General features: G+C 34.9%; 74 protein-coding genes and 2 tRNA genes (2 of these 76 only partly in view). 18 read left to right on the top strand and 58 right to left on the bottom strand.

Going from position 1 to position 54289, the window contains the following annotated elements:
- Positions 1 to 247, bottom strand: the start of a protein-coding gene (dacB, locus tag VB776_RS16480; RefSeq protein WP_323697937.1) for a D-alanyl-D-alanine carboxypeptidase/D-alanyl-D-alanine endopeptidase. 1235 nt of this gene lie to the left of the window's left edge; only the first 247 of its 1482 coding nucleotides appear in the window; it begins with the start codon at positions 245 to 247; its stop codon lies off the left edge, out of view.
- A 471-nt stretch (positions 248 to 718) separates the two neighbouring features.
- Here dacB and VB776_RS16475 point away from each other — a divergent pair, with 471 nt between their 5' ends.
- Positions 719 to 1117, top strand: coding sequence for a DUF805 domain-containing protein (locus VB776_RS16475; protein ID WP_323697936.1), 399 nt, complete (start codon positions 719 to 721; stop codon positions 1115 to 1117).
- Between the two features lie 89 nt (positions 1118 to 1206).
- Here VB776_RS16475 and sufB read toward each other — a convergent pair whose 3' ends face one another.
- From sufB to VB776_RS16460, 3 genes are all read right to left on the bottom strand, one after another.
- Positions 1207 to 2655: a Fe-S cluster assembly protein SufB gene (gene sufB, locus VB776_RS16470; RefSeq protein ID WP_323697935.1), complete on the bottom strand. Its 1449-nt coding sequence runs from the start codon at positions 2653 to 2655 to the stop codon at positions 1207 to 1209.
- Between the two features lie 104 nt (positions 2656 to 2759).
- On the bottom strand, positions 2760 to 3233 hold the full coding sequence (locus VB776_RS16465; protein WP_323260828.1) for an Lrp/AsnC ligand binding domain-containing protein: 474 nt from the start codon (positions 3231 to 3233) through the stop codon (positions 2760 to 2762).
- A 628-nt stretch (positions 3234 to 3861) separates the two neighbouring features.
- Positions 3862 to 5745 (bottom strand): CocE/NonD family hydrolase, encoded by a 1884-nt coding sequence (locus VB776_RS16460; RefSeq protein ID WP_323697934.1) that lies wholly within the window; start codon positions 5743 to 5745, stop codon positions 3862 to 3864.
- Between the two features lie 181 nt (positions 5746 to 5926).
- On the opposite strand from VB776_RS16460, the gene hisG reads away from it, so the two are divergent.
- The 6 genes from hisG (at position 5927) to VB776_RS16430 (ending at position 11088) form a co-directional block, all read left to right on the top strand.
- Positions 5927 to 6787, top strand: coding sequence for an ATP phosphoribosyltransferase (gene hisG, locus VB776_RS16455; RefSeq protein WP_323697933.1), 861 nt, complete (start codon positions 5927 to 5929; stop codon positions 6785 to 6787).
- Between the two features lie 5 nt (positions 6788 to 6792).
- A complete protein-coding gene (hisD, locus tag VB776_RS16450; RefSeq protein ID WP_323697932.1) occupies positions 6793 to 8049 on the top strand; it encodes a histidinol dehydrogenase in 1257 nt (418 codons plus the stop codon).
- A 12-nt stretch (positions 8050 to 8061) separates the two neighbouring features.
- Positions 8062 to 9117: a histidinol-phosphate transaminase gene (gene hisC / locus VB776_RS16445; RefSeq protein WP_323697931.1), complete on the top strand. Its 1056-nt coding sequence runs from the start codon at positions 8062 to 8064 to the stop codon at positions 9115 to 9117.
- A gap of 11 nt (positions 9118 to 9128) precedes the next feature.
- On the top strand, positions 9129 to 9635 hold the full coding sequence (locus VB776_RS16440; protein WP_323697929.1) for a hypothetical protein: 507 nt from the start codon (positions 9129 to 9131) through the stop codon (positions 9633 to 9635).
- 59 nt (positions 9636 to 9694) lie between these two features.
- A tRNA-Ala gene (locus VB776_RS16435) sits at positions 9695 to 9768 on the top strand.
- Positions 9769 to 9882: 114 nt separating this feature from the next.
- Positions 9883 to 11088: a site-specific integrase gene (locus VB776_RS16430; RefSeq protein ID WP_323697927.1), complete on the top strand. Its 1206-nt coding sequence runs from the start codon at positions 9883 to 9885 to the stop codon at positions 11086 to 11088.
- A 270-nt stretch (positions 11089 to 11358) separates the two neighbouring features.
- Here the strand turns inward: VB776_RS16430 and VB776_RS16425 are convergent, their stop codons facing one another.
- From VB776_RS16425 to VB776_RS16315, 23 genes are all read right to left on the bottom strand, one after another.
- Entirely contained in the window at positions 11359 to 11625 is a 267-nt protein-coding gene (locus VB776_RS16425; protein ID WP_323697925.1) for a hypothetical protein, read from the bottom strand.
- Between the two features lie 13 nt (positions 11626 to 11638).
- Entirely contained in the window at positions 11639 to 12022 is a 384-nt protein-coding gene (locus VB776_RS16420) for a hypothetical protein (protein ID WP_323697923.1), read from the bottom strand.
- Entirely contained in the window at positions 12010 to 13191 is a 1182-nt protein-coding gene (locus VB776_RS16415) for a sialate O-acetylesterase (RefSeq protein WP_323697921.1), read from the bottom strand. The genes VB776_RS16420 and VB776_RS16415 overlap by 13 nt, the downstream gene beginning before the upstream one ends.
- Positions 13192 to 13224: 33 nt before the next feature.
- Positions 13225 to 13671, bottom strand: a complete 447-nt coding sequence (locus tag VB776_RS16410; protein ID WP_323697919.1) for a hypothetical protein — start codon at positions 13669 to 13671, stop codon at positions 13225 to 13227.
- Positions 13668 to 14336, bottom strand: a complete 669-nt coding sequence (locus tag VB776_RS16405; protein WP_323697917.1) for a lysozyme family protein — start codon at positions 14334 to 14336, stop codon at positions 13668 to 13670. Before VB776_RS16405 ends, VB776_RS16410 begins: the two co-directional genes overlap by 4 nt.
- Before the next feature lie 130 nt (positions 14337 to 14466).
- Positions 14467 to 14667, bottom strand: a complete 201-nt coding sequence (locus VB776_RS16400; protein WP_323697915.1) for a hypothetical protein — start codon at positions 14665 to 14667, stop codon at positions 14467 to 14469.
- A 120-nt stretch (positions 14668 to 14787) separates the two neighbouring features.
- Positions 14788 to 15027 carry a hypothetical protein gene (locus VB776_RS16395; RefSeq protein WP_323697913.1) on the bottom strand — a complete coding sequence of 80 codons (240 nt, stop codon included), beginning with the start codon at positions 15025 to 15027 and terminating at the stop codon, positions 14788 to 14790.
- Positions 15028 to 15591, bottom strand: a complete 564-nt coding sequence (locus VB776_RS16390; protein ID WP_323697911.1) for a hypothetical protein — start codon at positions 15589 to 15591, stop codon at positions 15028 to 15030.
- The gene (locus VB776_RS16385) at positions 15588 to 16832 is read right to left on the bottom strand and encodes an SGNH/GDSL hydrolase family protein (protein ID WP_323697910.1); all 1245 of its coding nucleotides are present in this window, start codon (positions 16830 to 16832) and stop codon (positions 15588 to 15590) included. Before VB776_RS16385 ends, VB776_RS16390 begins: the two co-directional genes overlap by 4 nt.
- Complete coding sequence (locus tag VB776_RS16380) at positions 16829 to 17218, bottom strand: hypothetical protein (RefSeq protein WP_323697909.1); 390 nt, start codon at positions 17216 to 17218, stop codon at positions 16829 to 16831. The genes VB776_RS16385 and VB776_RS16380 overlap by 4 nt, the downstream gene beginning before the upstream one ends.
- Positions 17218 to 18444: a hypothetical protein gene (locus tag VB776_RS16375; RefSeq protein WP_323697907.1), complete on the bottom strand. Its 1227-nt coding sequence runs from the start codon at positions 18442 to 18444 to the stop codon at positions 17218 to 17220. Before VB776_RS16375 ends, VB776_RS16380 begins: the two co-directional genes overlap by 1 nt.
- A gap of 85 nt (positions 18445 to 18529) precedes the next feature.
- Positions 18530 to 19057, bottom strand: a complete 528-nt coding sequence (locus tag VB776_RS16370) for a lysozyme family protein (RefSeq protein WP_323697905.1) — start codon at positions 19055 to 19057, stop codon at positions 18530 to 18532.
- A 1-nt stretch (position 19058) separates the two neighbouring features.
- Positions 19059 to 19214: a hypothetical protein gene (locus tag VB776_RS16365; protein WP_323697904.1), complete on the bottom strand. Its 156-nt coding sequence runs from the start codon at positions 19212 to 19214 to the stop codon at positions 19059 to 19061.
- A gap of 28 nt (positions 19215 to 19242) precedes the next feature.
- Complete coding sequence (locus VB776_RS16360; RefSeq protein WP_323697902.1) at positions 19243 to 19725, bottom strand: hypothetical protein; 483 nt, start codon at positions 19723 to 19725, stop codon at positions 19243 to 19245.
- A gap of 15 nt (positions 19726 to 19740) precedes the next feature.
- Positions 19741 to 20427, bottom strand: coding sequence for a hypothetical protein (locus tag VB776_RS16355; protein ID WP_323697900.1), 687 nt, complete (start codon positions 20425 to 20427; stop codon positions 19741 to 19743).
- Positions 20424 to 20822, bottom strand: coding sequence for a hypothetical protein (locus VB776_RS16350; RefSeq protein WP_323697899.1), 399 nt, complete (start codon positions 20820 to 20822; stop codon positions 20424 to 20426). The genes VB776_RS16355 and VB776_RS16350 overlap by 4 nt, the downstream gene beginning before the upstream one ends.
- A gap of 37 nt (positions 20823 to 20859) precedes the next feature.
- On the bottom strand, positions 20860 to 21360 hold the full coding sequence (locus tag VB776_RS16345; RefSeq protein ID WP_323697897.1) for a hypothetical protein: 501 nt from the start codon (positions 21358 to 21360) through the stop codon (positions 20860 to 20862).
- 17 nt (positions 21361 to 21377) lie between these two features.
- Entirely contained in the window at positions 21378 to 21692 is a 315-nt protein-coding gene (locus VB776_RS16340) for a hypothetical protein (RefSeq protein WP_323697895.1), read from the bottom strand.
- A 4-nt stretch (positions 21693 to 21696) separates the two neighbouring features.
- Positions 21697 to 21846, bottom strand: a complete 150-nt coding sequence (locus tag VB776_RS16335; protein WP_323697894.1) for a hypothetical protein — start codon at positions 21844 to 21846, stop codon at positions 21697 to 21699.
- On the bottom strand, positions 21836 to 22198 hold the full coding sequence (locus VB776_RS16330; RefSeq protein WP_323697892.1) for a hypothetical protein: 363 nt from the start codon (positions 22196 to 22198) through the stop codon (positions 21836 to 21838). The genes VB776_RS16335 and VB776_RS16330 overlap by 11 nt, the downstream gene beginning before the upstream one ends.
- Positions 22199 to 22684 (bottom strand): hypothetical protein, encoded by a 486-nt coding sequence (locus VB776_RS16325; RefSeq protein ID WP_323697890.1) that lies wholly within the window; start codon positions 22682 to 22684, stop codon positions 22199 to 22201.
- Positions 22684 to 23541 carry a hypothetical protein gene (locus tag VB776_RS16320; RefSeq protein ID WP_323697889.1) on the bottom strand — a complete coding sequence of 286 codons (858 nt, stop codon included), beginning with the start codon at positions 23539 to 23541 and terminating at the stop codon, positions 22684 to 22686. Before VB776_RS16320 ends, VB776_RS16325 begins: the two co-directional genes overlap by 1 nt.
- 2 nt (positions 23542 to 23543) lie before the next feature.
- Positions 23544 to 23672: a hypothetical protein gene (locus VB776_RS16315; protein WP_323697887.1), complete on the bottom strand. Its 129-nt coding sequence runs from the start codon at positions 23670 to 23672 to the stop codon at positions 23544 to 23546.
- A gap of 624 nt (positions 23673 to 24296) precedes the next feature.
- Between VB776_RS16315 and VB776_RS16310 the strand changes: the two genes are divergently transcribed.
- The 3 genes from VB776_RS16310 to VB776_RS16300 all read left to right on the top strand — a co-directional run bounded on the left by VB776_RS16310 (position 24297) and on the right by VB776_RS16300 (position 25332).
- On the top strand, positions 24297 to 24518 hold the full coding sequence (locus tag VB776_RS16310; protein ID WP_323697885.1) for a hypothetical protein: 222 nt from the start codon (positions 24297 to 24299) through the stop codon (positions 24516 to 24518).
- 94 nt (positions 24519 to 24612) lie between these two features.
- Entirely contained in the window at positions 24613 to 24840 is a 228-nt protein-coding gene (locus tag VB776_RS16305) for a hypothetical protein (RefSeq protein ID WP_323697883.1), read from the top strand.
- Positions 24841 to 24912: 72 nt separating this feature from the next.
- The gene (locus tag VB776_RS16300) at positions 24913 to 25332 is read left to right on the top strand and encodes a hypothetical protein (protein WP_323697881.1); all 420 of its coding nucleotides are present in this window, start codon (positions 24913 to 24915) and stop codon (positions 25330 to 25332) included.
- A 59-nt stretch (positions 25333 to 25391) separates the two neighbouring features.
- On the opposite strand, the gene VB776_RS16295 is transcribed toward VB776_RS16300, so the two are convergent.
- The 25 genes from VB776_RS16295 to VB776_RS16175 form a co-directional block, all read right to left on the bottom strand.
- Positions 25392 to 26165 (bottom strand): hypothetical protein, encoded by a 774-nt coding sequence (locus VB776_RS16295; RefSeq protein WP_323697879.1) that lies wholly within the window; start codon positions 26163 to 26165, stop codon positions 25392 to 25394.
- Positions 26125 to 26364, bottom strand: coding sequence for a hypothetical protein (locus VB776_RS16290; protein WP_323697877.1), 240 nt, complete (start codon positions 26362 to 26364; stop codon positions 26125 to 26127). Before VB776_RS16290 ends, VB776_RS16295 begins: the two co-directional genes overlap by 41 nt.
- A gap of 206 nt (positions 26365 to 26570) precedes the next feature.
- Complete coding sequence (locus tag VB776_RS16285) at positions 26571 to 26819, bottom strand: hypothetical protein (RefSeq protein WP_323697876.1); 249 nt, start codon at positions 26817 to 26819, stop codon at positions 26571 to 26573.
- Positions 26759 to 27343, bottom strand: a complete 585-nt coding sequence (locus tag VB776_RS16280; RefSeq protein ID WP_323697874.1) for a hypothetical protein — start codon at positions 27341 to 27343, stop codon at positions 26759 to 26761. Before VB776_RS16280 ends, VB776_RS16285 begins: the two co-directional genes overlap by 61 nt.
- A gap of 1 nt (position 27344) precedes the next feature.
- Complete coding sequence (locus VB776_RS16275) at positions 27345 to 27911, bottom strand: hypothetical protein (RefSeq protein ID WP_323697872.1); 567 nt, start codon at positions 27909 to 27911, stop codon at positions 27345 to 27347.
- Entirely contained in the window at positions 27898 to 28353 is a 456-nt protein-coding gene (locus VB776_RS16270; protein ID WP_323697871.1) for a hypothetical protein, read from the bottom strand. The genes VB776_RS16275 and VB776_RS16270 overlap by 14 nt, the downstream gene beginning before the upstream one ends.
- Entirely contained in the window at positions 28346 to 28573 is a 228-nt protein-coding gene (locus VB776_RS16265; protein WP_323697869.1) for a hypothetical protein, read from the bottom strand. The genes VB776_RS16270 and VB776_RS16265 overlap by 8 nt, the downstream gene beginning before the upstream one ends.
- A 12-nt stretch (positions 28574 to 28585) precedes the next feature.
- On the bottom strand, positions 28586 to 28870 hold the full coding sequence (locus tag VB776_RS16260; RefSeq protein ID WP_323697867.1) for a hypothetical protein: 285 nt from the start codon (positions 28868 to 28870) through the stop codon (positions 28586 to 28588).
- 104 nt (positions 28871 to 28974) lie between these two features.
- Positions 28975 to 29118 (bottom strand): hypothetical protein, encoded by a 144-nt coding sequence (locus VB776_RS16255; RefSeq protein WP_323697865.1) that lies wholly within the window; start codon positions 29116 to 29118, stop codon positions 28975 to 28977.
- Positions 29115 to 29381 carry a hypothetical protein gene (locus VB776_RS16250; RefSeq protein ID WP_323697863.1) on the bottom strand — a complete coding sequence of 89 codons (267 nt, stop codon included), beginning with the start codon at positions 29379 to 29381 and terminating at the stop codon, positions 29115 to 29117. Before VB776_RS16250 ends, VB776_RS16255 begins: the two co-directional genes overlap by 4 nt.
- On the bottom strand, positions 29381 to 29563 hold the full coding sequence (locus VB776_RS16245) for a hypothetical protein (protein WP_323697861.1): 183 nt from the start codon (positions 29561 to 29563) through the stop codon (positions 29381 to 29383). The genes VB776_RS16250 and VB776_RS16245 overlap by 1 nt, the downstream gene beginning before the upstream one ends.
- A 2-nt stretch (positions 29564 to 29565) precedes the next feature.
- Entirely contained in the window at positions 29566 to 30471 is a 906-nt protein-coding gene (locus VB776_RS16240) for an LPD1 domain-containing protein (protein WP_323697859.1), read from the bottom strand.
- Positions 30450 to 30590, bottom strand: a complete 141-nt coding sequence (locus VB776_RS16235; RefSeq protein WP_323697857.1) for a hypothetical protein — start codon at positions 30588 to 30590, stop codon at positions 30450 to 30452. The genes VB776_RS16240 and VB776_RS16235 overlap by 22 nt, the downstream gene beginning before the upstream one ends.
- Positions 30571 to 31362, bottom strand: a complete 792-nt coding sequence (locus VB776_RS16230; RefSeq protein ID WP_323697856.1) for a DNA cytosine methyltransferase — start codon at positions 31360 to 31362, stop codon at positions 30571 to 30573. Before VB776_RS16230 ends, VB776_RS16235 begins: the two co-directional genes overlap by 20 nt.
- A complete protein-coding gene (locus tag VB776_RS16225; RefSeq protein WP_323697855.1) occupies positions 31340 to 31666 on the bottom strand; it encodes a hypothetical protein in 327 nt (108 codons plus the stop codon). Before VB776_RS16225 ends, VB776_RS16230 begins: the two co-directional genes overlap by 23 nt.
- An 11-nt stretch (positions 31667 to 31677) precedes the next feature.
- Positions 31678 to 31941: a hypothetical protein gene (locus tag VB776_RS16220; protein WP_323697854.1), complete on the bottom strand. Its 264-nt coding sequence runs from the start codon at positions 31939 to 31941 to the stop codon at positions 31678 to 31680.
- 2 nt (positions 31942 to 31943) lie between these two features.
- A complete protein-coding gene (locus tag VB776_RS16215) occupies positions 31944 to 32393 on the bottom strand; it encodes a hypothetical protein (RefSeq protein ID WP_323697853.1) in 450 nt (149 codons plus the stop codon).
- Positions 32387 to 32590 carry a hypothetical protein gene (locus VB776_RS16210; protein ID WP_323697852.1) on the bottom strand — a complete coding sequence of 68 codons (204 nt, stop codon included), beginning with the start codon at positions 32588 to 32590 and terminating at the stop codon, positions 32387 to 32389. Before VB776_RS16210 ends, VB776_RS16215 begins: the two co-directional genes overlap by 7 nt.
- Positions 32591 to 32676: 86 nt before the next feature.
- Positions 32677 to 32895, bottom strand: a complete 219-nt coding sequence (locus VB776_RS16205) for a hypothetical protein (protein ID WP_323697850.1) — start codon at positions 32893 to 32895, stop codon at positions 32677 to 32679.
- Between the two features lie 4 nt (positions 32896 to 32899).
- Entirely contained in the window at positions 32900 to 33079 is a 180-nt protein-coding gene (locus tag VB776_RS16200; RefSeq protein WP_323697848.1) for a hypothetical protein, read from the bottom strand.
- A 307-nt stretch (positions 33080 to 33386) separates the two neighbouring features.
- Positions 33387 to 35744, bottom strand: a complete 2358-nt coding sequence (locus tag VB776_RS16195) for a VapE domain-containing protein (protein WP_323697847.1) — start codon at positions 35742 to 35744, stop codon at positions 33387 to 33389.
- Between the two features lie 159 nt (positions 35745 to 35903).
- On the bottom strand, positions 35904 to 36701 hold the full coding sequence (locus VB776_RS16190) for a hypothetical protein (RefSeq protein ID WP_323697846.1): 798 nt from the start codon (positions 36699 to 36701) through the stop codon (positions 35904 to 35906).
- Positions 36701 to 36883, bottom strand: a complete 183-nt coding sequence (locus tag VB776_RS16185) for a hypothetical protein (protein WP_323697844.1) — start codon at positions 36881 to 36883, stop codon at positions 36701 to 36703. Before VB776_RS16185 ends, VB776_RS16190 begins: the two co-directional genes overlap by 1 nt.
- A 57-nt stretch (positions 36884 to 36940) precedes the next feature.
- Positions 36941 to 37159: a hypothetical protein gene (locus VB776_RS16180; protein ID WP_323697842.1), complete on the bottom strand. Its 219-nt coding sequence runs from the start codon at positions 37157 to 37159 to the stop codon at positions 36941 to 36943.
- Positions 37137 to 37409, bottom strand: a complete 273-nt coding sequence (locus tag VB776_RS16175; protein WP_323697840.1) for a hypothetical protein — start codon at positions 37407 to 37409, stop codon at positions 37137 to 37139. Before VB776_RS16175 ends, VB776_RS16180 begins: the two co-directional genes overlap by 23 nt.
- Before the next feature lie 144 nt (positions 37410 to 37553).
- Between VB776_RS16175 and VB776_RS16170 the strand changes: the two genes are divergently transcribed.
- The 4 genes from VB776_RS16170 (at position 37554) to VB776_RS16155 (ending at position 41860) form a co-directional block, all read left to right on the top strand.
- Positions 37554 to 37919: a hypothetical protein gene (locus VB776_RS16170; protein ID WP_323697838.1), complete on the top strand. Its 366-nt coding sequence runs from the start codon at positions 37554 to 37556 to the stop codon at positions 37917 to 37919.
- Between the two features lie 291 nt (positions 37920 to 38210).
- Positions 38211 to 39257: a sensor histidine kinase gene (locus tag VB776_RS16165; protein ID WP_323697836.1), complete on the top strand. Its 1047-nt coding sequence runs from the start codon at positions 38211 to 38213 to the stop codon at positions 39255 to 39257.
- 74 nt (positions 39258 to 39331) lie between these two features.
- The gene (locus VB776_RS16160) at positions 39332 to 41218 is read left to right on the top strand and encodes a CocE/NonD family hydrolase (RefSeq protein ID WP_323697835.1); all 1887 of its coding nucleotides are present in this window, start codon (positions 39332 to 39334) and stop codon (positions 41216 to 41218) included.
- Between the two features lie 108 nt (positions 41219 to 41326).
- A complete protein-coding gene (locus VB776_RS16155) occupies positions 41327 to 41860 on the top strand; it encodes a hypothetical protein (protein ID WP_323697833.1) in 534 nt (177 codons plus the stop codon).
- 179 nt (positions 41861 to 42039) lie between these two features.
- Here the strand turns inward: VB776_RS16155 and VB776_RS16150 are convergent, their stop codons facing one another.
- Complete coding sequence (locus VB776_RS16150) at positions 42040 to 43218, bottom strand: TlpA disulfide reductase family protein (protein ID WP_323697831.1); 1179 nt, start codon at positions 43216 to 43218, stop codon at positions 42040 to 42042.
- Between the two features lie 357 nt (positions 43219 to 43575).
- Here VB776_RS16150 and VB776_RS16145 point away from each other — a divergent pair, with 357 nt between their 5' ends.
- Complete coding sequence (locus tag VB776_RS16145) at positions 43576 to 44223, top strand: alpha/beta hydrolase (RefSeq protein WP_323697829.1); 648 nt, start codon at positions 43576 to 43578, stop codon at positions 44221 to 44223.
- A 24-nt stretch (positions 44224 to 44247) separates the two neighbouring features.
- Positions 44248 to 44676 carry a hypothetical protein gene (locus VB776_RS16140; protein WP_323697827.1) on the top strand — a complete coding sequence of 143 codons (429 nt, stop codon included), beginning with the start codon at positions 44248 to 44250 and terminating at the stop codon, positions 44674 to 44676.
- A gap of 207 nt (positions 44677 to 44883) precedes the next feature.
- Here VB776_RS16140 and VB776_RS16135 read toward each other — a convergent pair whose 3' ends face one another.
- The 3 genes from VB776_RS16135 to VB776_RS16125 form a co-directional block, all read right to left on the bottom strand.
- The gene (locus VB776_RS16135; RefSeq protein ID WP_323697826.1) at positions 44884 to 45825 is read right to left on the bottom strand and encodes a hypothetical protein; all 942 of its coding nucleotides are present in this window, start codon (positions 45823 to 45825) and stop codon (positions 44884 to 44886) included.
- Between the two features lie 31 nt (positions 45826 to 45856).
- Positions 45857 to 46627 carry a hypothetical protein gene (locus VB776_RS16130; protein WP_323697824.1) on the bottom strand — a complete coding sequence of 257 codons (771 nt, stop codon included), beginning with the start codon at positions 46625 to 46627 and terminating at the stop codon, positions 45857 to 45859.
- Between the two features lie 260 nt (positions 46628 to 46887).
- Positions 46888 to 47346, bottom strand: a complete 459-nt coding sequence (locus VB776_RS16125; RefSeq protein WP_323697822.1) for an Lrp/AsnC family transcriptional regulator — start codon at positions 47344 to 47346, stop codon at positions 46888 to 46890.
- A 356-nt stretch (positions 47347 to 47702) separates the two neighbouring features.
- Here VB776_RS16125 and metH point away from each other — a divergent pair, with 356 nt between their 5' ends.
- Positions 47703 to 51524, top strand: a complete 3822-nt coding sequence (gene metH, locus VB776_RS16120; protein WP_323697820.1) for a methionine synthase — start codon at positions 47703 to 47705, stop codon at positions 51522 to 51524.
- Between the two features lie 140 nt (positions 51525 to 51664).
- Here metH and VB776_RS16115 read toward each other — a convergent pair.
- Together VB776_RS16115 and VB776_RS16110 are read right to left on the bottom strand one after the other, a co-directional pair.
- Positions 51665 to 51748, bottom strand: a tRNA-Leu gene (locus VB776_RS16115).
- A 148-nt stretch (positions 51749 to 51896) separates the two neighbouring features.
- Positions 51897 to 53138 (bottom strand): ABC transporter permease, encoded by a 1242-nt coding sequence (locus tag VB776_RS16110; RefSeq protein WP_323697818.1) that lies wholly within the window; start codon positions 53136 to 53138, stop codon positions 51897 to 51899.
- A 158-nt stretch (positions 53139 to 53296) separates the two neighbouring features.
- On the opposite strand from VB776_RS16110, the gene VB776_RS16105 reads away from it, so the two are divergent.
- Positions 53297 to 54289, top strand: partial view of an asparagine synthetase B gene (locus tag VB776_RS16105; RefSeq protein WP_323697816.1) — the 5' portion only. Its footprint extends 273 nt past the window's final position; the window shows 993 of its 1266 coding nt (coding positions 1–993); the start codon lies at positions 53297 to 53299; its stop codon lies off the right edge, out of view.

The following is a 54289-nucleotide window of genomic DNA, read 5'->3' as shown; positions in this document are numbered from 1 at the left end:
TTGCAGAAGAAATCAATTTTAACGTTGAAGCAGGAGCTAGGCTTTTTTGTGCATTATAACTGACCAAAACTTTATTCGTTGTTACCGATTTAATACTTACTCCCACCATCCCATTAGCCATAAAAGTAGTATTGGCTAAGCCTTCAACATATTTTTGAAATTGTACTTGTTTAGCTTTATTGTCAAGAGAATCGGGTGTTTTTGATAAAGTAAGGACATGGAAAATACTTAACAAGAATAGTTTCATATAAATAAGAAGGATTATTGATGAATGTTGATACTTAACAAAGATAGCCAAAATGAGTACATAAGCTAATAATTACTACCCTGATTGTAGTGTTTTAAAGATAGAACTTCCCCTTGCTATCTTACCATATAATAAGTTTCAAACAAATATTTTGCCATTCTAAAATCATTTTGTTATGTTTGAAATAACAAAATATCATATTCATTTTTTACACTTAACAACTACTCTTCAATGACTTTATTAGACATCTCTGAAACAAAAGCCTATTCCTGTAAATTTTTGATTCTTACTTTTAATGTTTTTTTCTCGAAGACTCCCCGATTTTTCAAAGAATTATAATTGTTAATTAAACTTTAATACTATATTACCATTACCTCATTTGCTTTTTTAACTATGGAGACCAGAAACCAGTATAAAATGGGGCGTAATCGAAAAGCCTAACGAGTAGAGAAAAAAATAAAACTCATACAAATGAATTACTTTTTACAAGTTTTACAAAACTATGCTACATTTAGCGGAAGAGCCAGACGAAGTGAATACTGGTATTTTCAACTTTATAATTTTATTATTTCAGTTATAGTGGCCTTGTTTGCTTTGGCTGTCGGTTTCTCAGGTGGAGGAGTTATTTTTATCGTAATCTATCTAATTTACCTAATCTACCAGCTAGCAATACTTATACCTACTTTAGCTGTTTTAGTCAGACGATTACATGATGTTGGAAAAAGTGGTTGGTTCTTCTTTGTTTCTTTTATACCCTTTGTAGGAGTAATTTGGTTAATCGTACTTTTGGTTACAGAAGGAGAGCCTTTTGAGAATAAATATGGATTGAATCCCAAAGCGGTAGATGTAGATCCAGAACTTGAATACTAATCAGTTTTGTAAACTTTACTATTGGAAAATAAAAAATGCTTTTGGTTCAACCAAAAGCATTTTTTATGTAATCTCGAAATTTGTGTTCTTTAACCAACCGAGCCTTCTAGCGATACAGCAAGCAATTTTTGAGCTTCTACTGCAAATTCCATTGGTAATTGATTTAATACTTCTTTGGCATAACCGTTTACGATTAAGGCTACAGCTGCTTCAGTAGAAATACCACGTTGGTTACAATAGAACAATTGATCTTCACCAATTTTAGAAGTTGTCGCTTCGTGTTCTACAGTAGCCGTTTTATTTTTTACTTCAATGTATGGAAAAGTATGCGCTCCACAACGGTCGCCCATTAATAAAGAATCACATTGCGAGAAGTTACGAGCATTATCAGCACGTTTCATTACTTCTACTAGTCCACGGTATGAATTATGAGATTTACCAGCTGAAATACCTTTAGAAACAATTCTTGATTTAGTATTTTTACCGATATGAATCATTTTAGTACCAGTATCGGCTTGTTGCATATTATTAGTAACAGCTACTGAATAGAATTCACCGATAGAATTATCTCCTTTTAAAATTACTGAAGGATATTTCCACGTAATCGCCGAACCTGTTTCTACTTGTGTCCACGATATTTTAGAATTTGCACCCTCGCAAATACCACGTTTTGTAACGAAGTTATAAATTCCACCTTTTCCTTCTTTATCGCCCGGATACCAGTTTTGTACAGTTGAATATTTCACTTCTGCATTTTCATGAGCAACAATTTCAACTACTGCGGCGTGTAATTGATTTTCATCACGCTGAGGAGCTGTACAACCTTCTAAATAACTAACATAAGAACCCTCATCGGCAACAATTAAAGTACGTTCGAACTGTCCAGTTCCAGCGGCATTGATGCGGAAGTATGTTGAAAGTTCCATTGGGCAACGAACACCTTTTGGAATATAACAGAAAGAACCATCAGTAAATACAGCAGCATTTAATGCAGAAAAGAAATTATCTTTTACTGGTACAACTGAACCTAAATATTTTTTGATTAATTCAGGATGATCTTGAATTGCTTCCGACATCGAACAGAAGATGATTCCTCTTTTCGCTAAATCTGCCTTAAAAGTAGTTGCTACCGAAACAGAGTCGATAACGGCATCAACGGCAACATTTGATAAACGTTTTTGCTCATTTAATGAAATACCTAATTTCTCAAAAGTAGCACGTAATTCTGGATCAATATCATCTAATGATTCCAAAACCTTTGCTTGTTTTGGAGCAGAATAATATTTAACTGATTGATAGTCAACTGGCTTGTAATGAACGTTAGACCATTTTGGTTCTTCCATTGTTAACCAAGTACGGTAAGCACTTAGTCTTAAATCAAGCATCCATTCTGGTTCGTTTTTCTTTGTTGAAATCAATCTGATTACGTCTTCACTCAAACCTGCAGGCACTTCGTCAGTTTCGAAGTGACTTTGAAAACCATATTTGTACTCCGAGGAGGTAACTTCCTCTAATATATCAATTTCTTCTTTTGCCATTGCTTTAGGTAGTAATTATCCTACAAAAATAAGCCAAAAAAACGAAGAATAGTTCGCCTGTTTAGATTTTTTCTAAAAAGGCTACCCAGAAAGGGCTAAAAATATTACCCTTTATAGCCAAAAGGCACAGAACGATTGATACTTTCTTCTAAAGAAATAAATGTTTCCGTTCTTTGAATGCCCTGTACTTTTTGAATTTTATCGTGAAGTACTTCTCTTAAATGAACAGTATCACGACAAACAATTTTAGCAAAAATTGAATAAATACCTGTCGTATAATTGATACTTACAACTTCTGGAATCTTGATAAGTTGTTCAGCAACTTCGGCATAGAGTGAACTTTTATCTAAATAGATACCCAAAAAAGCTGCAATATCCCAACCTAATTTAGTGTGGTCTATTACCAATTGTGAACCTTTAACAATGCCAGCCTGCTCCATTTTACCCATTCTTACATGAACGGTTCCGCCCGAAACATTGATTTTTTTACCAATTTCTGTGTAAGGCATGGTGGCATCTTGCATCAAAAGTCCTAAAATTTTCAAATCAGTTTCGTCGATTTCGACATTCTTTTCCATAATATAAGTATTTAAACTCAAATAAAATTTAAAATTTTACAAAAAACAATACTTTTGAAAAGAAATTATTAGCAAATTTTAAATAAATCTGCTTCACAATTGAATATAATGTAAATTTTAAGTTTTTTTTATGTAAAATTTGCAAAATAATAAAAGGTGCACTAACTTTGCATTGTCAAGTTAAAAGAAACGAAGACAACCACACTGTAGGGTGATGAAATTTGGCAGACGTACCCTCCTGTCTCGGGGGTGGTGAACATGAAATAAAGTAAGTGTAATGCCCATCGCAAGATGGACTGGGGTTGACCACCAGACTTTGTACTTTACCTAATCACACCGTGGAGGTTCGAATCCTTCTCCTACAGCCAATTATTTGATATATTTTGAGGATAAATTTTTGTCAAAGCACAATTTTATTATTACCTTTATTCTCAAATTATCAGATTGACTACAAGATATCAAGTAGTTTTATTTGGTTTTTAGTTTGTTGATGAAGTGTAATTCAAAAAAGCAGTCTTTGTAAGTCTGCTTTTTTTGTTTCTAGCCCTTATCAATAAAAAGTCGTAGTATTTCAGGAATACTACGGCTTTTTACTTTAAGTGTTTATACTTATGTCAATTTTTAAAAATTACTCTAAAATTCCCACTTTTAAATAACTTGCTGCTGATTTTTGATGGAAAACTTTCTGAGTAGCTTTTTGATAATCCTTTTCTTCAGCTTTAAAAATATCCATAAATTTTTGCGGATTTCTATCAGCAAATGGAAAGCAAGAACTTTGAATTTGCACCATAATTTTATGACCTTTTTTAAAGGTGTGCAAAACATCTTGTAATTCTACATTGACACTTGTTACTTGATTAGGCACAAACGGTTTGGGCTTTGAAATATCTTCACGATATTTTCCTCTAAAAATTTCGGAACGTACTAATTGCTGATAATTTCCATAAACTACTTCAGGTCTTTTAGGATGTTCTGGAGCATCAGCTGGATAAACATCGATTACTTTCACAATCCAATCGGCATCGGTTCCAGAAGTAGCCACTTTCAACATCGCTTTTATTTCTCCAGAAAGTGTGATGTCTTTCTCTAAAACATCCGTTGAAAATGACAGAACATCAGGGCGAGCATAAGCAAAACGCTGGTCTTCTACCATATAATCCGCCGAAAACCCATCATTGATTTTAGAAGAAAAAGGAACAGGTCGATTTGGGTCTGAAACATAATCAGAGAATGATTTTTCGTTTGTTGGTGCAGTAAACGATAATTTGCCATTTGAATGAAAATATAAATTTTTCTCTTGAGTGCCTTTTGCTGGATAAGTATCAAACGAACGCCATTTATTTGTTCCTGTTTCAAAAAGTGTTGCTTCGGGTAAATCAAGCGGTTTAGAATCATCAATCAAGTAATGATGAAAAAATTTAGCCTCAATATTTTCTTGATAATATGGTGATACTTTTGAACCAAAATCTACATCAGCAAGCATTTGTCCAGAAGAACCAGCCCAACCTCCATGAACCCAAGGACCAACTACAAAAATATTTTTGATGTTTGGATTCTGTTTTTCAATGGCTTTATAAGTATTGAACGTTCCGTATAAATCTTGTTCGTCGTACCAGCCTCCAACTACCATTACTGCATGTTTAATACCTTTTAAGTGTGGCAGAATATTTCTTTTCTTCCAATGTTCATCATAACTTGGATGATCAAAATTGTCATGATAATAAACGTTTCTACCTTTATAAAAACCGTCTTCTGAATTTTTGGTTGTTTTTACTTCATTCAAGTAAAAATCATAACCATCAGGATTGTTATTTTGAAAATATGCAGGTGGACGAGTAATTGTTGGTTTTGTTTGCTCCTGAAAGAAATTATAAAAACCAAAATTGGCTGCAATCATAAATGCTCCATTATGAAAAGCATCATCTCTCCAAAGGTCAGCCATCGGTGCTTGTGGTGAAGAAGCCTTCAAAGCTGGATGTTCTGAAACAGCTCCAGCAGAGGTAAAAAAGCCGGGATACGAAATTCCCCATTGACCAACTTTACCATTATTGTTACTAATGTTTTTTGTCAGCCAATCAATGGTGTCATAAGTATCTGTAGATTCGTCAATATCCGTTTTGGCTTTCTTTATATCAAGATGAGGCGTCATTTCTACAAATTTTCCTTCTGAAGCCCATCTTCCTCTTACATCTTGGTAAACTACGATGTAATTACTTCTCAACATAAAAGGATTTGGACCAATTCGCTTTTTATACTTATCCGTTCCGTACGGCGAGCAAGTATATGGCGTTCTTTGCATCAAAATAGGATACTTTTTACTTTGGTCTTTTGGAGCGTAAACTTGCGTAAAAAGCTTGATTCCGTCACGCATTTGAACCATAAATTCCATTTTCTGATAATTTTCACGGATGTAAGCGCTGTCTTGAGCGACTGAAAATGGATAAGGAGATTCAGTTTTTTGGGCATAACTACAAACAGGTATTAGAAGTAGCCACAAGAAAAGTTTTTTCATATTTGAATTTGTTGATTAAGAAATATCAATGATTTCTTGACAATTTACACAAAAGCCGTCAAAACCTAAATTGGATTGCGTAATTTTGCAGTCCGCTAGCTTTTACCTAAATAGACAAAAACAATCGTAATTAATCATTTTTAGGAAATGTTAGTATTGTGGACTAATAAATAACTGACAAGTGACTCAAAATTTAAGAATTGCCGTTCAGAAATCTGGACGCTTAAGTGAAGATTCCCTCAATCTTTTTAAGGAATGCGGAATCAAGTTTGATAATGGAGCAGGAAAGTTAAAAGCAACTTCTTCAAACTTCCCAGCAGAATTTTTGTTTCTTAGAGACGATGATATCCCAGGCTATGTAGAAGATGGCGTTGCGGATATTGGTATTGTCGGACAAAATGTTCATGTGGAAAGTAACAAAAACGTTTCAGAAGTGAAATTGTTAGGCTTCTCAAAATGCCGTTTATCAATTGCTATTCCTAGAAGCGAGGTTTACAATGGCATTGAAGATTTAGAAGGAAAAGACATTGCTACTTCATATCCAATTATTTTAGGAAATTATCTAAAAGATAATGGCGTTACTTCTCATATTCATGAAATTTCTGGTTCAGTAGAAATTGCACCAAGTATTGGTTTGGCTCATGCTGTTTGCGATATTGTTTCTTCTGGCGGTACTTTATTGAGCAATGGTCTGAAAGAAGTAGAAGTAATTTTCCGTTCGGAAGCGATTATGATTGGTTGCCCGACTATGTCTGCTGAAAAACAAGATATTCTTAATCAGATTTTGTTTAGAATTGATGCTGTTCAAAGAGCAAAAAATAACAAGTATGTTGTGTTGAATACCAAAAATGAAAATATACAAGCCATCAGTAAATTATTGCCAGGTATGCAATCACCATCTGTGATTCCTTTGGCACAAGAAGGCTGGTCGGCGATGAGTTCAGTAATTAACGAAAATGACTTTTGGCAAAATATCGAAAAACTACGTGAAGCAGGTGCTGAAGGTATTTTAGTAATGCCGATTGAAAAAATGATTTATTAGTTTCCATGAAAATTATAAAATATCCCAAACAATCCGATTATAAAGCCTTATTAACACGCCCTACACAGGATATTGCTGTGATTGAACAACGTGTAGCACCCATCTTGTACAGAGTAAAAACAGAAGGCGATATCGCCCTTCGTGATTTTGCTTTGAGCTTCGATAAAGTACATTTAGAATCAATAGAGATGCCTTCTACAGAAATTGAAAAGGCAGCATCATTGCTTTCTGAAGATTTGAAGCAAGCGATTCATCAAGCTTACAGGAACATTCATAAATTTCATGAGGCTCAAAAGAGTACTCCTGAAAAAATTGAAACGATGTCGGGTGTTACTTGCTGGCGCAAGACTGTCGGAATTGATAAAGTTGGGGTATATATTCCGGGTGGCACAGCACCATTATTTTCAACGGTACTGATGTTAGGAATTCCTGCACAAATTGCAGGTTGTAGAGAAATTGTTTTGTGTACACCATCAAACCATCCAGCAATTCTGTATGCAGCTTCGCTTTGTGGAATCACCAAAATTTACAGAATTGGCGGAGCTCAAGCTATCGCAGCGATGGCTTATGGTACAGAAACGGTGCCACAAGTATATAAAATTTTTGGCCCTGGCAATCAGTACGTTACTGCTGCCAAAATGTTGGTAAATAAAGAAGGAATAGCGATTGATATGCCTGCGGGTCCTTCGGAAGTAGCCGTTTATGCAGATGATTCTGCTAATCCAGCTTTTGTGGCGGCAGATTTATTATCACAAGCAGAACATGGTGTTGATTCACAAGTATTATTGGTTTCAACTTCTGAAAAAATAATTGAAGCAGTAAACGAAGAGCTTACAAAACAATTAGCCGTTTTGCCAAGAGCAGATTTTGCTTCAAAAGCACTTGAAAATAGTCAGGCAATTTTGGTAGAAAATCAGGAAATAGCTTTAGCACTTTTGAATGATTATGCAGCTGAACACTTGATTTTATCAATTGAAAATGCGGAAGAAGTATCAGAAAAAATTTATCAAGCAGGTTCAATTTTCTTGGGTAATTATACGCCTGAATCTGCTGGAGATTATGCTTCTGGTACAAACCATACTTTGCCCACAAATGGTTATGCAAGGGCTTATTCTGGCGTAAGCTTAGATAGCTTTGTGAAGAAAATAACAGTTCAGCATATTACCAAAGAAGGCATTCAAAACCTCGGAAAAACAATTATTGAAATGGCAGAAGCGGAGTCTTTAGATGCTCATGCTAATGCAGTGAAAATTAGAATGTAAATTATTAAAATTATGACTTTCAACTTACAAAGTATCGTTCGTAAACATATCCTTAGTCTTGCTCCTTACTCTTCTGCTCGTGATGAATATACTGGTAAAGAAGGTGTTTTTTTAGATGCTAACGAAAACCCAATTGGTTCGGCTACGCCAGAAAATTGGAACAGATACCCAGACCCATATCAAGCTGCAATCAAAGAGAAAATTGCACCCATAAAAGGTTGTCGCCCAACGCAAATTTTCTTAGGAAATGGTTCTGATGAACCAATTGATTTGATTATCAGATTGACTTGTGAGCCTAAAGAAGATAATATTATTATCCTTCCGCCAACTTACGGAATGTATGAAGTAAGTGCTTCGGTGAATAATGTTCAAGTTCAAAAAATTGATTTGACTGAAGATTATCAATTGGATGTTGATGCCATTATTGAAGCCATCAACCCAAAAACAAAATTGATTTTTATCTGTTCACCGAACAATCCAACAGGAAATATTATCAATCGTGAAGCAATTTTAACCATTATCGACAATTTTGAGCATGGTTTGGTAATTATTGATGAAGCTTACAATGATTTTTCTGATGAACCATCTTTCATTCCTGAATTAGATAATTTTCCAAACGTAATGGTACTTCAAACGTTCTCAAAAGCTTGGGGTTTAGCCGCTTTAAGATTAGGAATGGCGTTTGCAAATGAGGAATTAATCAAACTTTTGAATAAGATTAAATATCCATACAACATTAACGGATTGACACAAAAACTGTTAATTGAAAACATTTCGAATACTGATTTCGTAGTAAATTCCGTTAATACGCTAAATAATAACCGTAAGCTATTAGCAGAAGAGTTATCTGAATTATCTATCGTCGAAAATATTTTTCCATCGGATGCCAATTTCTTATTAGTGAAATTTCAAGATGCTAAAGCAGTTTTCGATTACTTAATTGAGCAAAAAACTATCGTGCGTGACCGCTCAAAAGTAAAACTTTGTGATAATTCGTTAAGAATTTCGATTGGTACGACAGAAGAAAACACTCATTTGATGAATCTACTGAAAGCTTACAAATCATAATCTTATTTCTTATGAAAAAAATTGCTTTTATATGTTCTCTAGTATTGTTAAGTTTTTCAGGTTTTTCACAATACAAAACTTGGGCTGTTGGTGCAAAACTTGGTGACCCTTCTGGCTTAACAATTCGCCATTATCTCAATAATGACAAAAACGCATTAGAACTTAATGTAGGCGTTTACGGAGCATTATGGGGATTAAGAAGCCCTTATAGAGATGGCAATTTTGATGGAGCAGGGATTTCTTTTAGTGGAATTTATCTTTGGCATCAGCAATTGGGCAATTCTCCTCTAAGATGTTATTATGGTTTTGGTGGGCAGATTACTTCTCGTTCATATATTTTAGATAGTAAACAAACACCCAACACTGGAATTGGTGGCATTGGACAAGCTGGACTAGAGTATGGAGTACCAGATTCACCTTTATCAGTTTTTGGGGAATTAGGACTTTACATTGAACTCGTACCTGCTTTTTTTTACACACATCCTCAAGGTGGTTTGGGAGTAAGATATAATTTTTAAGAAATTAGTACCTCAATTTTGCATACTAATTCATATTGGATACTTTTGTGAGTATTCTTGGGGGCTTAGCTCAGTTGGCTAGAGCGCTACGCTGGCAGCGTAGAGGTCATGGGTTCGAATCCCATAGTCTCCACCCTGTTACAATTACTTTTTAATAAAACGCCCTGTACGCAACGTATTGGGCGTTTTTGATTTCTGAAAAATGTCTGTAAATCTTTAAAATGTATGTTACATACAATTTGACAAAATGGCAAAAGTGACTTTTACTCCTGAGTTGAACCCACGAGCGGACAAAAACGGCTTATTCACTATTTATATCAGGATTTACGCCAACGGAAAATATAAGCGTGTGTGTTTGGGTGTTTCGGTGAAAAAAGAGGACTGGAACGCTGATAAACGGGAAGTAAGAAAGAGTAATAAGGATGCTGAAATGATTAATACCTTGATTAGAAAAAAGGTATCAGAGGGATTTTCTCAGGATATTATTTCTAAGGTTTCAAACAATAAGCAATCAATTGTTACGATTCAAAAAAATCTGAAGAATGAAGTAACGGGTGGTAATTTTTTTGAGTTTGCGGAAAAGATTGTGAAAGAGATGCAAAATTCTGGTTCTCAACGTGTTTATTATTCTGTGTTGGCAAAATTGAAAGAATACCAAAACGACCTTGATTTTTTGGATATTAGCCGTTCTTTTTTGATTAATTATGAAAGATGGCTTTTTGAAGAAAAAGGAAATAATAAGAATACAATTCATAAGAACCTTACTACGATTAGAACGATTTACTATGAAGCTGCACGAAGAGAGGTTTTTGAACCATCAAAAAATCCTTGGTTGGCTATGAAAATTAATAAAGTAAAGTCTAATCGTTCTCAGCTAACCATCGAAGAAATTAAGGTACTGGAGGGATTGGAACTTGAGAAAGATTCTCAGCTTTTTCACGCTCGTAATATTTTCTTGCTTCAATTTTATGCTTATGGGACTAGGATTGCGGATATGTTGTTGATGAAATGGGTACATTTGAAAGATAATCGACTTGAATTTTTGGCTAACAAAACAGGCAAAAAGCACGCTGTTAAGCTGCCAATTGAAGCAATTTTGATACTTGAATACTATAAGGAAAGAAGAAAAAGTATTACAGATTATATTTTTCCATACCTGAAATTGAAACAATGGGATAGCCATCTTTTATTTAGAAAAGATATTGAATCAAAAACCTCTCAGGTTAATAATAATCTCAAAAAATTGGCTGTTTTGGCTAACATTAATAAGCGTATTTCTACGCACGTGGCTAGGCATTCATTTGCAGAAATAGCACGCCAAAAAACGAAGAATGATATTTGGGCAATTTCAAAAGCGTTAGGACATTCAAATATTTCAATCACAGAAAATTATTTCGGGCAGAACTCTGAACGTGAAAATGATTCTTTAAGTGACATTGTTTTTAAATCTTGAAAAATGGTTGTCATGCTGTCATGTTGTCAAAAAACCGCTTAAAATGTGTATTTAAGCGGTTTTTTTGTGACAAATGTTTTTATGAAAGTTGTCACAAACAAAAAAAGCCCGTAATGATTACGGGATTTTTTGTTTGGTGTGAATAGTTGCCGTTGTGTGTACCTGGTACATTCACATATTTTTTTTACGCCGGACATTCACATATTTAATCAAAAATTAATGTTTTATTGCTCAGCACGTTCACATATTTACTGACAAATTAGCGGGTTTTTAGTCCAGGCGTTTCACATATTGGTATGTTGTGAAAGTTGCTAGGGCTGAACTTGTGATGAGGAATATCCATTTTAGCCGTTTTTGTCTTCTAAGTATGAAGTCTTGATTTTGGTTTGTCTTTAGTATAAAATCAAACTTTTGGTTTGTCCTTTGAAGTTCATCTTCGTTTGCTTTTACAATTATTTCAAAGATTTGTACTCGTGTTTTGAGTAACAAGTTTTCTTGTGATAGAGAATCTTTCTCAGCAATATCTTTTAACCACATTTTGTAGGTTAAATTATTGAGTGTTGGTAAAGGCTTCGGGGCGTTTTGAGCGTAACAATTCGATTTGTTCGTTAATTGGCATATTGTCAATATTGCGAAAAGTAGCGTCAATGTTTTTTTGAAGCTGGTTAAGTTGGATAGTGTTTTTTTGAAGGGAATCATATAAAATTTTCTTTTGGGTTTGAATGTTTGAAATTTCTAAATCTTTTTGTTTGAGTACTTGATTGATAATGGTTAATTCTCCTTTTCGCTGTTGTTCATCTTTTATTCTCTGATACTCGAGGAATGCAATACTTGATAAAGATGATATTAAAAAGAGTAAAAGCCACATGGGTACAGATACTTTTTTTGTTGAAAAATCCTTCAAAAAAGTTAGTTTACTAATTATGAAATCCATTTTTTGTAATTTTTTATGGTGAAAAATATCGCTGAAGCAACGGATAAAAATATGATAGCTGTTTTTAAGTACTCGAGCATCGTATTTTTTTGCGTTGGTGGATCCAAAACATTGACTGTAAAAGGAGGGTTTTTTATTAGGAACTCTTTTGTTCCGATTATTTCGGCTAATTGTCTGGCTGTTTCTGTTTCGCCAAAAGGGTTTAAATGAAGTTTGTCTTCAATTCTTAATGAATCAGGGAATTTGTAAATCTCTGCGCCTTGGGTGGTGTATGGTATGGTTTTGAGTGCTAATAATGCACCATCAACCAATCCTTGCCATGCGGGTAAATTGGTGGCTGAAAGTGATAGTACAAAAGGGAGGTTTGCAATGCCTGAATCTGTACGGAATTTTGAGATTATTTTTTGATAATAATTTGCGATTAAGTCTTTGTCTGGATGTGCGTTGTCGTTGTCTCCGTGGATGCAAATTACTGCACGAATACCTGTTTTTGGAACAATGGTATTCAAGATGTTCTTTGCCTTGGAATATGGCATTCCTTTTGAATACTGGATGAAAGGATGTTCAAAAGGGATGCTGTACATTGCTTTGTACCAATGTTCAAGGTTTGAGCCGCCAAAACCTGCATTTAGAAAACAGATTGGTACATCAAACTTTTTGATAAGTTCGTTTCCTAATTTGCCCCAAATACCTTGTTTGATGGTAGAAAGTACCTGATATTCATGTTCAAAAGTTTTCACATTTTGAAGCGAAAAATCTTTCATCGAAATGAATCCTGAATTTTCATACGGTGCTTTTTCCCACATCGGGTGAAAAAGAGAATCAGGCATTATGATACGTTCGTCATCGCTTGCAATTGTTCCGTAATCTTCCGTAAAAGAATGACCAATTATCATAAAAACCTCACCTACTGCACAAAAAACGCCTTTTTTCTCGCTGTTTGCTTCCGTTTCTAAATAGTAATAACCTGCTTGGAGGGTAATTTTTTGGGCGAAAGTTCCTTCTACTATTTGCGTTTCTAGTTGCAAAAATGTGCCGCCTTTGGTTGGATTGGCGGTAATTTTAAGCGTTCCTGTATTGTCTGTTTTGCCTGTTACTTCGATAGTAGCAAGGTTATTATTATTACGCTGGAAGGGCTGTTTGTTGGTGGGCGTTAAGATTTGTATCATGATTTTTAGTATCGAGTATTCACATTGTTCAAATTAAAATGGTGGCTCTTCTGTAATAGAACCGAAAATATCAATTACTTCTTGACTGTAAGAGGTTGGTGCGTATTTGGCGTATTTCTCTGCGTTGTCTATTGGTTTATGCTTACGGATAAGCATTTTTTCGAGTTCAATAGTTTGTTTTTCAGTTGCTAATATTACTCTGATTGTGTAGCCTTTAAAATTGTTTCTTCGGGCTTCTTGGTAAGTAATTCTGTTGTACCTGCGGGCGTGTTGGTTTTTGGTTTCTCGTGATTCTTCACGGAAATCATTCCATACTTGAAAATGTCTGTATAAGGTTTTATAAACGTTGGTTTTTGACATACCCACGTAAATTATTTGACCTTGAAAACGAATAACGTACACCCCTGACCGTTGTGTACGTTCTGAAAATGATGTATTTCCTTTTGAATCATAAGGACTAACGTATTTTGATTTTCTCATGCGATTGTGTGGGCTATTCCGTTTCTACCTCCTACCGCTTTTATATAAGCGATATTTTCTGTTTTGGAAGCGGATGACCAATTTTGTTTTTGAATCCAAGCAATTACTTCTGTGGCTGTTGTTCCGCTTGGGTTTGAATAGTAGCGTAAATAGCCTGTTATTACTTTTTCAAGCCTTAATACTCCGTTTTCGGTGTACTTATCAACCAACTGAGACAAGTACAAGCAAGCAAGATAAAGGTTTAGTTCAGGGTCTTTTAATTGATTTGTTGTAAACAAAATCGGTGTGCCTAATTGCTTTCTTTTTAAGATTGCGTTTAGTTTTGTTGCTCCTAATTTTTCCGTTAGAAATACTCTTTCTTCGGCTGTGATTCTGTTTTTCTGATTCTCTCGAATAAGTGCATCACTGGCGGTGTCTGGCGTTATTTGCATGATTCCCGTTGCTCCTGTGGATTTTACGAAATTGGCGTTTCCATCTGCATTCTCACGGTACATGATTGAGTAAATCAACCAAGTGTAGTCAGATAAGCCCGTTAGTTTGGCACATTTCAAAACGATTGTGTTGAAACGTGTTTTAAGGGAATTTACTCTTTCTAGGATTTTATCTGATTCGGTTTTGGTATAAACCGTTTCGTTGATGATAGGAAGTTTTGTTATTGTTGCCATCGGTTCTACTCTTTTATTACTATTCCTTTACGGTTTAACTTTTGCTGTTGTGGTTTGTAAAAGTTAAAGAAATAGTAGGATATTGTTGAAAATAATAATGAAAGTGCTGCTATTGAAATGAGTACCTTTTTCATTTTTTGAGTGATTTTATAGCGGTTAAAACCGTTTGAGGGTCTGGCGAAAATGTACCTGATATGATGGTAGTGATACCGTATATCATTAGTTCGTCATTTGATTTTACGAACCCTAAAATCAGAAGAGCTAAACCAATTATCCAAGCTAAAACCGTAGTTTTCCAATTTTTTTTGAGGAATGTTAATAGTTTTTTCATGCTTTTCGTTTGTCGTACCAATTACGAATATTGGTATAATTTGAAAAAATACCCGAAAGTATTAATATGATTGAAAGGACTGCTATGATGCCTTTTAGGGTGCGATTTTTTGACATTAAATCATTCATCTTTTTTTGTGGTTTTAGCAGCTTTGATTTTGTAATAAATACAAACCCAAAGCCAAATGATGCCACTGATGGCGGAAATGGTAGATAAAATTTGATTCATTGAGGTTAGGGATATAATAAAAGGCGTTAAGGATAAAAGAAAACCCCTAAGCCCTGAAATGTCAGAATCTGTGAAGTATTCTAACACACTCTCTAAGTGTGTTAAGATTGTTGTTTTGGTTTCGTGGTTCATCTATTTAATAATTTTAATTTTCAATGTTCCAGCAGATAAATCTATAGTAGAAACAGTTAGATTTATAAATGTAACTGTTACGGTATTGGCGGATGAAACATAAGATTGAAGTATTAGCCCTGCAATGTTTAATGAGAAAGAAGTTAATACAAAATCGCCTAAACTAGCACCTGATACAGTGACCGTACTTGAAACTGTTGCATTACTAGCTACACTAGCAGGGTCGAATGATGAAGTGCTTACTTCTATTTCATTTTTCCAGAAGGATGGAATCCAATAGGTACCATCGTTCCAGAGTAGGCACTCTTGTTGAGGCCTAATTGTAATTGAATTGCTTGTGACTCCTTTTAGTCTAAACTGTTCACCTCCCCTTGTATTCAGTGTTATAATACACTGACTTGATACATTTGAAAGAAGAATTAGGGTTTCTCTTGCTTTTGAATTAGTAGAGTATCTTGATGGAAGAGTCCATGTTGATGCCGTTTGACTAGTTCCAAACATTGAATAAATCCCACTTTCCCTAATTGAAACTTCGGATTGGTCAATTAAAGTGTATCTCTTCATAATCCTGTAGCTTTTTTTATTGTTTCTTTTATTACACCCTTCAAAATATCGTTTCCTGTATCGTTCGGGTGAATCCCGTCGTCGGTACTTCCTATTAACATTTGAACCTGATTATCTATAGTTGTACCGCTCAAAGCTGTTGCAGTATCGGCTATAAATACATAGTTGCTATTTGCAGCTAATGTTGTTAGCTGTAAATTATCAGCAACTCTTAATGCGTCAGAACTTCCAAAATTTTTCTGTGAGTTGTTGACTGGTAACATTGTCCACATTACAGGGATAACTCCTTTTTTTGTGCATTCCGCAATTAGTGCATTTCTAAGCCCTGCACTTGTGTTGATTATAGTCTCATTCATAATTTCGCCAATATTTGGGCTATTTGAGGGAAAAACTAGTACGTCTGGTTTTATTTCACTTTGAAGAATATCGAATCCTCTATTATAGAATTCCTGTGGAGATTGCCCACTCCATCCACAGTTAGCATACTCTACGGCTATTTCAGGTGTTGTGAGTTCTTGACAAGCGGAATAAATAAAGCCTTGACCGAGGTATGTGCCTCGGCTATCTGTGATTGAATCGCCATTCCCCATGACAGTGATTACTTTTCCACGACTTGCATATTGCACACCTACAATAGCACTTTGATTCAAGTTTGTTGTGGAACTAAAACCTGTTGGAGAACTAACAAAATCCCCTTGCTGTCTTCTAGAAATAAAAATTCTACCTGATGGGTTTGTTGCCCAGTTGCTAAAGACATCTGAACCATCCCCAACGCAAGGAATGCCAAGCGTATTTCCTTTGATAACACTTCTTACAACCAATAAAGGCAAAGTACCTCCGTCGGTTCGAGGGATGCTTTTGATTGGTATCCATTCAGATAAATTATACTCAATCCGTGAATCTGCTGGTGACATTGCCCAACAAAAACCACGGTTAGAGTCATCTATTACGCTATACCAAGTCCCTCCAGAATTATTTGCATCTGTTAATGAAGATATTACAGAAGCCCCAACAGTAGTTGTTACGAAGCTACCATTTTTGAATGTGTTTGCATGAATTATTCTAACAGCATCGAAATGTTGTTCTACTGTTAATGTTATTTGATGTGTGTATGTAGCACTTTGAGAATAAGTACCCATACGACCGCCAAAAATTCGTGTGCCGACATTTTGCCATTTGTTTATAGCAAGTGTTCTATCGTTGCTATCTTTTTGTCTAAATTTTGTGGTTAAATCACTCATAGTAATAAGATTTCTTTTGGTTCTATCCCGTTATGTAAGTACAATCCTGTTCCTCCAGAATTGTTGATTTCATCTGCTGTAACGATAATAAATCTTTTATGGGTAGAGGATGAGATTAAAGCATAATTATTTGGCATTTCTACACGAATAAAAGCAGGTATCCAATTTTCGTTTAAAATTCCTCCTTCTAATTGATAGATTATACCTGTATCTTTTACATAGCAAGTCATTTCCTCACGCCTAATTTCAGCATCAATCAAGTCTCTTTCTTCAATTGTATCAACAATCTGATGCCCTCCCTCTACTTTTTTTGCGTCAACATGAGGCGTTTTATCCGCTGGGTTTGGGCTTGTTAGCTTTGAATATATAATTGTCCCTCCTGTCATTATTGTATCGTTATTGCGATTGATGATGAATTTTGAATTGTGTTCATTACACAGATATAAAATGCTTCTGTGAAACTGTCGCTGTTGGTTACGTTTTGTTCGGTAATTGTCCAATCCGTGTTTTCTAATCCTGCCATTATGAAGGTTGGTAAACCTAAACTCTTAGGATAGGCAATTACGGGGTGTTCTGCGTTTCCTGCTAGGGTTACGGTTCTTTGTCTTGCATTAACCAATACTGAATTTTGTAAGTCTAAAATTTCGCTATTGGTTAACGTAGTATTTGGGCTTGAACCGAAGAACATTCTGTTATCGAAACGGATGGATGTTGTACGGGTGGCGGTGTTTTGTCCATCGTTTGCCGAAATCGTAAATGTTGTATTGGCTGTGATATTTACGGTTGCTGTTTTCGATGTTTCCGAAGTTGGCGTAATTGAGCCTATTCCGTTATTTATCGAAATGGAAACGGGTGTTTTGTTGAAAGTAAAACCGAAAGTGATACTTGAAACGGTGCTTCCTTTTTGTACAACGTTTACGTTATTCGTGAATGTAAGTACCTGAATTAAGATGTACTCTAGTGCTTCGATACGGCTTAATAATGAGTTGTTGATTGCTACGTATTCAGTACCATCGAAAAAATATTTTGTTACTTTCCCGCTGTTGTTTTCATCCTGAATTACGATGATGTCTTTCATTACTCCGTCGTATGCTGACATTTGAGCGACTGCACTTGCATAAGTAGCGTAATAATCGTAGCGTTGATGTTCAACTTTTGTTCTTGTATCGAATGTTGTTCCGTTCCAAGTTTTCATGGTTGAATCATCGGTATCGAAATATATTACACCAAATTGCCCGCTTGATGGTGGGGCTGTGGCTTTGATTACTTTGTAGAGGTTTGTATAAAGTGGTGCGTCTGGCGTATGTGGGAATATTACGATATTTTGATAATTCAAACGCATATAAAGCGAAGGTTCGCTTAAAAAGTTTGAATCTGATTCTATGATGATTAGTCCCTCAAATTGTTCTGGTATGGTTGCAAGCCCTGCTTCGGTTGCAAAACGTTTGGGGCGTTCATCCCACAAGTAACCCGCCAATGATAATAATAAACGTTCGATATTGTTGTTTAAGGCAAGAATACCGATTTCGTTGATATTTTCGGGCGTTGGTCGTTGACCTGTTTCAATGAATGCTATTATCCTTTGAATATTATTATCATTTATAATAGCCATTTTCTATGCGTTTTATAAGCGAAATATGAAATTGTCGCTATGATGATTATGGTTAAAATTGTGCTTGGTTGTGTGGCGTAATATTTTACGCCTTCAATAAGCCTTTTTTTTTGATTTGTTTGTCAAACCAAAGTTTTACTTCGCCTTTGGTAATTTGTTTATTGCCGTTTGCGTCAAGCCCTGCATTTGAGTTATAGCCTTTTAGGCTTTTTGCTGCATCTAGAATGATATAACTGTCTGGTTTGCCAACGGCTGCGGGATGAAAAACAACTAAATATAATTCGTACTTATCAGCCAATTTTGTTTGTTTTAACCGCTTCATATTTACTAAGAAGTAGGTTTCAACATAATCTAATTGTTTGATGGCTGGCAAAGCTCCGATTGATTTTGCGGTTACTTTGAAAATATCTAAAGCTGTTGAGTTTAGCCATTGAATTAATCCGTATGCACCTGATGCGGTGTTTACGGCTGCGGGATTCCAAGCACATTCGGCAAAAATCACGGTGTCAAGTTCATCCGTGGTACATCCGATTTTTAAAGCTATTTGTGCCAATTTTTGAATTACAAGGGCTTTATCTGAACCTTTGTAATATTTTTCTGCGAATAATGCCATCTTATTTAAAAGCTTTTTGACCTGCTGCGAATGCAAAGCCTGTGATTAATCCTGCTAACATGAATCCGCCTACTAAAATGATAAGTTGAGCGGGGTCGAACTTGAATGTGTTTTCGGTTTTGATGCCGTTTTCGAGCAATTTGTTTATATCAATCATGTGAATATGTGAATGTCCGGGTGAAAAATTATAAGAGTCCTAACGACTTTAATTTGATTAAAATCTCTTTGTTGTTGCCTAAATAGGTGTCTTCAATTTCGGTCGTTAATGTCTTTGAGCGACTGGTTCCGTAACGGGCATTGTACTTGTTATAGACTGCGGTTACCATGTCGTTTGTGTATGACATTAGTACAGTGTACAGGGCTTCTCGGTATGAGCCTAAACTTGATGCGCTGAAAGGGTCGAAAACCCACGATGTGAATGACTTGTACAAATCATCGACTAACTGATTAGCGATGTTGTCAAAACCTTCGGGAATTCCTGAGCCGTTAGAAGGCAATTTTTTAGCATCGTATTTGGCTAGTGCGTCTTTACCGTCGGATTTTCCTTTGAAATAAATTACCGCTGTAATGATTGATACTACGATAATTACTTGTAAGGTTCGGCTATTTGCGATGGCTGAACCTACCCGACCCGCTCCTGATTTTAAGCCTAATAATACCTTGTTCATAATGTTGATATTTTACTATTTGAATTTCTTTTTTAGCCAAAAAAATAAACCTCCTAAAACTGCAATGATGGCGGTATAGGTTATTAAATCGGTATTATTCACGGGAATTTTAGCCCCTAAAACGTTTAGCTTCTTATCGCCTAAATCATCAACCATGATTGAAACTGCACCTGAAGTATCAGTATTTTGTACGGTACTCGAGGCGGAATCAGCGGGGATTTTGCTTTTATCGGTGGTTAGATACAATGCTGAAACATAGATGATTCCTGCTCCTTTTGCGGGGAAAAGTTTGATAAATCCGTTGATTTTTTCCCCTGAACTGTAACCGATTAGTTCGGCTTTTTTTGCGGTTCTTACTATGTTTGCATCTGTTGAGGTTGATGGTGTATTACGTACATTTACGTCGTTTGCTGTTACATAATACGGTTTTGTTAGGCTGTTGGTTGAATCGGTTACTAGGCTGGCATTGACAAAACCTTTATCTTCAATCCAGTTTGTTAGGCTTCTTTCATCATAAACAAGCTCTACAAAAAGGATTTGACCGAAAATCTTGTGATTGCCTGTCAATCTGCCAACGACTGCACCTGTATCAACTTTTCTAACGACTGAACTTATATCGTTAGGGTCTGTCATGATGTTGACAAAGCCTGTTTGGGGGCTGTCAGCTAATACAATACTGTCTTTTTTGATGTTTGTTATCATGACTTTCGGAATGCTAAAATGACTAATGAAACAACTGATACGAGTAAACCTGACATGATGATGATTTTTGATGAATCATCACTTTTTGTTTCTAAAGGGTCGGTGGTTTCGTCAGTTTGGATGTTTGCGGTTTGGGTTTCTTCGGGTTCGCCTGTACTTGCGTAAAGGCTTGCTACGTAACGGACTGGCGGATAAAAGAACGGGTCGGATTCAATTTCTATCCATTCGATGGGCGTTCCGTCGTTTGGGTAGCGTTCGGCAATTACCTTTTTGCCTGTAGCGATACCGATTTCATCACCAAAGTTCTTTTTGAAAAGAACCTTTGCGTTTAGGCTTGGTTTTTCACGAATGTTGACATCGTTACCAGTTGAGTATATTTTATCGCCTGTATTCATTTGAGTAAAAAAAAGCCTATCTAGTAGGCTTTTTTATTTATTTTTTCTTTTTGAAAGCGTACCAAAGCAAGCCTAAAAAGGCTAGGATTCCCGCACCGAGTCCGATTTTTCCATTTGTTGTTTTGTACCATTCTGTTACTACTGTGTTGGTAGTACCTGTGTTGGTCAACGAGATTGGATTTGTTGTTAGGGTGCTTCCTGAGGTTGTGGCGGTGTTAAAAAGGGCTTGTTCTGCTAAGGTTGGTCTTTGAGCCGTTTTAGAGTAGAATAAGCCCTGATTGAAAGTAACTCCGTCGGTATCATCCATGATTTGGTTGGTTACTTCGGCTTTGTAGCCTAAGTTTTTTAGCCAAGTTCTCCCTTTGATGGCTAGGTCGGGGTTGGCGGATGTACCGTCGTTTACTAGGACTACAGTTCCTTCGGGTCTTGAAATGGCTACTATGGCTGAACCGTTGTGTTCCCATGTGCCAATCTTTTGCCCGCTTGTGAAGCCCAATCGCTGTTGTTTTAGTAGCTCGTCTTTAAAAGCGTTGTTCATTTTTTGTATTGTTTAGGCTATTTCTTTTTGAAAAGATATAGCAATATTCCGATAAATGTTAAGCCGCCAAAACCTGCGATTAGAAGCGTTTGTTGCGATTTTTGGTCTGCTAATCGTTGGGCTTCGTCGGCTTGGGCTTGGATTTTTGCCTTTTCTAAGTCTGTTAGATTGGCGTTTTGTTGGGCTTGGGCGGCTGCTAATTGAGCTTGGGCATTGGCTTGGGCTGCACTGGCTTGGTTGCCACTTGACCAAACCATTCCAATATTATTTAAAAGTCCAAGTCCTATATCAGCTAAATAATTACCTGTCGTACCTGTCGAGTTTGCTGGCATTGGCTTACTTTTTTAATGCTTTCGCCGCTTCTTTTACGAAAGAGGTGTACTTGCGTGATGAGCCTTTTTTCTTTGCTGCTTTGTACATCTTTGAAGCTTCTTTACCAATTTTGGCAATGATGGATGTACCTTTTGATTTACGTTTAGTTGCCATTTTTTGTATTTGCTTTATCGTATTGTTGTGCTAAGATGAGGAGTCTTACCGCTCGCTCTCGGTGCGATTCAAATAAACTAAGGTTTAAAATATCGCTTATACAGTTGATTAGGGCTTTGAGTGAATAACCTCGTTTGGCATATTCCTGAAAGGCGTAATAATCTGCTAGTTCTTCGATTTTTGTATCTGCTATTACGTGAAAATATTCGTGTAGCAAAATGAAAAATCGGTATTCGGGCGGCATATTTTCAAAATGCTTTGCTGAAATTTCCATGATGCCCGTGGCGGGATATACGCAGGCGGGTGTATCAGGAATATCGTCAATAACTACTATTTGTTTTATGCCTTTCATTTAGCGTTTCTTTATCCAGACTAAGACCGCAATAACCGCTAGGATGATAGAACCACCGATTAGATACGGTTTGTAATCGGTGGTTTCTGTGGTTGGGGTTGTTGGGGTGTCTGTATTGGTCGGCACTTTTACTGGATTTTGTCCATTTTTGATTAACTCTTCATTTGCTTTGCCAATTACGGCTTCCAATACTGTTCTTAGGGCTTTGCGTGCATTTTCTTTTAATGCGGGTGAAAGGCTAAGATTTTGCTGTAATGAAAGATTTTCTGTAAGATAGTCTAGAAACAAGCCCCCTTTTTGGCTGTATGCCTGTGCGATGGTTTCGGTCGATACGGGTTTTTCTAAACCTACTGACTTTAACGAATCTGACACGACTTTGATTAGTTGGGGACTTGAGACTAGCGTTTCTTCTGAAATAATTGGTAAGCTTGAAGGAATTATGTTAACGGAATAGTATTCAAGCCCTGCCAATGGATTTTGGTACATTATCCTAAAAGATGTTGACCAATGTTTGCACCTCCATTGAATGCCGCTCTGGCTGCTGCTGCTTGAATGTTGGTTTCGCCTACGATAGCAACAGAATCACCGATTGCTTTCATGAATTCAGCAAATGCAACCGAAGTGTTTAAGCTTGGTCCAAAGAAGAATTCAAGGTTTACAGTTTGACCTGCTCTGATTGAGTAACTTACTACTGTACGAGCGTCAATCATTTCGTTTACTGGCAAAGCTGCAACGGTGTCGTTGGTTTGGTATGCAGATTTAAGAGATGATGGTTTCAACTGGCGAGTTGTATCATCTGAAAAGGCAAACATACGCTTCACGTTGAATGGCGTGTTTACTTGGATTGGGTCGGTTGAGTTGATGAGGATTTTTGTTAATAACGTTGGATTGTCATTAATCAACGCCATTAAATGAGCAACCTTTTTATTTGGCGTTAAAACGGTTGTTGTGATGTTGGTTACAGCATCTAAAATGCTATTTGGTGCGTCGGATGTGCCACGGAATGCTCCTGCAAACAATGATACGGTAATGGCTGCCGAGTGTGCGTTGGCGATTTCGAGCTGAAAAGAGTTTTCACCCGATTTGGTTACTAAAAAATTTGCAATTCCTTTTCTTTTTTCGTCTTCTGAAAGGAATGGGACTTGTGAGATATTCCCTAATGTAATTGCTGCTGATTCGTTTGTCATTGTTGTAAAATTTTGGCGGGGTTCCCCACCTGTGAAGTATGAAAGATTTTGTGATGCGTAGCCTTTGAAGGCTTGGGGGTTGTGGGCTAATTCTTCAAGCTCTTCAATACTAAGATTTCCCCCTGATTTGCTTGTGATTTTGCGAATTGGCTTCATGATTATTCGGTTGTGGTGGTGCTGTCTTTTGGCATTTTCTTATAGAAATAAGACATGATTGTGCCTGCGAGAATGATGGCAATTGCGGTTGTGACAATTGAGCCAAAATTGATTTGTCCTTTTTCGAACATGACTGATTGGGGGTTTTGTGTGGATGTTTTGCGTATTTGATGAACCAAATTTGGGGTGTGCGATTGGCGGGCTTACGGGATGGGGATTGTAAGGAGAAATAAGCCTTGAAATTGATGAAAATTGAGGTTTTTTGAGGTAAAAATGAATTATTTTTTGTAGGGAAAATTAATAATCCGTTTTTGATTTTACTGACATGATAAAAACCTTTTTACTTTTGTGCGAAAAAGGTTGTCACGGTTGTCACGTTGTCACTTTTTGATAAAAAAGTGCTTTTATGGAAAAATTAAGCGGTTTTTTGAGTGACAACCTATTTGAAATTATCGTTTGAAGTTGTCACTAAAATTAAGAATAGGTTGTCACTAATTATAAAAATCATAAACATAGGGGGTTTTGGGCTTTGGTTTGTCTTGTAGATGTGAGTGGTTTTGTGATTTTGAAATGTTGTTTTTCCTGCTAAAATTTGCAGTGAGAATTAAAATAACGTGTTATGAAACTATTCAAAGAAATTGCCCAATTGAGGTACGGTGAAAGTCCGTATTTGCCGTATTTGTTTCTACTCTTCTGGAGGAAACACTTATTTTGGTTCTCGCCACAATTGGGTAACCTTTTAATCCAAAAATGGCATGAGAACCAATGGAGTAAACCAAAATTTTACTAAGGAATTAGTAAGCGTTGTATTAGAAGAAATGCAACTAGAACAAAGAGAGATTGGAGTACTAAAGAGTACTTTGATGAAAGGTTTTTTTTGCTACCTGAAAAGCGATGTTTCGGATTATCAGGATGAGCGAATAAAAGTTTGTAATGCTTATGAAAGCATTAATAGACTTTTGGATAAGTTAGAATGAAATAAGTTGGTTAAAAAGCTGATAAATGTTATGTTTTTGCGAAGGAAAAGGGTTAATTTTTGGAGTTTTAAAACCCCCAAAAAAATAAACTTACATGCAAAACGGACAATTCGCCAGTGATGAAAACAATTTTACGGATGAAGTAAAAAAAGAAGTGTTGAATGCAATGATGATTGAAAAGTCTGAAATTGGATTTATTAAAAAAAAGCTTGATAAAATGTTTGTTAGCTATTTGCTTAGTGCAAATGCTGATGATACAGAAGAAAGGCGGGAAATAGTGAACAGCTATGAAGCCATCAATATTTTGCTTGAATTTTTGTAATAAAAAAGCCTGTTTGATGTTTTGAACAGGCTTTTTTAATAGTTTTACGTAAACAATTAAAACAAACATACAATGAAACAATTCGCTTTATTTTTGGTAGTTCTATTTACGTTGTCGGGCTGTAAAAAGGATGAAATAGTTACGCCTGACTATACTGCTACGTTTGTAGGGACTTGGAGGGCTACAAACGTTACTCAAAATGGACAAACAATTAACTTAGTTGGAAATACTGATATTGCTATGTATTTAAAAGCAAAAGCGATTGGCACTAACAAACTTAGTTGTATGTTTAGCACAGTAATTCAGGCGGCGGTTACTGATTCGGAAAGCTTCGAAATAGATATAAGCAAATCAGGTGATAATTATACTTTTACGCAAGTCGGGAATACTGGTGGTGCATCATATTTCAGATATACGACTGCTACAGGAGAATTAAAACTTGGAGGTGTGGATGATAAAGGTACTACATTTGAAATGGTATTAAAGAAATAGTGTGAATGATATGGTTCTAGTGAACGGCGACGATTCACACGAATGAAAAGCGAATGAAATTATTCATTCGCTTTTTTTATTGCTGCTATTACTGCTGTTAGCCCTAATAAACCTGCAAAGCCCACGGCAATTTGTTTGGTAGTGTATGGCTGTGGTAATTTTGCTTTTCTTTCTTCTTCTTGGGTTATTAGGTTGGCTTTGTAGTTTAGGATTTCGGGCTGTAAAAGGTTGTTGAATGCTGTGTTTTGATTTACGGGATTTACGGTACTGGCTGGGTTGGCGTTGTTGGTGATGGGTTGTTGTGCTATGGTGGCAATGTCGGGCAAATATGGCTTTACGTCAAACGCTGGATTTTGGGTTTTGTAGGCTTCCAAAAAATCATAAAATAGGTTGATACATTTGTCAAGGAGTTTGAATAAATCTACAACGGCTTGGTTTACGTTGTTTTGATTTGAGCCTTGAAGTAATGAACCAATTGAGTACACCAATGCACCGCCCGGGATGGCGTTTACAATTACACCGTTTACCATTGAACCGATATTGATAGAAGAATTTGAAGTTTCTTGAACTGGCAAAGGCTTTTTTTGAATGTATGCTAAAAAGACTTGATATTCTTTTGACTTCAGATAATTTTCTTCGTTTTGCCCTAAAAATAGGTTTGATAGTTTTTTTGGTACTGCCAAACAGCCATCGTAAACGGCTTGTATAACATAGCGTTGTTGAGCTGTGATATAACCTTTAGGAAGGAATGTTTGTGTACGGAATTCTAAGCCGTATTCTTCTGTAATGTGGTTATGAATTGCTATTATCTTGTTTTTTAGTATTTCGCTCATTTTGTGTGTGGGTTTTAATGTATGAAATGATGACTGTTAAAACGTAAATCGGGTAAAATATGCCGTAAATGGCTACTTCAAAGCAAACAATTAGTTTGTCCATTGCTTTGAAGTTTGGATAATCGGTGTTTTTGATTATCGGGATGTAATAGGCTATGAAAATTATGTAGCCTATTGCGTAAATGATGGCTGTTGTCATGGTTTTTTTAGGAAAAAGTAAAAGAATGGATAGAATAAAAACACAAAAAGGAAGGCAATTATTCTAATGATTTTTTGAGGTACTGATAGGTACTTTATTTGATTTAATAACGGACGTACAGTATCAAACGTTAGGAATAAATAGCCTAAAATGTATATGGCTAAAAGGATTTTTAATGTGATTTCCATTTTGTTTTTTTGTGGGTTTTAGCGTGGGTATGGGTCGCCAATTAGTTGGCGTAATAATTCCCGTTCTTTTGGGGTTAATTGTTTTCTGCGGGGGTTATAGCCGATTTTATCAAAAGCTTCTTTGTGTTCTCTTATCAGATTTTGAAGTGTTTTCAGTGATATTTCGTACATTTCGGCTATTTGAGATTTACCAACGGGAATGTAAATCAGGTTATTTTGAGGGTTACTGAGTGGTAATTGTCCTTGTGGTTCTGTACTGTTTGCCATGCTCTGAAAATTTCATCTGGTTTCGTAAATTTTTCTAAATCTTGTGGGCGTTTGAAAGAATCGTTTGTTTTGCGGATAATTAGGTAATTACACATTTCGCAAAAAAAAGGCGGTACTTGCTTAATTGCCCAATAGTTTGCCAAAAATGTTATTCCCCATTGTCTGGATGCTCCGAAAACGGCAATGATGGGCTTTGCTGTTTGTGGATTGATGTAACCGTGTGCATCTTCGAGAACAAAGAAGAAATTTCTTAATTTGCCTTTACGTTCTAAGATGATTTTGAAAACATCAACGATGGAAAAATTATCATCCGAAAGCATTGATACTTTATACTCGCCTTTACCGTTCCATTTTTTGAGTGCTGAAAGTGGCATATTTGGCACGGATTCATAAGCCTTTTCGTTCTTTATATCGTAAATCAATACCCCAAAGCCATTATTGAGGTATTGTTTACGGATTTGCTCGGTAATGGTAGATTTTCCTGTCCCTGCGTTACCTGTTTGAATGATTTTCTTTGCATCCATGTTATGCTTTGATTTCGGTAAATGCTTCTAAACCACGTGGTACATAAGCCATGCAAACCGCAAAAACTAGGGCGGTACTTGGTGAAATGTCTGTCATTTTATGTTTGATTACAGATGATAGCGGTTTTGAAATAGATTTGATTTCGTCACGTGTGAGTTTTGCACGGTCGATTTTTTGGCGGTATGCTCTGTATTGAGAATATTCCGTTTCAATTTCAGAATCTGGGCGTTGGAAAGTGGTTATTTTACCCCGTTTATAGTCTTCTTCTAAATTAAAAAGGCGTTCGCATTCTACTAAAATGTTGGGCTTTATGTCTTTGCAATATTTAGAAAAATATACTTTTGAATCTATGATATTTACGAAAATAGAATCTACAGTCTTTACGATGTCTGTAGAAAGAGATTGAAATTCAGCGGATGACATTTGCTGAACTGGTTCTTCTTCTTCTTGTAATTGTTCCTCTTCTTCAGTTTCAAAATGTTCTTCGGTTTCTATAAACTCAACCTCTTCGGGTGCTTCGGCTGGCTTTACGTTGTTTAATTCTTCGATGATGTTAATACCTTCCATATTTTTGAGCGATTTTTTTAATGTTTGATAAATGATATGATGATTTGAGTATGATATTTAGTGCTTTGAAAAGTTCGGATAGTGATGATTGATTTTTGAGGATGAAAAAAATAGTTTCTTTGGGGTTTTTCTGTGTTTTTAGGGCTTCCAGTAGCGTTTTCCCTTCGGTTGTGGCGTTTTCAATGGTATGATATAAGCCTAAAATGTAGGTTAAATCTTGGCGTTGGTCGTTGGATTCTTTCACTTTTTCGATAAGGTGAAAAAGTGCAGCTTTATCTACCTGTACGAGTTCGCCTGTTTGCTTTTGTATTGAAGCAATTAAAGCCTGTTCGATTGTTGGAACAGGCTTTTTGAATTTTGAGCGTATTTTTAAAAGTATTTTTTTAAAAAGGTTGTACACCCAAAAGATTGATTTTTTGATTTTTGAAAAGATATTACGCATTTGGCGTTTGCTCAAAGATGAAAGATTTTTCTAACTGTGTTTCTGGCTGTTGTTCTAAATTAGATACTTGGATGGTTTTAAATGAATCTGCCAAAGCAGTAACCATCAGTTCAGATAGTTTGATACCTGTTTGTTCTGACTTTTCTTTGAATTTATCCAGTAATTCAAAAGGGATTTGCAAAGGATAGTTTTGTGTTGTTTTTACTTTTTTTTCTGACATGGCTATGATTGGTTATTGGATTTGTGAAAGTTCTTTTAGAAGCGAAGCTCTGTTTACGCCTGCTTTTACGGCTTTGTTTGTAGCATGATTTAAGCGTTTTTGGAGCAATTCAGTTTCTTGAGCAAAATTGATTTCTGGTAAAGTTGCTTGAATTGTTGTTTGTTTATGGCGGTTATTTACGATGTATTCTACGTAATGTTTAACCGTTTGAAATGGATTCTTAGTTACTGGGTCTATCAGTGTTGGAAACTCTTCTTTTAATTCTGATTCGTTTACCTTATTTATTGTTATTGCCATTTTTGAAGGTTTTTTTGTTGGAATAATTTATAAACAAATGTAAGTAATTATAAGAATAAATGTCTATAATTATCATAATTACTTACATTCTGGAGCAAAAAATTTTACTCTTCCTTCTTTTCTACGATTTTGATAAATTTTTTTGATTTTGTTAAATTGTTCATTCTTGATTTCCAAATTTTGTTTTGCTCTTCCTTTGTGATTTTGGCTTTTTCAGCTTCTAACTGTTTTTGATATTCTTCTCTCATTGGTTTAATTTTTGTTTTATGGTTTCTAATTCTTCTCTTAATGCGATTAAATCGTTTTCAAGTACTCCCTGATAGACTAACAACGATTTTGTAAGGTTGAGAAAACGTACAAAGGTTGGTCGTAAATATGAAATTGGGGTTAATTCATCAACTAGCTTTTTTGTTGTTCCTGTTTTGTCTTGATGCTCACGTTCTAATTTTTTCAACGATTTTGAAATACAATTCAATTGAGCATTTGTTAAGCAAAATTGTCTGTTTGTCATTATCGTATTGATTCTCTTAATTGTGATACAGTTGTTCCGTCGTATTCTTTGGGTAAAAGAGATAGGAGGAATTTTATTTGCAAGCGGTCGTTAAAATCGAACATTTTTGATAGATGTTCTTTTAACTTTTGTGCATCGGTTAGGATGACTTTTTCGGGGGTTAATGCGGTTTGATTTTCCATGTTTATACGAATAATCGTGTTTTGAATTCCTTACAAAATTGCTTGAAAAGTGGGCTTAATTGCACGATTTCGGCTTTTGTTGGGTAAACTATTGGTAAATACTTGGACTGTGCCAATAGTTTGTTTTCGATGTTTTGTAATTGGAGTTCATGAGACACCCAAGCTTCAAACCAACGGGCGAAAATTTCATTTCTACGTATCCAATATTCACCTAACGTTTCATCGTCACTTACTACTTTTGTTAATCTGACATAATAAGGTGAAAGTACTTTGTTTGGCGTTTTCCAAATGATTTTTTCGAGTATATCATCTGTGATGTTTCTTAATTTGCTGCCTACGTTGATTCTATCTTTTTGTATAGAAATACCACCTGTTAGGGCAAAAACGGAATTGTCTTTATCAAGATATTCACCTGCGAAATAATCTAGGAAATGTCCGTATTCGTGGGCGAAACTGCCCATCCCTCCCGTTGTGATTAATCTTACTATTTTGGGGCTGTCGTCTCGTTTATAGCGAGTTAGATTTATGATTTTGAATGTTGGTTCGTAGTGGGCGAGTGCTTTTGATTTCCCTCTAGCTCCAAAAGCAACGGATAACTGATTGAAGCCTAAAAACTGATTAAAATGAAGGACTTTGTTTAAATCGTAAAGTGATATGACTAAAAGATTTACGTAATTGAAACGGTCTTCTTGTGTTACCCAATTTCCAAAATTTAAGTCTTTGATTCCAAATTGTTTTTGAAGTGTTTTAATTGCGTTGTTTTCCTTCAAAATTGATGGTGGAAATGTGAAATTAGGGCGTACAAAGGGAGTATAGTCTTGATAGTCTGTACCTTGCCAATATTCGGCTAATCTTGAACCTTTTGATACTTCATAGGATGTATCGGTTATTTTGTGCGTTTTTGCCATTGTTTTAGTATTTGAGTTTTGTATGATTTATTGAATAATTTTGGGTTTGCATCATCACCAATGGTTTGTTCACGTTTTGGGAGTTTTGCGGTTGTGGGTTTAAGCTGCTTTAGTTTCATTGTTTTTGTGTTTTAAAAGTGAAATTTTCTTTCTACAATTATCGGTGGCGGTTTGCCTTTTGGGTAGTTTGTCTCTGCCACACCCGCACACACATAGTTTTTGGTCTGTGTAGTGCAGCAAATTATCGTAATTACAAATTTGTTGGGCAATCGCTCTGCTTACTGATAGATGTACGGAATTGCCTACTACTTTGTAATTTCCTCGTTTTGTGAGGTCGGGTAAATAAAAATCTGGTGGTAAACCTTGTAATTGGCAAAAAGTACTAAAACTTCTGCGATTTGTCTTTGTGCCTTCGGTGGCTGTTAGGGTTCGTTCTAATTTGCCAATTGGTTGTTTACGGTTGAATTGTAAAATTTTGCCTTGCTTTGAGCCAAATTGAAAGTGCCGTAATCTACGTACTGGTTCTCCAAAATGGCTTGGGCAAAGGTCAAAACGTTGTACATGGTAGCCATCGACCTCAATATCTGGCACGGTTGGCACGTTTTCGAGCAAAAACCATTCGGGACTAGCTTCTAACACTACTCTTTTGTATTCAGCTAACATTTTGAGTCCGTAACCTGTTGGTTCGGAACGATTTGCCATACTGAAATCCTGACAAGGTGAACCGCCAATTATGCCAAAGAAGGCGTTTTTAGTTACGTTTGTAAAGTTTTGAATGTCTTTGTATAAAATAACGTCACCCGCTGAAACTACGCAAAAATGATTATCTTGAAAGCCCTGCCCTAATAGGTCTATGCCTGAAAATAGGCTAAGGATTAGTTGGTTTTTCATAAGATAGTATAAATTTTGTAAGTTCATATTCTGAAACGTTGGAAGTATAACCTTCTCCAATGCAATAATTAGCAAAATCAATCAAGGCTTTAGTAGTTAAATTTACTTTTGGTGAATCAGCTTTGAATGATAAATTTATGTCTCCTTCAATAAGTTGTTTAACCTTCAATTCACCTACTTTTAATAATAAGGCATGGTAATAATGCTGTTCGATTTGTGATTTTGCGGTTATATACTCATGTGGCTTGTATGGGTCGTAATTTACCTCATCCAATAATTTTTTAATTAATTCGGATATTCTCATGATTATGATATTTATGATAGTAAAAGATATTCTTTTTTATGTCCTGCTTCTATTTCTAAATTATAGAGTAGGGTTTTGCCTTGGATGAATTCTAAAAAGCCTAAAAGCTGTGATAATTCGGAATGTAAAGCGGAATTATAAGGCTCTGATTGTACAGAATTGAAATAAATTTCTTCGTTTTCTGCGTTTTGAGCGATGATTCTGTTGGTTTCTAGGACTTCAAATTGATGTTTGAATGATGCTAGTAGTATGGGGGTGTTTATTTGTGGCTGCATGGCTAAAAGGGTAAATCGTTAAATATTATTTTTTGTATTAAAAAGCCTGATTCGTTTACTTCCATTTCATAATCAAAGCATTCACCATTGAAAATTGATAAAACCATTTTTGCCTGATGAAGCTCTTTTTTCAATAAATTATCTTCGTTTTCTAGTCGTAAATCATTGAGTAGTCCTTCTCTAAAACGATTATATCGTTCTTGTTTACGGATGTCTATTTCAGCAATTTGTAAATCAATTTTAGAAATGATTTTTCTAAAATCTAAATGACCCGTGTTATAATCAGCACTTATCGTTAATTTATTTACTGGTGCTTGATATTTTTGGTTGGCTAAAAATGACAATTGACTGTGTATTGATGTATAAAAAGGTTTTATCTTTTGTTGAATTCTTGGGGATAGCTTGTTAAAACCAATTGCAGGTTTTACAAGATTTAAAAGTAATTTCAGCATAATTTCTTTGAGTTATGGTATTTGTTTTTACAGATTTGGTTACAAAAACGTTGGTTTGGCTTTGGCTCTGGAATTAGCGTTTTACAGGTTTCGCAATTGATTGGTATAATGGTTGGTTCTGCCCTGATTTCACGCCAATAGCCTGATTTTTCGTAATGATTATAATCAAGATTATTGCTACTTGCGATTGATTTCATTAGCTTGATTCCTTGCTCTTTGCAACGTTCTGAACAAAAACATGATATTGAGATTGATAGAGAATCAAGGCGGTTGATTATGGTGTTCATATAAATTCTTCTGATTCTAGTAAGTTGAAAATCAATTTTCTTTCTTTCACGGTTAATGATAATTCATTGCCTATCCAATATGTTCTTTCTGCATTAGATTCAAAATCATTGACAATTTTAATAATGCCATCTTTTTGTGTGTCGCTAATGCTTTCTATTTCTAGCATTTGCATTGCTCTTTTTATGAATAGTTCGATGTTCATAGATAGTATCATGGCTTTATTTTTTTGGGGTTAAGTATTCGCAATCTGAGAAATGGGTTGTTATGTTTTCGTGTTGACCTTTTAATCGGATGGTTTCAGATAAAAAGTTGATGCCAATTAGCGGAAATATTTTGCCCTGAAACTTTACTTCTTTATTGGCTATTACGGGCGTTTTTAGGAATATTTCTTTTGTCATGCTGTATTTAGTTTGCGTTTAAAAATGTTGTCACTACTGTCACCCTGTCACTAATTGGAGTTAATTAACTGATTTTCAATTGTTTATATGGTGACAATTAAATTTTAAAATTTCAAAAACCTGTCACTCTTTAAAATCGACCTGTCACTACCTGTTTTTAACTCTTTTTAAATATAAGTGACAACTTATATCCCTTTTAAGTAAAAATATTAATTAAACTGTCACTAGGTAATTTACTGATTATTAGATAGTTAAGTTTAACTGGTGACAAGGTGACAAGGTGACAAGTATTTTTAAGACTTTAGCGTTACTTTAAAACTGCTATATTGAAATATCTTTTTTTGTTGGTCCGTTGCTGTATTAAGCCTAATTCTTTTTCAAGTTTGATTTTGAGCGTAAATACATTGATGATGTGACCTGTTTTCTCTTTGACATAATGCGATATTTCGGATGCTGTCATTTCTTGTATTCCGACTATTCCTGCTTCTTCTATGTTTTTTATGTTATTTGGATTATCAAAATAGATATTAAGCCATTCAGAATCTTTGTCGATTGCTTCAAAGCTCTTCGTATTATCATTCAATAGTTTTACATCGTCTGAATCTAAGGCGTATTTATAGCCTGATTTGTAGAGTTGATAGATTTCTAACCAAAGCTGTGTTTTGTCGATGGCGTTATAATTTGTATGGTCTATTGCCTGTACATCAATAGGAATTAAACGACGGTTTCCAGTCGGGTCGGTTAATATGTTAGGGTCGTTGGTTGTAGCACATAGATTTGCTAAACGTGCAACTGTAGTTGTGCCTTTTGCATAAGGGCGTTTGTAAGTAAAAGAAAGTACTGAACAAAGATATTTTACACGTTTTGCATCTGCTTTCGTCAAACCTGACATTTCATCATCGAGAATCATAAATTTTTCAGACATAATCATTGCCAAAACTTGGTCTTTCTCTTCTGTAATTTTGTTCTCTGACATAAAGGTTTTGAGCTCTGGCGGTAATAGCCTTCTAAAAAACTCTGTTTTTCCTGTACGTTGCTTTGTACCCGATAAAATGAGTAAAAGCGGGTTTGGAGTCCCGTAAACCGATGCAATACATGATACTAGCCATTTTGTTAAGAAATGTTCTACAAAATTTGGAGCAAAGGAATCATCTTCTAGTCCTTGATTAGTGATGATGGTTTTTGCTAGTTTTGAGATTAAACCTGTTTCGGTTGGCTCTGGGCTGTTCTCGAAAAATTCTTTGATTGGATGATATGACATAGTATAATTTGAGTTGATAAATTGATAGAATTTATCTTGACTCAACCCGATTGGTACGCCTGTGCGTGAATAGCCTAAAAGCTCTGATACTTCAATGTCTAGCATTATAGTATTAATATCAGAATCTGATAAAGCTTTTCCGTTTATTTCGCAAGCTCCTGACAATTCATTTCTGCGAAAATTGTTGTAATTCCTTTCAAAAATTTGTTTTAATTTCAGAATGTAGTGTAGATTATTAATGTTGAAAATACTTTTGTTTTCGATGTAAAGCTTTTCAATCATTGATTTAAGCTTTATATCTGAAATGGTTTTTTCATGAAAATTTTCAACGATGTACTGACAATCTGAGATTGTTTTGTTTTGGTGTTGACCTTTTTTGATGTTGGCAATTGTAGTTTCACGAATTTGGAAGAGTAGTTTTTCTGTGAATAATGCACGGTTTTGCATATCATCATTGAAAGAGTCTTCCTGTTCTATTACTACTACTTTTTTTCCATTGTACTGGTACTCTACATCACGAAAGATAAATTTCTCTTCTGCAATGTATTTTGAGTATAATTTGTAAAAATCCTCAACGTTTTTACCGATACCGAAATAATTCAAGAGTTGTGTTTTCTTGAATGTTGTTAGGTCTATAAAATTGAAATGGCGTTTGATTTTAAAGGTTAAATCCTTTAAAATCTCTTCTTCTTTGCCTTCTAATGAAACTAATAAATCATCTAAACCTTTGGCGTTATCTTCATACTTTGCATGAATATGAGCAAAGGTTATTTGCTTGAGTATCTCTATTTTTTGCGATGCTTCAGCGAAATTTCGGACTGCTGAATAAAAAGAGGTTGCTCTTTTGGCTAAATCCTTTTTTGGCTCCCAGTTAACCGAAAGTGTATCTGCATCTGTTAGAAATATTAGGTTTTTAACATTACATACTTCAATTAAATCAACAATATCAGCGTGAAGCTCCTTGTTTTCTCCATAAAAGGCATGAATACTTGGAACTCCGACAATATCAAATCCGTGAATGTCTGCTTTGAAGGCTTTAAACTCGCCTTCGGTAATTGTTAATGTGTGTATCTCAGTTTTGTTGAGATACTTTGAAATAATGTTTTTTGGGAAAAATGGGCGTGTTCCTGATTTTGCGGGTTGCGTATATTTTTCGCTTGGACTTTTTGGGTTTTTCAAACGAGTTCTATAAAACCACTTATCAGGATTGTTTTTTGAACCTGAATCGAACGTGTAAACGTGACCGTCTAAACGTGGGTACAAAATTCTTATGTTGTCGTGTTCATCAGAACTGAAATAATTTGTGGTAGTACGGTGTTCTTCACCTTCTACCCGTATTACTTCAATACTATTTTGTTCTTCTGAAATTTTAAGTTGTTCTAATCTATCTAAAAGGTAAGCCATTTTTTCGGGCGTTTAATTCTGTTTCAATTGATATGATAATTTCACACAATGCGACTTTTTCGAATTGTGAAAGCTTATTTTTTACAATGATTTTTTGCTTGACCTCGCTAAGTTCTGTATTTAGCTTAGTAAGTGAGGCGTTTCGATGTCGTTTGAAAATCATAGTTCAGATAAGATTTTTTGTTGAAGTAGTTGAGGAAATTCCCTGAACTTTCTAAGAAAATTATCTGCATAAGCTTTGAATTTTTCACGTTCCCGAAAATCGTTTCCTAAAAAGGAATAATCATGAAGCTGGTTTGGTCCTTCATAATTCATGTACAGATTTTCAAGGGCTAAACCTTTTCGGGTTTGTGAGTAGTACTCAATCATTCGGTAATTTTTAAGCATTTCTTGATAAATGCTGTTTGGGTAGGTGCTAATTAGAAACTTTATGTTTTGGTATGATTTAAGCATTTTAATTAGTTCAATGTGCTGTAAATCAGTCATTTCGTTTTTGTAAACTTTACGCTGCTTTTTTCTGGATTTAAGCGGATATGGCGGGTCTGAATAGATTACAGTATTGAAATAAGTAAAGAATGACTCATATTTTACGAGACAATATTCAGCGTCCAAATTCTCTACAAAAATCAAAGGTGAATTTTTGTGTTCGTTGATTAAATCGTTAATATCGTTTCTGGTATAATCATCACCATTTAAGCAATTAAATTTTTGTTTAAGCTTTTGTACTGTATCAGGGTCAATATCGTTGAGTATCGTTACTCTTGATGGCTTTTTAAACTCTGTGATACGTGCCAAGCCTGCGTGTGTTTCTATAAACATTTCATGTGGCGGGATTTGGTTTATTATTTTTTGAAAAGTGCCGTCGCTTCCTTTTCCTCCGTAATACGAAAGCCTGGCACTATCGTTTTTTTTTTGGTGCGGGCCAGCATCTATAATTTTTGTGATGGGAGCTGTCATTATTCAAAGCTTAATTGATTAGTGATTGATTTTTGTTTTGATAAAATGTGTTTAGTCTCTTTATCGACTAACCTTTCTAATTTTTTGGCATTGTCCAAGTTAAATTTTGAACGAACTGAAAAATAAAGGCTTTGGGCTGCTCTCATTTCTTGAATGAGTTCAGCGTATTTTGTTAAGTCCATAATTACGATTGATAATGTGAATGATCTATGATTAGAAAACAGTAATCATTCACACGGTTAAAAAGGGAAAAAGGTATTTTGGTCTGCTAATTCATCAAATCTTAACATAAGTTCATCTAAAAGAAGGTTGTCTTTTGATAACCAAGCATTTGCAAAACCATTGTGTTTTTTTGATATTTCAATGATTTTATTCACTACTTGATTCTTAGATAAATCTTTGATTGGGATTGATTCAGGCTGTTTTTCGAATATTTTATTGAAGAACGGGATTTGCATTTTTCTTTAAATTATATTCTTTGATTATGTCTTTTCGTGTGGGGGTTTGGAAGTCTTGAAATGTCATTCCAAGAGTTTCGATGCAATGTTGAATAAACCATGCTTCTGCTTTCCAGAATTGAGCTGATTCTTGAATCATGGCTCTGTAATGGCTGTATCCGTTGCCAGTTGGCTTAATAACAAAAGACTTGTATTGTTCAATTGTTGCGTTATTTCTGGCTTGGATAATCGGGTTTTTTGTTTGACTCATGATAATTGTTATTTTTGTAAATTAATTGTATTGCTTGTTTATTGATTGTTAAAATTCACTACACAAATGTAGGTAATTTTATTAATTAAAAACAAGTGATGTTCAAGATATTTTTAATAAACCTTGTAAATAAAATAAAACTAAATGAATAGCATTGGTAAAAGACTAAGACAACTGATTGAAAATCAGTATGAAACAATCAATAATTTCGCAGTACAAACAGATAATGAAAGGGGGCAAATTTACTTTGACATTAAAAATGATGATGTGCACACAAAGCGATTAAGGATTTATTTGCCCGCTCTTGGAATGACATTTTCGGAATTTTTTAAGGATATTGAAGATGATGCAAGTGTTTTTGAATCTAAGAACTTAAAAGCTGTAGGAAAAAGTAATAATGAGATTAGTACGCTTAAAGCGTATTATGAGAGTCTTTTGAAGGAAAAAGAGAGGACAATTGAGACACAAAAGGAGTTGATTGAGGTGCTAAAAGGAAAAAATAATCAGTAAAACATACAAGATTTTGCGGGCTGTGAGGTATAAAATTGGGCAATTTTAATATAAATAGTCTGTAATTTGTCTGTAAAAATAGTGTAATTGTGGTTAAAGTGCTGATAATCAGAAGGCTTTAAATTTTGTTTGGAGTTCCATAGTCTCCACTAAAAAACCTTTGTACAAGCTTGTACAAAGGTTTTTTTATGTTTTGTGGTATTAGTCAGAAAAAAAGTTCATTTTTGTTCAAGAAACAAAAACATTAAAACCTTTACATCTGATTAAATATCATTTACGCTATTTTCTTATATGAATCTTAGACAAATATATTGGTTAATGCAGGTTTCTAGCTGGTTACTCATTGCCATGATGGCTTCGAAATATACCATTGAAGAAGATGCAACCTACGATCTTTTATTCCAATACTTTACTGCAGTTTTCATATTTGGACTTTTTGCTACGCATACTTACAAACTGTTTGTAGATAAATACCAACCTGAGGACTCTTCGGTTCAAACATTTCTTTTATTTCCATTAATAGGAAATATTATACTTGGCTTTCTATTTTTTGTTTTAGATATTAAATTCACTTCAAGTGAAATATTAAAAAGCAACTATAATACCTTTGGCGATTATTTCGGTCTGTTTGTAGATGATATTTGGGTAACTACTCCTTGGTTTTTCTTCTTTCATATTCTCAGATATGTTACACAGAAACAAACCATGAATGAGAAAATGATTTCGATGGAAAAGATGCTTATCAAATCGGAATTAGATGCGCTTAAAACACAATTACATCCTCATTTTTTTTTTAATGCACTCAACAGTATCAAAGCTTTAATGGTAATAGACCATCACGAAGCCCGTGAAGCTGTCGATCAGCTTTCAGATTTGTTACGTTTATCACTCAACATTGGGGAATCTCAAACTGTACGAGTTGAAGAAGAACTAAAACTCACTAAAGCTTATCTCTTTTTAGAAAAAATCAGATTCGATAAAAGATTGATGTATTACTTTGACATCGACGAAAAACTGATTAATAAAATGATTATTCCCATTTCTTTAAGTACTCTTATTGAAAATGCTATCAAACATGGAATTGCTAAACTAAAAAATGGAGGAGAAGTAAAAGTGAGAATTTTTGAAGAAGATGAAAACCTAATGATGCAAGTAATCAATACTGGAAATCTTGTTATGCAAGATAACGTAAAACGACAGGATGGTAGCGGTATTGGTTTAGTAAATCTCAAAAAACGCTTAGAATTACAGTACACAGGTGAAGCTTCCTTGAAAATTGAAGAAATTGAAGACAAAGTAGTTTCTACCATTATGATTCCTCTTGCTAGAACTTGGTAAATACAAATCATCACAAATACATCGTTCCCTTATTTTATATTGCATTCATACTCAACAAATATTCATCAAAAAACATGGAAAAATTATTACTGTTGTTCACTCTTTGTAGCTTTTCGTTTTATAATCAAGCACAAAAGCTAACGGTTGCTCAATTAGACTCTGCCTTTGTTCGTGAAAACTACGTCAAGATGCAATACGAAATCGAAATGCGAGATGGTGTAAAACTTTTCACTAACGTTTATACGCCTAAGGATGCCTCTGCCAACAAAAAATATCCGATTATCCTCAAAAGAACTTGCTACAGCGTTGCTCCTTATGGTAAAGACCAATTACCCAATCTAATTTCGAACTCAAGATACTTAATGCGTGAGAAATTTATTTTTGTTGACCAAGATGTACGTGGACGCTGGATGTCGGAAGGAGTTTTCACTAATATGACTCCGCATATTCCAAACAAAAACAGCAATAAAGATATTGACGAAGCTTCAGATACTTATGATACTATTGATTGGCTAGTAAAAAACTTGCCGAATAACAATGGAAACGTTGGTCAATTCGGTACTTCATACCCTGGTTTTTATACAATTGCTGGTGCTTTGTGTGGTCATCCAGCATTAAAAGCTGCTTCACCACAAGCACCTATTGCTGATTTTTTCTTTGATGATTTTCATCATAATGGAGCTTTTACAATAGGTTATGGGTTAACATTTCCTGTGTTTGGCGTACAGCATCCAAAGCCTACAACGAATTCTTGGTATGATGAGCAATTTCCGAAAATCAAAACTTTCGATGGTTTTGAGTGGTATAAAACGATGTCTCCACTTAAAAATTTAGGAGAAAATTATACAGATAATTTCTTTTGGCAAGAACACGTTCAACATCCCAACTATGATGAATTCTGGCAAAAAAGAAGTATTCTTCCACACCTAAAAAACATCAAGAATGCTCCTGCATTTATGCTAGTGGGTGGTTGGTTTGATGCTGAAGATTTATACGGACCACTTTCTATTTATAAAACTCTTGAGAAAAATAATCCAAATATTTACAATTCAATTGTGATGGGACCTTTTGGGCATGGTGATTGGTCACGTGAACGTGGACATCATTTCCATTCAAATATTTACTTTGGCGATAGTATTGCAACACATTATCAGAAAAATATTGAATTGAAATTCTTTAAGCATTTCTTGAAAGAAGCTGGTGATGGAAACAGTAAATTAGCAGAAGCGACATTATTTGATACTGGTAAAAAAGAATGGAAAGAGTTTGCTGAATATCCTGTAAAGACAGCTCAAAAAATAGATTTTTATTTAAGTCCAAATGGAAAAATTGCTACAGGAACTCCAGCAAAAGGCTTTGCAGAATTTGTTTCTGACCCTTCAAAACCTGTTCCTTATACAGAAGACCCACAACAAATTTTAGGATTTAGTCCAAGAAATTATATGAGTGAAGACCAACGTTTCGCTGGACGTAGAACTGATGTTTTGACTTTTGAAACAGATGTATTAACAGAAGACATTACTTTGGGCGGAGAAATCATGGCGAAACTAAAAATTTCAACTACTGGCACTGATGCTGACTGGTTTGTGAAATTAGTTGATGTATATCCGGGTGATGAAAAGAATAGTCCTTATACGCCAGCACATATTACTTTGGGTGGCTATCAGCAAATGGTTAGAAGTGAAATCATGCGTTCTCGTTTCAGAAATTCATTTAGTAAACCTGAACCTTTAATTGCCAACAAAGTAACAGACATCAATTTCCGTTTACAAGATGTGTTACATACTTTCAAAAAGGGACATAAAATTATGATTCAAGTGCAATCTACTGTATTTCCGTTATTCGACATCAACCCACAGAAATACGTAGAAAACATCTATAAAGCCAAAGAAAGTGATTTCCAAAAAGCGACTCATCGTGTGTATGGTGATAGTAAAATTTCAGTTGAAGTGTTGAAGTAGATTTTACTAAATAAAATTCAATCACTAGATTAAACCAATACGCTAGTAATTGAATTAAATTTTCTACATTGATTTTTCGAAGAAAGAAAACTTTTTAACTATCTACAAATGAAAAAAACCATTTTTTATCTTTTATTATTTTGGGGAAATAATGTATTTTCTCAACAAGCTGCTAAAATCCCTTTTACTTTACCGCCACCAATTGAAGAAGCTAATATAAAAGGCAGACCAGCGTACATTAACTATTTATTGATGGAAGATATTCCATATCCTGAAAGCACTGAATGTAAAGCTACATGGGAGATTTTCTATTTTAGAGTGAATGGAAATAATAAAGTAGATAGCATTCGGCACGATGGTAATTTACCATCTTTCGTAACCAAACAAATCATTAAAAATATCTATGCTACACAAGGACGATGGAAGATTCCTGTAGGAACAAGGAAGAAAGATTTTTGCTGGTTTATCTATCCATATTTTAGAATTCCATCAGATACTCAACTTTGTGCGACAGAAGATATAAAAATGTTAAGAGATAATGTATTGAGAACTGCTTTTATGGTTGAAGGTTTAAAGCATTTCTTTCAAGGTAGTAATTCTGGAGTACTTCTTGATGCAGAATATGGTTTAGGAACGGAATGATTTTACAATGAAGTAGTTTAAAATGTTTTTTAATAAAATAGTCACAAAGGGGCAAAATATATTTTAGAAGGTTAGTAAGAAACTTCCAAACAGAACTATAAACCAATAAAAAAAGCGGTCGAAAAACAAATTTCGACCGCTTTTTTAATTTTAGAATTTATGAGGGATTTGTTTACTCTTTATTTTCCCTTAGATTGAGTCTCACTTTTTACATTACTTTGCTTACTGAAAATTGCTTCTAATTTCTTTCCTAAAGCTTCTCCTCTTAGATTTTTTGCAATGATTTTGCCATCTGGGTCTAATAACAAATTTTGTGGAATAGCTTGAATGCCGTAAAGTTTAGCTACTTCATTTTCCCAATATTTTAAATCAGAAACATGCGTCCAAGTAAGTTGATCATCGTGAATGGCTTTTAACCATTTTTCTTTGGCATTAGGTTGGTCTAAAGAAACACCGATGATATGAAAACCTTGGTCTTTGTACTGGTTAAATACTTTTACCACATTCGGGTTTTCTCTTCTACATGGTCCACACCAACTTGCCCAAAAGTCAATTAATAAATATTTACCTCTTAAAGAAGACAATTTAACAGCTACACCCAAAGTGTCGTTTTGTGTGAAATCTAAAGCTTCTCTACCAATACCAGTAAGTTTTGCTGTTTCAATTTTAGCTTTAAATTCCGCACCAGAAACAGAAGATTTAATCGGGCTTGATAACGAATTGAAAAGCGGTTCTACTTTATCAACCAAAATTTCATAGCCAGCATAAGTTTTTAAAGCATAAAGAGCGATAGGAGAGTTTGGATTTTTCTTCAAGTAGCTTCCATAAACATCTTCTCTTTGTTTTTCATCTAAAGAATCAATTGATGCTTCTACTTTATCAGCAGCAGCTTTGTTTTTATTTTTATTGAATTCTGAATATTGCTTGTAGAGTACTTCTAATTGACTATCATAAGGTTTTGAAGCCAGATTCAATTTTTCAAATTCAATGTGAGATTTAGAACCTTTTACACTTACGTTTGTGAAAGAGTCCACACTAGCAACATTAATAATGCCCGGTTCGATAAAAACACTAGCAACGTTTCTTTGAGTAAGTCTAGCTTTTTTGTTAGCCGCATTTTTAGCAGAAAATTGTACTCTTACAGGTTCACTGATGCTGATATTAAAAGCATATTGTCCATTCACTACGTTGGCACTATCTACTACTCTTTTACCATTAGCAGCATAATTTGCATAGATAATAGAAAGAGTGTCTTTGATGTTTTTAAGTGTTCCTTTTACTTGAACATTAGGTTTTACTTTTTGTGCATGAACAGCCATAGGAAGTGCAAGCAGAACGATTGCAAATAGTTTTTTCATTGAATAAGGATTTTTAGTTTGATAATTGATGGTTGACTCTCAACAAATATACGTAGTTGTAAAAAAAAATCCTATAGGTTCGATAGAGTAATTTTGGAACTCGTTATTTAACAGGAGAGAAATTAAAGTGTTAATGAAAAGTCTTAGTTTTTTATCTTGGAAGGCTCAGATGTGAGAACATATATTCTTTTTGATTACTTTCATGATAGGGTTAGGTGAATAATCTGTAAAAAATGAAGTAGCGGCAATCTCTTGCTGACGCCGAATCGGAAGGATTATTTCTAATTCAGCAACCGTAAAGGATTGCTTCTTTAGTATTTTGGTGATTCTTTTTTATGTTTTTATCAATAAAAATCAATGAAAAGTATTTATGTTTTCAGTGGACTTGGAGCAGATGAAAGGGTTTTCAAGAAGCTAGACTTTACTGGTTTTGATGTTACTTTTATTCATTGGATTACTCCAAATTCTAATGAAACTATTGAAAATTATGCCCTTCGTCTGATAGAGCAAATCAAAACTAATAATCCAATTTTAATAGGACTTTCATTTGGTGGAATGATGGCTACTGAAGTTGCTAAGCTGATTGATACTGAAAAAATCATTATCATTGCTTCTGCTAAAACTCAACAAGAAATACCATTTTACTATCGCTTTGCGGGAATGCTTAAACTTCATCGACTAATTCCAATAGTTGTGCTTAAAACTCCTAATTTTTTCAGTAATTGGCTTTTCGGTACAAGTAATAAAGAGGATAAAGAAATGTTAGCAAGCATCATGCTGGATACTGACGAAGTTTTTTTAATATGGGCAATTGATAAAATTGTGAATTGGAAGAACGATATAGTCCACAAAAATCTAAAACATATTCACGGAACGTCAGATAGAATTCTACCATATTGTTTAGTGAAAAGTGATATAAAAGTTAATGGAGGAGGACATTTAATGACTTTAAACAAGGCAGAAGAGTTAACTAAAGTAATAAGAAATTTACTCAATTATGAGTAAATTTTATTCCCAAAAGATAAAGAAATGACAGAAGACGAACTACAAAATATAATCAATAAGTTTGATGAAACTGAATTGAACAAACAAGCTATTTGGGGCATTTTTCAATACGGTGGTGGTAGTGATGAAAGTTTTATTAAAGCAAATAAAGAGGGATTAGAGTTATTTGCTTTGGAATTGCTAAAGGCTTCTATTGAAAGTAATAAAATTATAGAAGACAAAAAAGATAAAGTAATTCCTCTTGATTATTACGGGGATTGGATTTATGAAGATGCTGATACATACCTCCAATACATTGAACTAATAGATGAGAAACAGACGTCAAAACCCAAAGTAGAATACAAAACTACTTTATCTGATAAACTAATGCCATATATATTTATAGCCATTTTGATTATCTTGGTAGTGGCAATTTTTGTAGGGTTAGGGACAATATTTAGTTGGATATTTTAAGTTTACTTTTTGTGATAACTTGTTGGTTTATATGATTTAATCAACAATGATTAATGTATTTTCTTTTATAGTTGGATGTGTAAAATTGCCTTTTATAAAACAGTAGTGGCAATCACTTGCGGTTGCCGAATCGGAGGAGTTTTTCCAATTACGGCAACAGTAAAGGACTACCGCTATTGGTTGAGGTAAATTAAGTTCAATTATCAATTATTTTCGTTTAAATGTTTTCACAACATTTCTGATTGCATTGATATTATTATCGAAGTCGTTGTTAGTTCCCGCTGAGAGGATGTAGTAAAGATTATCACTGAATAAAATTGTTTGATAAGCTTTCTCCAAAGCTCCTGTTTTTTTGTCTTTTACCGTAGCAATCATTTCATAACCCGCAATGCCATCAATAGAAATTTCTTGGATACTTTCTGTTTTTACAAATTCCATAGGAAGTTGTTTAAGTCTATTGAGAGAGAAAAGTTTTTTATCAGCAATTTCCATTTGTCCGAATGATTTTGCAACGATTAAATACGTTTTGTCATTTGATTGTGTAGGTGATTTCCCATCACTTGTAAATGTTAATGAGTTTGCCATTCCACTAGCAAAAATCAGCTTACTAGAAGAAACATCTATTTCATAATCTATATTTTCAAATGGATTTATTTTCTTATTCGCATCATAATAGCTTGAAAGTATTGATGTTTTAATCTCTTCTCCAATCTCCTGTAGATTGTTTGGAAATGCTCCATTAATCATCATGATTTCTTTTTCAGAACCAAAGACTAACATAAATTTTGAAAAAGTTTTACCGTAGGCATTTTGTTCTGCAGTTACAAAAAGAGCTGGTAAATTATTGAAGGTAAGATGCTCAATCTCTTTAGCCACAATTCCTTTTGTTAAAAAAGTTTCTTTAGTAAAAGCCTTAGAAATCTCTGAAAAAGGAGCAGGTAAATCTATAATCATGATTGTAGAACCACTTTCATTTTGTTGAAGTCCTAGAAAATTAGTGGCATTATCAAATCCTTTTGGAGGAATTAAACTGATTTTAGTGCCTTTAATGTTTTGATGCTTTGGTGTAAGGATATTGGATATTGTAGTTTGCCCAATGCTATTTAAACAAACAAGTAGATAAAATGTGATTGTCAATAGTTGTTTCATAAAGATGTTCTTAAAGTGTTGTTGCTAATATTTATTGTTTAGATTGTGGGTCGGCACTGTAAATACGTTCAAGAATTCCAGTAAAACAACCTGCACAAGTTATGGTAATAGAGTTTCTCTTTTTAATATGACTAAGGGTTTTTCTGATATACTTAGGAATGTAAAAATGTGCTACTTCCAACATTTTAAATCCTTGTACACCAAATGCTTGAGTTTCAATATTGATACTTTGTAGCATTTTATGCAGTTCATCAATGTTTTCATTTTCAACGAAAGCTTCAACGATAGCACCTTTTTCAGTGGTTTTACTTCCATAACCACATTTAAAAGCATATTCTTCTGACATAGTTAATTCTTCAATTAAATCAGATATTGATTTTTTAGATTGATAAAAAGTATTTCTTTGTCGTAAGAAGTTTAACACTTTGTTGCTATCAGCGATGGTAACAAATAAAGGACTATTAGAAATTAATATGTTTGGATAATTTTTGATAGATTTGGCAAGTAGGCTATCATTCTCTTTTAGTAAATCAATCTGATAGCTCTCTGAGTCAAGAAAGATATTTACTCTTAGATGAAAAACATCAAAATCTACATCTCTATCAATATAGGTATTTGCAAGACCATGACGAGAAAATTTAGTATGCAAAGAATCTAATTGTTTAATGAAATGCTTCGCAGAATTTTCTTTTTTTAATATTGTTGTCAAAATACCAAGATAATGTCTGTCTTTTTGAGCGTGTCCAACAAAAAAGTTAAATAATAGTATCCAGAGTAAACAATGGCGAAGCGTCGCTTTCATATTTTGTAGTTATTTTAAGGTTTATATTCTGGCTCAATATCACAAGTATTCCTATCAAATCAAAAAATAAATTGTTAGTAATTTCATCTAATCGTTGATACAACTATGTTCCTCAAAGTAAAAAGAGCTTCCGCTTGTGCTACATAAAATTTTCTTATAAGGAGTTCAATAAACTATTTTGCTCTTTAAAAACCAGTAGCGGCAACCCAAGGGACTGCCGCTACTGGTTGAGGTAAATAAAGTTCAATCATCAATCAATACTAAACCTTCAATTTAGTCTCTGCCTTAATTTCTGACATCACAAAAATGCTGTGAGTACTGCCAATGTTTTCTAAAGATGCCAATTTGTTCATTAAAAAACCCTGATACTCTCTCATATCATGCACAATAATTTTGAGCATAAAATCATAATCACCCGAAATATTGTAGCATTCTTGTACTTCATCTAGCTGAACAATTTCTTTTACAAATTTTGCTCCTGCTGCTTGGGCATGTTCTTTCAAACGGATGCTACAAAATACCATTAAATCCTTTTCGATTTTCTCACGATTTACCAAGGCTACATAACCTTTAATAACGCCTTCTTTTTCAAGTCTTCGTACACGCTCATAAACGGGAGTAGGTGATAAATTAAGTCTTCCCGATAATTCTTTGGTTGTCAGATGAGCATCTTCCTGTAGATGTTTTAAGATTTCTCGATCAGTTGAGTCTAGTTTCATGTTGATGTGTTTTGTGGTTTAAGTATTCACTGAGATAATTTATCCCTATTCTTTTAAATTAAGCTTTTAATTTAATGAATATTATCCAATCGGCTATTTAAAAGTAGAAATTATATCCAAATTGACGAATTAAAGCAAATGAATTATCTTTTTGGGATAACTTTGTAGTTAATTTATGTTATTTAAATCAACACCAGTAATTTTGCAGTTTATTGTAGAAACGGTATGATTTAATTTCATCGAATTAATAAGTAATCTTACTTTAAACGATGAAACATGAAAGGTGTTATTGCTAAAAGATTAATAAGTCAAAAAAGCTCAAAGCTAATTGCTTACAGCCTAGTGCTAAAAAAGATATGAACAATCCCAATATAGGAGAAATCTTGAAAAACAGAATCCTTGTTCTTGACGGAGCGATGGGTTCATTGATTCAGGAGTATAAATTAAGTGATGCCGATTACAGAGGTGAAAAATTTCGTGATTTCCCGCATGAAGTAAAGGGAAACAACGATATGCTTTCTATTACGAAGCCCGAAGTAATTAAAGAAATCCATGCGAAATACTTTGAAGCAGGTGCAGATATTGCCGAAACAAATACTTTTTCGGGAACATCTATTGCCATGGCGGATTATCACATGGAAGATTATGTATATGAATTAAACTACGAATCAGCGAAAATTGCTCGTGAAGTAGCAGATTTATATACCGCTAAAAATCCAGATAAACCACGTTTTGTAGCGGGCTCAATTGGACCAACGAACCGAACACTGTCGCTTTCGCCAGATGTGAACGACCCCGGTTATCGTGCCGTAACTTTTGATGAATTGGTAGATGCTTATTACGAACAAATCCAAGGTTTGGTAGATGGCGGAGCAGATGTATTATTGGTTGAAACCATTTTCGATACGCTTAATGCCAAAGCAGCATTGTATGCGATAGATTTGTACCAATCAGATAAAAAGAATGGAACTATTCGTCCGCTACAAAGTACTTCTATTCCCAAGCAAAATAATCCAAAAGCCGCATTAGCAAATCCAACGACCAAAATCCCTGTGATGGTTTCTGGAACAATTACGGATGCTTCTGGACGTACTTTATCTGGACAAACCACTGAGGCTTTTTTAGCTTCTGTTTCGCATATTGATTTACTTTCTGTGGGTTTAAACTGTGCTTTAGGAGCAGATTTGATGCGTCCTTATGTACAGATTTTAGCTGACAAAGCACCATTTATGGTGTCGGCTCACCCGAATGCAGGTTTGCCAAACGAAATGGGAGAGTACGACCAATCGCCTGCTGAAATGGCTGTGATTGTAGAAGATTTTCTTCAACATGGTTTTATGAATATCATTGGTGGCTGTTGCGGAACTACGCCAGCACATATCAGAGCCATTGCTGAAGTAGCTGCAAAATATCCTCCTCGCCAATTGCCAGAAGCGAATAATGACCAAATTATTTCTGGTTTAGAGCCTTTGATTATCAAAGAAGATACGATGTTTGTCAACATTGGCGAACGTTGTAATGTGACGGGTTCAAAGAAATTTGCTCGTTTGGTGCGTGAAGGAAAATACGACGATGCTATTGCTGTAGCCCGTGAACAAGTAGATGGTGGTGCGCAAGTAATCGACGTAAACTTGGATGAAGGAATGATTGATGGCGTTGAAGCCATGAAAACCTTCTTGAATTTATTGATGGCTGAACCAGACATTGCCAAATTGCCAATTATGATTGACTCCTCGAAATGGGAAGTAATCGAAGCAGGTTTGAAATGTGTTCAAGGGAAATCTATCGTAAACTCAATTTCACTAAAAGAAGGCGAAACAAAATTTAGAGAATCGGCAGAGAAAGTAAAACGTTATGGTGCTTCGGCTGTTGTCATGGCTTTTGATGAACAAGGTCAGGCTGATTCTTATGAAAGACGAATCGAAATTTGTGAAAGAGCATACCGAATTTTGGTGGACGAAGTAGGCTTCCCAGCAGAAGACATCATTTTTGACCCTAACATTCTTACAGTAGCCACAGGTTTGGAAGAGCATAACAACTATGCTGTCGATTTTATTAATGCTACTCGTTGGATTAAAGAAAATCTTCCATTCGCCAAAGTATCGGGCGGGGTTTCAAATATTTCTTTCTCATTCCGTGGAAACGAACCAGTTCGTGAAGCGATGCACACGGTATTTTTGTATCACGCCATCAAAGCTGGAATGGACATGGGTATCGTAAATGCTGGTCAGTTGGGCGTGTATGATGATATTCCAAAAGATATGTTGGAGCTTTGCGAAGACGTATTGTTGAATCGTAGAGACGATGCTACTGAGCGTTTAGTAACTTTTGCAGAAACCGTAAAATCAAAAGGAAAAGAACAAGTAATTGATAATGCTTGGAGAGATTTACCCGTATCAAAACGTTTGGAACACGCTTTGATAAAAGGTTTAACCGAATTTATTGACCAAGATGTTGAAGAGGCTCGTCAGCAAGTAGAAAAACCTTTGCATGTAATTGAAGGACCACTAATGGACGGTATGAACGTAGTGGGAGATTTGTTCGGAGAAGGAAAAATGTTCTTACCACAAGTAGTAAAATCTGCTCGTGTGATGAAAAAAGCGGTAGCATACTTGTTGCCTTACATTGAAGCAGAAAAACAAGTAGGTGAAAGTTCTTCCGCAGGTAAAATTTTGTTGGCAACTGTAAAAGGAGATGTTCATGATATTGGTAAAAATATCGTGGGCGTTGTGTTGGGTTGTAATAATTACGAAATCATTGATTTAGGTGTAATGGTACCAACACCGAAGATTTTGGAAGAAGCCAAAAAACATAATGTAGATATTATCGGACTTTCGGGTTTGATTACGCCTTCATTGGATGAAATGGTGGGTGTTGCCAAAGAAATGGAGCGTCAAGGTTTTAAATTGCCTTTGCTAATTGGTGGTGCAACTACTTCAAGAATTCATACGGCTGTAAAAATTGACCCACATTATTCTGGGCCAGTAATTCACGTGTTGGATGCGTCTAAAAGTGTGCCTGTGGCTGGTAGATTGATGCAAAGTGAGCAAACCAAAGAAGAGATTTTTGACGAAATTAAAGCTCAGTACGCTCAAATGAGAACTGACCACGCCAGTCGTCAAAAAGATAAAAACTATGTGCCGATTGAAAAGGCAAGGTTGAATAAAGACAAAATTGATTGGACAAATTTCAAAGCAAAGAAGCCTACTTTTTTAGGAAATCGTTATTTCGATAATTACGATTTAGCCGAAATTGCCAAATATATCGACTGGACTCCATTTTTCTCTACTTGGCAATTATCTGGGAAGTATCCAAAGATTTTTGATAATGAAGTAGTAGGAGCGGAGGCTCGTAAATTATTCAATGATGCTCAAGCTTTATTGAAAGAAATTATTGATAATAAATTGTTGACGGCTCGTGCGGTGGTTGGTTTTTATCCAGCTAATTCAAATGAAGACGATATTATTTTGTCAGATTTTGAAGAGGTAATCCGAGAAATTCCTTGTGAAAAACATGGCGTTCATCTTCATAAAGAATATCTTGTGACCAAGAATGAAGAAAATCCAAAAGTGCTTCATAATCTTCGTCAGCAAGGACAAAAAGCATCACATTTGCCAAACCTTTGCTTGAGTGATTTTATTGCACCAGAAAGTATTGGCGAACAAGATTATATCGGAGCATTTGCTGTTACTGCTGGGATTGGCATTGAAGCCTTAATTGAAAAGTACGACCGTGACCATGATGACTATAATTCTATCATGGTAAAAGCCCTTGCCGACCGTTTGGCAGAAGCCTTTGCTGAATTAATGCACGAGCGTACTCGTAAAGAATTCTGGGGCTATTCAAATGAAGGAAACCTGAGTACAGAAGATTTGATTTCAGAAAAGTATGATGGTATCCGTCCAGCACCTGGTTATCCAGCTTGTCCAGACCATACCGAAAAAGCAACTTTGTTTGAATTATTGCAAGCCGAAGAAAAATTAGGAATTATCCTGACAGAAAGTTTTGCCATGTATCCTGCTAGTTCTGTGAGTGGTTGGTATTTTTCGCATCCAGATAGTAAATATTTCGGATTAGGCAAAATAGCCAAAGACCAAGTGGTAGATTATGCAAACCGTAAAAACATGAGTTTAGAAGATACTGAAAGGTGGTTGGCACCTGTGTTGAATTATGATTAAGTACTTCGGGATTCCATCCCGAAAATTATTAATAAAATAAAAACAGCCCTCTTAACATTTGTTTTGAGGGCTGTTTTATAATACAAATTGTAGTAAAACAAAAAAGCCTAACTACATAAAGTAGTCAGGCTATTGACAAGTACCCAGAGCCGGAGTCGAACCGGCATGCCAGTGAAGACACTGGTGTTTGAGACCAGCGCGTCTACCAATTCCGCCATCTGGGCATTTGATTTCTCAAACTTGATGCAAAGATAAGTGATGTTTTTGGACTACACAACCTTAACATTTAATTAATCTGAAACTTTTTTGTAAGTGTTCTTGTAAGTTTCTGATTACTAGATTGGTTATAAGATTGATAAAAATGAAAAAAAATTATTCATATCTTAGCGATTCTATTGGGTCTAGTTTTGAAGCTTTGTATGCAGGGTAAATTCCAGAAAATAATCCTACTACAACACAAACACCAATTCCGATTGACATCCAGAACCAAGGCATTATAAAACTTGCAGTACCGCCCATTAATAATTGTGCAAATAGATTACCAATCAAGATGGCTAAAAAGATGCCTCCTAAACCGCCTAATATACAAATTACAACGGCTTCAATCAGAAATTGTAACCGGATTAGATATGGTGTGGCACCTAATGATTTTCTGATACCAATTTCTTGTGTTCTTTCTGTTACTGAAACTAGCATAATGTTCATCAAGGCGATGGCTGCACCTAGCAAAGTAATAAAACCTACTCCAAAACCTGCCACTCTTAAAATTCCAGTAATACTTTCAGATTGTTTGGCTAATGAATCTGAACGTTCTATTGAAAATGAATCGGGTTCACCAATTTGGTCTTGTCTGATAATTCTCATTACTCCTCTAGCTTCTTCAATTACATTATCAATATCGGTTATATTGGGAACAGAAGTAACAATATCAAAAGTAAGGGTTTTTCCTTGAGCCATTTTTCTGCCAGTTTCTAAAGGCATAAAAATTACTCTATCATCTCCGCCACCCATCATACTACCTTTTTTCTCTAATAAACCGATTACTTTAAATTTCTGTCCAAGAATATTAATTTCTTTATCAATTGGGTTTGTGTTTTTTTCAAAAAGTTGATCAACAATATCAGTACCGATAATACAAACATTTACCGCATATTGTAAATCATTAGCTGAGAAAGTTCTTCCTTTGTCAATTTTATAGCCTTTTATATCCATAAAATTATCGTCTGTACCTATTACTCTTGAATTTGGATTAGTTTTCTTCGATTCATATTTTACTTCAACCGAAAAACTAACATTTACTTTCAATCCAATAATGGCTGAATGTCCAAATTTTTCTTTGTACATTTTTGCTTCACGATAATCAATTTGTGGATAATTCTTTTCTTTTTCGCCGTCTTTTCTGATTTTGAAAATATCTCTGTTTCTAAGGTCAAAAGCATTAGCTCCTAAGCCTGCAAAGCTATTATTTACTGAGCTTTGAATACCATCAATTACAGTGAGGCTTCCAACCAATGCGGTTACACCAATGGCAATGATTAAAGCGGTAAGGGTGGTTCTTAGCATATTTGCCCTGATAGAGCGTAATCCCTCACGAATATTTTCTAATAAATTCATAGTTGTGGATATTGAAACGGATTCGATTTGAAACCAAAATAAATCAAGACGAAGTATGTTTAGCTAATCAGGATTGTGATTAGCACTAATAATATACTAAATTCGTTTATCGTTTATGAATAACAAATTTAGTTCAGAGAACTTAAATAACTTCACCAATGAAAAGGCTATTATTTCCGTTTATCATATTCTTAACGTTTACTGGTCGCTTGTTTGCTTCTCAGATTCTGATTCCGATGGATGAAACGCAGAAAAACCATCTAAAATCTTACGGAATAGCTTATTGGATTCTTAAAACACATGATACAGAAGTAGAGTGGCTTTTGAACTACCGTGGTGGTGCTTTTATGTTTCCACAAGCTCAGAAATTTGAAAATGAATTGATTATTCGAGGAGTAAGCTATGAAGTAATTTCTGAAGGACAAGCTTCGCAAATCAGAGCAGAAGTTAGTAGTCCAGATGTAAATATGGATGTTGTAAAACTTCAAAAACCGCCAAGAGTAGCCGTTTATTCACCTAAAACTGCCCAACCTTGGGACGACGCCGTTACTTTAGCAATGACTTATGCTGAAATTCCTTACGATTTGATTTTTGATGATGAAGTAATGACTGGTAAACTACCAGAATATGATTGGCTTCACCTTCATCATGAAGATTTTACAGGTCAGATGGGCAAGTTTTTGAATCAGAGTGGACAAACGTGGTATCAAGCTCAGTTGCGAGAAGATAAAAAGAATGCCCAAAAATTTGGCTTTGATAAAGTATCTCAATTGAAATTGGGCGTAGCTAAAAAAATTCAAGAATTTGTAGCTGGTGGAGGATATATGTTTGCGATGTGTACAGCAACCGATACGTATGACATTGCTTTAGCTGCTGAAGGAATTGATATTGTGGATGCTTTTTATGATGGAGACGGTTATGATAGAAATGCGGATGCTAAATTAGATTTTTCTAAGACTTTTGCCTTTCAAAATTTTGGTTTGATTTTTCATCCACAAGTAGTTGAATTTTCGAATATTGAGGCTTATACAAATGAGTCAAGACCAGTAGGAGAGGAAAATGATTTTTTCAATCTTTTTCAATTTTCTGCTAAGTGGGATCCAATTCCTACAATGTTGACACAAAATCATGAAACTACAATTCATGGTTTT

It is taken from the genome of Arcicella gelida, assembly GCF_034931025.1.
Taxonomy (GTDB): domain Bacteria; phylum Bacteroidota; class Bacteroidia; order Cytophagales; family Spirosomataceae; genus Arcicella; species Arcicella gelida.
This window is presented reverse-complemented; position numbering and strand designations above follow the sequence as displayed.

Excerpts from the sequence above, each read along its gene's own strand:
- VB776_RS16155 (WP_323697833.1), top strand. The coding sequence starts at position 41,327 with ATGAAAAAAACCATTTTTTATCTTTTATTATTTTGGGGAAATAATGTA.
- VB776_RS16355 (WP_323697900.1), bottom strand. The coding sequence starts at position 20,427 with ATGATAACAAACATCAAAAAAGACAGTATTGTATTAGCTGACAGCCCC.
- VB776_RS16350 (WP_323697899.1), bottom strand. The coding sequence starts at position 20,822 with ATGAATACAGGCGATAAAATATACTCAACTGGTAACGATGTCAACATT.
- VB776_RS16180 (WP_323697842.1), bottom strand. The coding sequence starts at position 37,159 with ATGCAAATCCCGTTCTTCAATAAAATATTCGAAAAACAGCCTGAATCA.
- VB776_RS16275 (WP_323697872.1), bottom strand. The coding sequence starts at position 27,911 with ATGGAAGGTATTAACATCATCGAAGAATTAAACAACGTAAAGCCAGCC.
- VB776_RS16150 (WP_323697831.1), bottom strand. The coding sequence starts at position 43,218 with ATGAAAAAACTATTTGCAATCGTTCTGCTTGCACTTCCTATGGCTGTT.
- VB776_RS16170 (WP_323697838.1), top strand. The coding sequence starts at position 37,554 with ATGAATAGCATTGGTAAAAGACTAAGACAACTGATTGAAAATCAGTAT.
- VB776_RS16410 (WP_323697919.1), bottom strand. The coding sequence starts at position 13,671 with ATGAGAAAATCAAAATACGTTAGTCCTTATGATTCAAAAGGAAATACA.
- VB776_RS16280 (WP_323697874.1), bottom strand. The coding sequence starts at position 27,343 with ATGGATGCAAAGAAAATCATTCAAACAGGTAACGCAGGGACAGGAAAA.
- VB776_RS16255 (WP_323697865.1), bottom strand. The coding sequence starts at position 29,118 with ATGAGAGAAGAATATCAAAAACAGTTAGAAGCTGAAAAAGCCAAAATC.
- VB776_RS16240 (WP_323697859.1), bottom strand. The coding sequence starts at position 30,471 with ATGGCAAAAACGCACAAAATAACCGATACATCCTATGAAGTATCAAAA.
- VB776_RS16220 (WP_323697854.1), bottom strand. The coding sequence starts at position 31,941 with ATGCAGCCACAAATAAACACCCCCATACTACTAGCATCATTCAAACAT.
- VB776_RS16260 (WP_323697867.1), bottom strand. The coding sequence starts at position 28,870 with ATGGCAATAACAATAAATAAGGTAAACGAATCAGAATTAAAAGAAGAG.
- VB776_RS16205 (WP_323697850.1), bottom strand. The coding sequence starts at position 32,895 with ATGATACTATCTATGAACATCGAACTATTCATAAAAAGAGCAATGCAA.
- VB776_RS16380 (WP_323697909.1), bottom strand. The coding sequence starts at position 17,218 with ATGACAGGAGGGACAATTATATATTCAAAGCTAACAAGCCCAAACCCA.
- hisC (WP_323697931.1), top strand. The coding sequence starts at position 8,062 with ATGACTTTCAACTTACAAAGTATCGTTCGTAAACATATCCTTAGTCTT.
- VB776_RS16225 (WP_323697855.1), bottom strand. The coding sequence starts at position 31,666 with ATGAGAATATCCGAATTAATTAAAAAATTATTGGATGAGGTAAATTAC.
- VB776_RS16305 (WP_323697883.1), top strand. The coding sequence starts at position 24,613 with ATGCAAAACGGACAATTCGCCAGTGATGAAAACAATTTTACGGATGAA.
- VB776_RS16215 (WP_323697853.1), bottom strand. The coding sequence starts at position 32,393 with ATGCTGAAATTACTTTTAAATCTTGTAAAACCTGCAATTGGTTTTAAC.
- VB776_RS16475 (WP_323697936.1), top strand. The coding sequence starts at position 719 with ATGAATTACTTTTTACAAGTTTTACAAAACTATGCTACATTTAGCGGA.
- VB776_RS16385 (WP_323697910.1), bottom strand. The coding sequence starts at position 16,832 with ATGAGTGATTTAACCACAAAATTTAGACAAAAAGATAGCAACGATAGA.
- VB776_RS16395 (WP_323697913.1), bottom strand. The coding sequence starts at position 15,027 with ATGAACCACGAAACCAAAACAACAATCTTAACACACTTAGAGAGTGTG.
- VB776_RS16365 (WP_323697904.1), bottom strand. The coding sequence starts at position 19,214 with ATGATTGATATAAACAAATTGCTCGAAAACGGCATCAAAACCGAAAAC.
- VB776_RS16340 (WP_323697895.1), bottom strand. The coding sequence starts at position 21,692 with ATGCCAGCAAACTCGACAGGTACGACAGGTAATTATTTAGCTGATATA.
- VB776_RS16125 (WP_323697822.1), bottom strand. The coding sequence starts at position 47,346 with ATGAAACTAGACTCAACTGATCGAGAAATCTTAAAACATCTACAGGAA.
- VB776_RS16330 (WP_323697892.1), bottom strand. The coding sequence starts at position 22,198 with ATGAAAGGCATAAAACAAATAGTAGTTATTGACGATATTCCTGATACA.
- VB776_RS16210 (WP_323697852.1), bottom strand. The coding sequence starts at position 32,590 with ATGAAATCAATCGCAAGTAGCAATAATCTTGATTATAATCATTACGAA.
- VB776_RS16390 (WP_323697911.1), bottom strand. The coding sequence starts at position 15,591 with ATGAAGAGATACACTTTAATTGACCAATCCGAAGTTTCAATTAGGGAA.
- VB776_RS16290 (WP_323697877.1), bottom strand. The coding sequence starts at position 26,364 with ATGACAACAGCCATCATTTACGCAATAGGCTACATAATTTTCATAGCC.
- VB776_RS16465 (WP_323260828.1), bottom strand. The coding sequence starts at position 3,233 with ATGGAAAAGAATGTCGAAATCGACGAAACTGATTTGAAAATTTTAGGA.
- VB776_RS16310 (WP_323697885.1), top strand. The coding sequence starts at position 24,297 with ATGAGAACCAATGGAGTAAACCAAAATTTTACTAAGGAATTAGTAAGC.
- VB776_RS16160 (WP_323697835.1), top strand. The coding sequence starts at position 39,332 with ATGGAAAAATTATTACTGTTGTTCACTCTTTGTAGCTTTTCGTTTTAT.
- VB776_RS16430 (WP_323697927.1), top strand. The coding sequence starts at position 9,883 with ATGGCAAAAGTGACTTTTACTCCTGAGTTGAACCCACGAGCGGACAAA.
- hisD (WP_323697932.1), top strand. The coding sequence starts at position 6,793 with ATGAAAATTATAAAATATCCCAAACAATCCGATTATAAAGCCTTATTA.
- VB776_RS16335 (WP_323697894.1), bottom strand. The coding sequence starts at position 21,846 with ATGGCAACTAAACGTAAATCAAAAGGTACATCCATCATTGCCAAAATT.
- VB776_RS16110 (WP_323697818.1), bottom strand. The coding sequence starts at position 53,138 with ATGAATTTATTAGAAAATATTCGTGAGGGATTACGCTCTATCAGGGCA.
- sufB (WP_323697935.1), bottom strand. The coding sequence starts at position 2,655 with ATGGCAAAAGAAGAAATTGATATATTAGAGGAAGTTACCTCCTCGGAG.
- VB776_RS16130 (WP_323697824.1), bottom strand. The coding sequence starts at position 46,627 with ATGAAAGCGACGCTTCGCCATTGTTTACTCTGGATACTATTATTTAAC.
- VB776_RS16230 (WP_323697856.1), bottom strand. The coding sequence starts at position 31,362 with ATGAAAAACCAACTAATCCTTAGCCTATTTTCAGGCATAGACCTATTA.
- VB776_RS16235 (WP_323697857.1), bottom strand. The coding sequence starts at position 30,590 with ATGAAACTAAAGCAGCTTAAACCCACAACCGCAAAACTCCCAAAACGT.
- VB776_RS16270 (WP_323697871.1), bottom strand. The coding sequence starts at position 28,353 with ATGCGTAATATCTTTTCAAAAATCAAAAAATCAATCTTTTGGGTGTAC.
- VB776_RS16420 (WP_323697923.1), bottom strand. The coding sequence starts at position 12,022 with ATGGATTTCATAATTAGTAAACTAACTTTTTTGAAGGATTTTTCAACA.
- VB776_RS16145 (WP_323697829.1), top strand. The coding sequence starts at position 43,576 with ATGAAAAGTATTTATGTTTTCAGTGGACTTGGAGCAGATGAAAGGGTT.
- VB776_RS16325 (WP_323697890.1), bottom strand. The coding sequence starts at position 22,684 with ATGTACCAAAATCCATTGGCAGGGCTTGAATACTATTCCGTTAACATA.
- VB776_RS16200 (WP_323697848.1), bottom strand. The coding sequence starts at position 33,079 with ATGACAAAAGAAATATTCCTAAAAACGCCCGTAATAGCCAATAAAGAA.
- VB776_RS16190 (WP_323697846.1), bottom strand. The coding sequence starts at position 36,701 with ATGACAGCTCCCATCACAAAAATTATAGATGCTGGCCCGCACCAAAAA.
- VB776_RS16460 (WP_323697934.1), bottom strand. The coding sequence starts at position 5,745 with ATGAAAAAACTTTTCTTGTGGCTACTTCTAATACCTGTTTGTAGTTAT.
- VB776_RS16185 (WP_323697844.1), bottom strand. The coding sequence starts at position 36,883 with ATGGACTTAACAAAATACGCTGAACTCATTCAAGAAATGAGAGCAGCC.
- VB776_RS16295 (WP_323697879.1), bottom strand. The coding sequence starts at position 26,165 with ATGAGCGAAATACTAAAAAACAAGATAATAGCAATTCATAACCACATT.
- VB776_RS16400 (WP_323697915.1), bottom strand. The coding sequence starts at position 14,667 with ATGAAAAAACTATTAACATTCCTCAAAAAAAATTGGAAAACTACGGTT.
- VB776_RS16315 (WP_323697887.1), bottom strand. The coding sequence starts at position 23,672 with ATGTTCGAAAAAGGACAAATCAATTTTGGCTCAATTGTCACAACCGCA.
- VB776_RS16345 (WP_323697897.1), bottom strand. The coding sequence starts at position 21,360 with ATGAACAACGCTTTTAAAGACGAGCTACTAAAACAACAGCGATTGGGC.
- VB776_RS16140 (WP_323697827.1), top strand. The coding sequence starts at position 44,248 with ATGACAGAAGACGAACTACAAAATATAATCAATAAGTTTGATGAAACT.
- VB776_RS16265 (WP_323697869.1), bottom strand. The coding sequence starts at position 28,573 with ATGTCAGAAAAAAAAGTAAAAACAACACAAAACTATCCTTTGCAAATC.
- VB776_RS16375 (WP_323697907.1), bottom strand. The coding sequence starts at position 18,444 with ATGGCTATTATAAATGATAATAATATTCAAAGGATAATAGCATTCATT.
- VB776_RS16250 (WP_323697863.1), bottom strand. The coding sequence starts at position 29,381 with ATGACAAACAGACAATTTTGCTTAACAAATGCTCAATTGAATTGTATT.
- VB776_RS16245 (WP_323697861.1), bottom strand. The coding sequence starts at position 29,563 with ATGGAAAATCAAACCGCATTAACCCCCGAAAAAGTCATCCTAACCGAT.
- VB776_RS16165 (WP_323697836.1), top strand. The coding sequence starts at position 38,211 with ATGAATCTTAGACAAATATATTGGTTAATGCAGGTTTCTAGCTGGTTA.
- VB776_RS16320 (WP_323697889.1), bottom strand. The coding sequence starts at position 23,541 with ATGAAGCCAATTCGCAAAATCACAAGCAAATCAGGGGGAAATCTTAGT.
- VB776_RS16195 (WP_323697847.1), bottom strand. The coding sequence starts at position 35,744 with ATGGCTTACCTTTTAGATAGATTAGAACAACTTAAAATTTCAGAAGAA.
- VB776_RS16135 (WP_323697826.1), bottom strand. The coding sequence starts at position 45,825 with ATGAAACAACTATTGACAATCACATTTTATCTACTTGTTTGTTTAAAT.
- metH (WP_323697820.1), top strand. The coding sequence starts at position 47,703 with ATGAACAATCCCAATATAGGAGAAATCTTGAAAAACAGAATCCTTGTT.
- VB776_RS16440 (WP_323697929.1), top strand. The coding sequence starts at position 9,129 with ATGAAAAAAATTGCTTTTATATGTTCTCTAGTATTGTTAAGTTTTTCA.
- VB776_RS16175 (WP_323697840.1), bottom strand. The coding sequence starts at position 37,409 with ATGAGTCAAACAAAAAACCCGATTATCCAAGCCAGAAATAACGCAACA.
- VB776_RS16360 (WP_323697902.1), bottom strand. The coding sequence starts at position 19,725 with ATGAACAAGGTATTATTAGGCTTAAAATCAGGAGCGGGTCGGGTAGGT.
- VB776_RS16300 (WP_323697881.1), top strand. The coding sequence starts at position 24,913 with ATGAAACAATTCGCTTTATTTTTGGTAGTTCTATTTACGTTGTCGGGC.
- VB776_RS16285 (WP_323697876.1), bottom strand. The coding sequence starts at position 26,819 with ATGGCAAACAGTACAGAACCACAAGGACAATTACCACTCAGTAACCCT.
- VB776_RS16415 (WP_323697921.1), bottom strand. The coding sequence starts at position 13,191 with ATGATACAAATCTTAACGCCCACCAACAAACAGCCCTTCCAGCGTAAT.
- VB776_RS16425 (WP_323697925.1), bottom strand. The coding sequence starts at position 11,625 with ATGTGGTTAAAAGATATTGCTGAGAAAGATTCTCTATCACAAGAAAAC.
- VB776_RS16405 (WP_323697917.1), bottom strand. The coding sequence starts at position 14,336 with ATGGCAACAATAACAAAACTTCCTATCATCAACGAAACGGTTTATACC.
- VB776_RS16370 (WP_323697905.1), bottom strand. The coding sequence starts at position 19,057 with ATGGCATTATTCGCAGAAAAATATTACAAAGGTTCAGATAAAGCCCTT.